Here is a 57,671-nt window from a genome sequence, read left to right on the forward strand (position 1 = left end):
TCGCTTTGGATTGCAGAGAAATGTACGAATACATCGTCGCCGCCTTCGCGTTCGATGAAGCCGAATCCTTTTTCTGAGTTAAACCATTTCACTTTACCTTGTTCCATGTGTGTTTCCTCCTCGTATGCGTAAGCATACATTGTATTACTATCCTTGCTCAAATCTTGCAGATGGACATCTGACACTTTGTAAAAAGTTATCCGAACAAAAATAATTCTTCCTTAGAATAACATGGGTATACAGATATTGCAAGTGATTAACGAATATTCTTTTTGATACGGATAAATTCCATGTTGGATTATAATGAAAAAACCAAAAGAAACAGAAGCAGGAGGGGACGGTTTTGGAGAAAATTATGGTGCTTGGGGTATCGGCGGGTGTTGGCAAATCAAGCTTTGCGAGGAAGTTATCGGAAAAAAAGAACATTCCGGTCCATCATTTGGATTCTTACTTTTGGAAGGCGGGATGGATTGAAAGCAGTGAAAAAGAATTTAGTGAAAAACAGCAGCAGTTGGTGAAAGAGGACCGTTGGATCATCGAAGGGAACTACACCGGCACTTATGAAATACGAAGTAAAAAGGCGGACACCCTCATCTATTTAGAATTGCCTTTAGCCGTTTGCCTGTATCGGGTGGTCAAACGCCGAATTGCCAATCAAGGGAAAACGCGCCCTGATATGGCGCTTGGCTGTCCGGAAAAACTGGATAAAGAGTTTTTGACGTTCATCATTTCTACGTACAGTGCCCGCAAAGTCAAAATGAGAAAACGGATGGTGCAATTTATAGAAGAAAGTCCTCATCATAAAGTTGTTTTTCTCCGGAATCAGAAACAAATCAATGGCTATCTGGAAAAAATGGCGGAGATGCCTGCCTCTCTTTATAAGGACAATGGTTTCAATTAATAAGGTAATTGAAAAAACTTAAAGACGTTCATAGTGGGAAGTGGTATTCTGAAGTTACATAACGATACGGAGGAGAATGGCTGATGAAGTTGCTGCATGAAGGCACAATTACGAACCAAGTGCTTCATAAAAAACTTCCTTTTTCTATGAAGCGGCTGTATTTGGAAGATTTGCCTGTAATAGAACAAGTTCAACAAAAAGTGATTGAATCGCTTCCTGAAAAAGCTACACTTCAAGCTTTAAGTACTGAAGAATTCCTGTTTATCCTAAATGAACGGGGACTGTTGATAGGAGCTTTCGTCGAAGAAGAGCTGATCGGCTTTAGGGCTTTGCTGATTCCTGAAATCGATGAAGAACATCTGGGCTGGGATATCGGCCTCCCCCCGGAAGAATTGCACAAAGTGATTTATCAGGAAATATCAGTGGTTCTGCCGGAGTATCGAGGAAATCGCCTCCAGCAGAAATTAGCGGAAGTGATAATGAAGGAACTGCCGAACCTTGAAGAAGAATTCCGTTATGTATGCTGTACGGTGGCACCAATGAATATCCCAAGCCTGAAAGATAAGTTTACGCAAGCTATGCACATTGCTGCCTTGAAAGAGAAGTATGCCGGATTAAAACGCTACATTCTGGTCAAGGACCTCAAGGTGCCGGACGTCCATTACACTGACCATATGACAGTGAAAATGGATCATCTGGAAAAACAGCAGGAATTGCTTAATGAAGGCTACGTAGGCATCGGTTTTCAGCTTGTACATGGTTTTCATGAACTTCAATTCGCTAAACCCGTTCTGTAAAAGAACGGGTTTTTTATATTTCAGACCAAATTCAAAAGAATTCTGAAACTTCTTCCTATTATATTCGTATTAATAAGTAAGATGGTAATACGTTTACTGGAATGGGAGGTTTTGGAATGTTGATTTTTGGCTTGTCCATGGAGCAGCTGTATATGTATATCCTGTTGGGAGCCGGCGCATTGACTGTATTGTATGTCTTTTTCGGAGACGTTGCAGACTTGGGAGACGCCCTGCCGGTGTTCAACCCGACAGTGATTCTGGCTTTTATCACATTTACTGCTGCGATTGGTTTTTTACTGGAGACGGCTACAACGTTTAATGAATGGGCAGTGTTGGGAATGGCGGCTATGGCTGCAATAGTGTTGGACTTATTGCTTTATCTATTTATTTTATTGCCCTTGTCTTCTGCTGAATCTTCAATTGCCTATTCAGATGAGTCGCTTCTTGGACAAGTGGCCAATGTCATCATCCCTATCCCTGTCGATGGCTATGGAGAAGTGGTTTTGGAGACGTATGCAGGAATGATTTCAAAGCGTGCGGCGGGCTATGACAATGAAGCCATTGGCCAAGACCAAAAGGTGTTGATCATCGAAGTGAATGAAGGCACGTTGTATGTCCAGGCTTATGAGCCGTTGGACTTTACGAAAGAAATGAAAATGACAAGGGGGACTTAGGATGGAAATGGGCTGGATCGCATTAGGAATTGCTGCATTTATTATATTGGCGATTGTCGGAGTTTATATCACCAAATACAAGACGGTTGGACCGGATGAGGCATTGATCGTAACCGGAAGTTATTTGGGATCGAAGAATGTTCATACAGATGATTCAGGAAACCGCATTAAAATTATACGAGGCGGAGGGACCTTCTTGCTTCCGGTGTTCCAGCAGGCGGCTCCTTTGAGCTTATTGTCGAGCAAACTGGAAGTGACGACACCCGAAGTGTATACCGAGCAAGGTGTACCGGTTATGGCAGATGGAACAGCAATCATCAAAATCGGCGGATCCATATCAGAAATTGCCACGGCTGCCGAGCAATTTTTAGGGAAATCAAAGGAAGACCGGGAAAACGAAGCGAAAGAAGTACTTGAAGGCCATCTTCGTTCGATACTGGGTTCCATGACAGTTGAAGAGATTTACAAGAACCGCGATAAGTTTTCACAAGAAGTGCAGCGTGTCGCTTCACACGATTTGGCGAAAATGGGATTGATCATCGTTTCGTTCACCATCAAAGATGTTCGTGATAAAAACGGGTATTTGGATTCGTTGGGTAAAGCACGAATCGCTCAAGTGAAAAGAGATGCCGATATTTCAACCGCGGAATCCGAAATGCAGACACGCATCAAGCGGGCTGAAGCCGGAAAAGATGCGCAACGTGCTGAAATTGAACGCGCGACGGAAATTGCTGAAGCGGAAAAAGAGAACTTGTTGAAGGTTGCTGAATACCGACGCGAGCAGGATAGTGCGAAAGCCCGTGCCGATCAGGCTTATGAACTTGAAACTGCAAAAGCTAAGCAGGAAGTCATTGAGCAGGAGATGCAAATTCAAATCATTGAGCGCCAGAAGCAAATCGAATTGGAAGAAAAAGAAATTCAGCGCCGAGAACGCCAATACGATTCTGAAGTGAAGAAAAAAGCGGATGCGGACCGTTATTCGGTTGAACAGGCAGCTGAAGCAGAGAAATCGAAACAGTTGGCGGATGCGGACGCGCAGAAATACCGTGTAGAAGCAATGGCGAAAGCCGATGCAGAAAAAATTCGTTTGGACGGTCAGGCGCGTGCGGACTCACAGCGTGCACAAGGGGAGTCCGAAGCGGACATTATCCGGCTGCGTGGTTTGGCAGAAGCGGAAGCGAAACGGAAAATTGCTGAAGCATTTGAAATGTATGGCCAGGCAGCCACACTTGATATGATCGTCAAAATGCTGCCGGAATATGCAAGAGAAATCGCCAGTCCGCTTGCCAACATCGACAAGATCACCGTTGTGGATACAGGAAGTGGCGAAGGCGGAGGCGCCAATAAAGTCACTTCATATGCAACCAATCTGATGTCGACTTTGCAAGAGACGTTGAAAGAATCATCAGGTATCGACGTGCGGGAAATGCTGGAGAACTTAACTGGGAAGAAGGATTATGCACAGACTATTGAGCAATTGCGGTATGAGTTGGCTGAAAAGGATCAACCGACAAAAGAACTTGAAGTAAAGTAAAGAAAAAGAAGCTTCCATTCAGAGAACATTTGAATGGAAGTTTCTTTTCATATTGCTGAAAAAATGGAAAATAACTTATTTTCAGAAAAAAACAGCTTAAATATTTGCTGTGTCTTATGTAAATGATAGAATAATGATACATATTCCTGTGAAACTATAGGTATTTGACATATTTTACGTAAGGAGCTTTTTTATGGAGATACCATTTGCCAGCATCCCATCTTTTCATATAATTGCGCAGTACGGTCCTGACAAGCCGGAAATCAGTTCCATTGCCTATAATTCAAGGCAAGTAGTCAAAGGCTGTGCTTTCTTTTGTGTGCCCGGGGAAAACACTGATGGGCATTTGTATATCGATGAAGCCATTTTAAATGGAGCTTCAATGATTATTGGCTCCAATCCTGTACTGCTTGCTGATTATGCTGAAAAGCATCCTGATCTTTCTTTTGCGGTAGTTGAAAATGTCCGTTTAGCACTCGCTTGTCTAGCCGATTTCTTTTATCAGTCCCCTCAAACAAATTTGCTGAAGATAGGCGTCACAGGAACGAACGGAAAAACAACGACAGCCACGTATGTCTATAATCTGTTCAATCTTCTTGGGGTCTCTTGTGGATTTATTGGAACAACCGGAATTTTAGGGGCAGCAGGAAAGATGCCGTTCCAGAAGAGTACACCTACCACCCCGATATCATCCGACATCCATCAGATTTTCAGAAAGTTCGTAACCGACGGCATTCAAGCTGTTGCTATGGAAGTCTCTTCTATTGCACTGGATCAAAAACGGGTGGAAGGCATCCGTTTTGATGTGGCCATCCATACCAATATTTCGGAAGAGCATCTGGAATACCACAAAACCTTTGAGCATTATCTTCAATCGAAACTTTTATTATTTAAGCAGTCCAATGCCGCTGTGGTTAATATTGACGATGAAGGAATGTCTAAAGAAATTTTGGAAACCATCGATTATCCGCATTTAACTTACAGCAGCCAGCTGGATTCTGGTGCTGATTTGATTTGGACAGCATGCGAATCATCTGATTCCGGACTGGATTTTGAACTTCGCTACCAGGGCCAGGGATGGCCGGTCCATGTTCCGCTTTATGGTGAATACAATGCGGCCAATTTGACAGCCGCTGTTGGAACGGCTCTTTTATCGGGAATTGAGCTTGTGGATATTCTGGCAGTCCTGCCGAAAATGTCTCAAGTCGAAGGCCGTTTCCAAATGATCCATGGCCCCGGCAATCGGAAGATCGTCTTGGATTATGCCCATACGCCGGTTGCGTTGGCCGCTGTTCTTCAAGAAGTGAAAAAACTATCGCATAACCGGCTGATTGCGTTGATCGCAGGCATCGGCATACGGGATTTTTCAAAAATGCCGAAGATGGCGAAAGCTGCTGAAGGAAAAGCCGACATCCTTGTGGTGACAGTCGACCATCCTGGGCATAATGAACCCGCACTTGTAATTGATGCAGTACTTGAAGGATTGACGATTCCATATAAGCAACAAGTGCTGACAGCCAATTCGCGGCGGGAAGCGGTTCTGGCAGCTTTAAAGGAAAGTGGACCAGGTGATCTTATTTTGCTGTCGAGCGGCTCGATCAACGGCGCGCAGATTGTCAGAGGAGAATACATTCCGCATTCGGATGAAGCGATTATCGAAGAATTTTTCAGTAGCAAAAACAGTGAATTTTAACTGCAAAGGTCGCTTTTTGGCGGCTGAATGTGGTTATATAGAAGAGAAGGATACATAGATATCAGAATTGGAGTGAATGGAATGCAGTATCGTACAGAAAAAGATACCATCGGTGAAATTCAAGTTGAAGCGGACAAAATGTGGGGCGCTCAAACACAGCGCAGCGTACAGAACTTTGAAATCGGTACGGAACGCATGCCGCATGAAGTCGTTATGGCTTTTGCTCAATTGAAAAAAGCGACAGCTAAAGCAAACCATAAACTTGGAAAATTATCAGAAGCAAAAATGAAAGCGATTGAACTTGCAGCGAATGAAGTGATCGAAGGCAAATGGAATGATCATTTCCCATTGGTCGTTTGGCAAACAGGAAGCGGCACACAATCCAATATGAACATGAACGAAGTTCTGGCACGCCGAGGAAATGAAATTTTGGCAGAACAAAATTCTGAAGAAAAACTTCATCCAAACGACGACGTGAACATGTCCCAAAGTTCAAACGATACGTATCCGACTGCAATGCACGTTGCAGGCGTTTTGGCAGTGACTGAAAACCTTGTGCCGGCTGTTCAAAAGCTGAAAGCAACATTGGATGAAAAAGCACAACAATTCAATGACGTCATCAAAATCGGACGCACGCATTTACAAGATGCGACACCTCTAACATTAGGCCAGGAAATCAGTGGCTGGAGACACATGCTTGAAAAGAGTGAACGCATGATTCGCGAAAGCGTTGAACACATGCGTGAATTGGCAATCGGCGGTACAGCAGTTGGAACAGGCATCAATGCGGATCCAACGTTCGGCCCATCAGTTGCTGAGTTCATCAGTGAAGCTGTTGGAACTACTTTCACTTCAGCAGAAAACAAATTCCATGCACTGACAAGTCACGACGAAATGGTTTACACGCACGGAGCCATTAAAGCATTGGCAGCGGATGCAATGAAAATTGCCAACGATGTACGCTGGTTGGCAAGCGGTCCCCGCAGCGGAATCGGTGAAATCACCATTCCTGCGAATGAGCCAGGAAGTTCCATCATGCCAGGGAAAGTCAATCCGACACAAAGTGAAGCATTGACGATGGTAGCAGCTCAAGTAATGGGCAACGATGCAACAATCGGTTTTTCCGCAAGCCAAGGAAACTTCGAATTGAATGTCTTTAAACCAGTCATTGCTTACAACTTCCTGCAATCTGTCCGTTTGTTGACAGACAGCTTGATCAGTTTCAACGATCATTGTGCAGTGGGCATTGAAGCTAATCTGGACGTTATTCAAAATCACGTGAGCAATTCATTGATGCTGGTAACGGCGTTGAATCCGCATATTGGATACGAAAAAGCTGCGGCGATTGCTAAACAAGCCCATAAAGATGGCACAACATTAAAAGAATCTGCTGTGAACAGCGGCCATTTGACTGCGGATCAGTTTGACGAATGGGTAAAACCGGAGAACATGGTAGGAAAATGAAAAAACACAAAGCGGCTGGAATTTCTCCAGCCGCTTTTTAATCCGCTCTTTTAAACGCCATAAAACACTCTTCTGAAACAAAAGAAGAGTGTTTTTACGTGTATTCACTGTCCGTTCTTATATTGCATGTAGACCACTTGCGTGACCAGGAAATCCTCCATGCCGTGTTTGCCATCGGCGCCGCCAAGTCCAGATTTGCGCATGCCGGCGTGATAGCCTTGAATTGCTTCAAAGTTTTCGCGATTTACGTAGGTTTCGCCGAACTTCATTTCATTGACGACTTTCATGGCTTCGTTCAGGTCGTTTGTGTAGACTGCTGAAGATAAGCCGAATTCTGTATCATTGGCTTTTTCGATGGCTTCCTCCAATGTGCTGTAAGTGGTGACAGGCAATACAGGACCGAAAATTTCATCGCGGATAATCGCCGAATCGTGCTCCACATTTGTCAAAACTGTCGGTTTATAGAAAAAGCCGGGTTGGCTATCGTCGCGTTCACCGCCGGTAGCGACCGTTGCGCCTTCACTCACTGCCTGTTTGACCATATCATGCACGGTATCAAGCCGATCCTGGCTGACAAGCGGTCCCATGTCCGCTTCTTTGTTCTTCCGCGGGTCTGCCAAAGTCTTAGATTCGAAAGCGGCCGTTAGTTTTTTCGTGAATTCTTCCGCAATGCTTTCATGGACATAGACCCGTTCGGCGTTTGTGCAGGCTTGCCCATTATTCGCCAGTCGGGAGGTTGTGATAGCTTCAACTGCAAGATCGAGATCTGCATTTTGGGTAACGATAGCAGGAGCCTTGCCACCCAATTCCAAATTGACTTTGGTGATGTTCTTTGCGGCGGCCTCCATTACTTTGGTTCCTGCTGGGACGCTGCCGGTCATGGTGACGAGCTGTACTTTTTCATGTGAAGCCAGTGCATTGCCGATTTCAGATCCTGTTCCAGTCACGACATTGTAGACACCTGCCGGAATTTCATCCATTTCATGAATGATTTTTGTGAATTCCATGGCGGTGTTTGGCGTTTGCTGGCTTGGTTTTAAGACGATTGTACAACCGGTAACAAAAGCTGTTGCTACTTTTCTGGCCAATATGAAAACCGGGAAATTCCAAGGAACAATTCCTGCTACGACGCCGATGGGCTTTTTGTAGATGAAGATGTTTTCATTCGGCCGGTCGCTTGGCACGATTTCGCCTTCGATCCGTCGTGCCCATTCGGACATGTAATGGAAATAGTCAATGGCAAGATCGATTTCGCCGCTCGCCAATTCATAGCTTTTTCCTTGTTCTTCCTGCAGCAAATCAATGAATATATCGCGTTTTTCTGCGATTTTATCTCCCAATGCACGGACAATTTTACCGCGTTCGATATTGGGTAGGAGCTCCCAAGATTTTTGTGCCTCGAACGCGGCATTTACAGCGCGGTCGACATCCTCTTTTGTTCCATTAGGAATCTGCGAAATGGTTTCTTCTGTCGAAGGGTTGATGATGTCGATCCATTCTGTTCCGGTGGAGTCTGTATACGTTCCATTTATATATAATTGATGTTGTTGCATGAGTCTGCCTCCTTTGTGTTTAATAAGCTTTTCCCTGTGCTTTACTGTGTTAAACAGACAAGGTCTCAATAGAAGGGAAACCAGAATGCTAAAAAGAGTCAGCGGATGGAGACAAAAGGATTTCCTTCGTATGGGCAGATTAAAAAAGGGCTGTTTAAAAGGGTTTCAATCAAGCTGTGACGAATTAGTTACAGTAACAGCGAATCAGAAAAAAGAGGTGCATTATGCAAAAATCATTTGTTATGTCTTGGAGCGGCGGGAAAGATTCAGCGCTTGCCTATTACCGCGCCGTGTTGGAAGGGCATGTGCCGCTTGCCTTGTTTACCATGTTCGAAGAAGATGGCTCCAAATCACGGTCACATGGTTTGCCGATTGAAGTCATGGAGGCACAGGCAGAGCGGATGGGTTTGCCTTTAGTCATCGGAAAAGCCAGCTGGTCTGGTTATGAAAAGGAATTTATTAAGCAACTGAAGAAATTTAAAGCCCAAGGAATTGATATGGGAGTTTACGGCGATATCGATTTGGAAGACCATTTGAAGTGGGTGGAAAAAGTCAGTGCAGAAGCAGACATGAGTGTCGGACACCCTCTATGGCAAGAACCGCGAAGAAAGATTGTAAAGGAATTGGTGGACGAAGGTTTTCGGGCAGTCATTACAGTAGTCGATACAAAGCGCTTGGATGAGCGTTTTTTGGGACGTGAATTCACTGATGAATTGATAGATGAATTGGAAGCGGAAGGTGTGGATGTCTGCGGTGAAGAAGGGGAGTTCCATACGATGATTGTAGATGGCCCAATTTTCGTTGAACCGGTGCCAGTCATATTCGGTGAAAAAATCAAGGCAGGGAACTACGGGATATTGGAAGTGAAACTTCATTCAGAGGAGTGATCACGATTGATTCAAATCATGGGGATGGAAGAAAAACATATTCGGCAAATGGCGGTACTGCTGGCAAAGCGCCATGAAAGGGAACGTAAGATCTTCAGCTTTCTGCCGACAACGTTCGAAGAAATCGATGATACCGAAGAGGTTCTGCGACATATGCTCGAACGTCCATTCATCAATGGCATAGTGGCAGTCAGAGGGATTGATGTAATCGGTTATATGCTTTATGAGTTTAAAGAAGATGCTAAACACGGGCGCTATGTATGGATGGACTATGAATCCATCGCTATCAGCGAACATGAAAATCCGCGTTTGTTGAGGTTGTTATATGCAGATGCTGGAGCTGAGTGGATCAAACATGGCTATTTTCATCATAGATTAATGGCGCCGCTGGGCAATGAAGCAGTTATTGACCAATGGCTGGACCAGTCTTTCAGTTTTGAACAGAAATATGGAATTTTGTCGCTTGATGATTTTGAACCGGAAAACGGCACACTTCCGAAGCTCGAGTTTCGAAAAGGAAAAAGGGAAGACGCATCATTACTGAAAAAAATGGGAATGTGGAATAGCATTCATCAGGCAGCCGCTCCTTCTTGGCAACCTATTACACGTGAAACTTTAGAGGATGTAAAGGAAAGCTACGAAGCTTTGAGTGAAGACCAGGATGCATATTTATGGATGGCTGAGCAGGGGGACCAGATTGCCGGATTCCATGTCTATTTCCGCAAGGAAGACCCGCTGAGTCTGGTGACTCCCGAAAATTGTGCCGTGCTTCCTGCAGCATCGACTAATCCGGACCTCCGAGGAACAGGAGTAGGGCGGGCGTTAGCCAATTACTGTTTCGATGAGATGAAGAAACAGGGCTATGAGTATATTTTCGCAGATTGGCATACGCCCAATCAACTAGCTTCCTATTTTTGGCCGAGAATGGGATTTCAGCCCATCATGGTCCGTATGGTAAGGAAAGTGGATCCGCGAATTTCGTGGGCACATGGCGAATAGTTGGAAGCCGGCAACAGATGACTCTAGACGAATCGACATAATAAAATCCTCTTATTGATTCATCAAGCCACTTTACTAATTTTAAAAATTCGAATAAGCTAGAAGCATCAGGAAAACGATAGCGTTTCCACCTAAAATATTCGCTGTAACTACTTGGTTCGTAAAACGCAATTAAATAATTTGGTCAAGTGCTGTAGAGATTAGTGCTATCAGCAAAGCCGAAAAGTAACTTTCCATAAACATGGGAAGACTTTTCGGCTTTTTCTTTGGTCAAAAAAGAAGGGGAGAAACGTGTTGAAAGATCCAACAGATTTTCAAGAAGAAATAAGCTTTTATTTTTCAAGATCCAAAGGCACACACGAAGAAGCGGGAGAACAGTTCATCACCTTGTTTGCACGTTTAAGTGTCATCATCCCTTCACATGAGAAAGAAGCGGAAACCAGTGGACATCAAACCTTATGGGTTGATATAGACCAAGTGAAAGAACAGCAGGCTACGCTTAAAACGAGAAAAATGCCAGATTTTATACAGCAATATGAAGTGCCGGAAGCGTTGTTTTGGGAACTATACAAAATTTCTCAGCGTTGTCCTGATGAGCTGTATTATCTGACGCCATTGTCGCATCTGCACGATTACAGCAACCGCAGTTAATTGACTCCATTCCTAAGAATTAAAACAGCGCGGTCCAATAGGACACGTGCTGTTTTAATTTTCTGGAACGACTTTAAAGTCGATTTGTGCATGGATTTCATAAGGAGTGGCGGAACCAGCAGAGCTTGTGGCAGTGAAGTTCGCAAAACCATTGATTTTATAATAACCGGGCGGAAACTCTTTTTCCATAATACGCTGAACAAATTCAATATAAACTTCATCTTCTTCGGCACTATAGCCGCCGCTGCCAGTATAGTCTTCATGCAAGGGCTCCCCTTTGGTTAATCGGGTAGTCAACAATGGTTCGTTCATGGCATATTCAACGACATATTTCCTTGTCTCTTCGGAAAGGGGGAAATGGAAAGGGGAAGCGGCATGGGAAATTTCAATGTTCTCCTGTGCACCGTTATATTCCAGTTCCGCATAAACTTTTATTTCTTCGCCTTCGGTGTATTGTTCTTTTTCGCTTATCAAGCGATAAATGAAGTCACCTTGGACAGCGTCGGATTGAGCAGAATTCACAGTGAAATCACTTATATCATCTGCCGGTTGTTTTAGTGGTTCATCAACCCCGCAGGCTATCAGCACCAAAGCAGGAATAAGAATACGGATGGCCCTGAACGTTTTCATCACTCGTATGCCTCCTTTGTCTATAAGACGAAGAAGCAGGAGCATCTGTTACAAACAATAGAAAAAACAGCGGTGTTTATTCCATTTTATCTTCTGGGCGCCATCCTTGTTGCAGTTCGCGGATCGACAAGCCGAAAGTCATTTCGAGATGTGGGTAATCCTTGAAACGCTGCCAGTCACCACCCCAGTCAAATCCAAGTTTCTTGCCGATAGCCGCAACTTCGAACCAATCACTTTCTCCGTTGCCGTTGCCGTCTCTTGTAATGTCCCAAACAACCGATCCGTCATCAAAGCGCAGAGCGTAATCGATGGCCAACCCATAATTATGATAGGACTCCCCAGCTTCTGCATGCGTCACAATAGAGCCAGGCGTACTTCGCCCTTGACTATGGAGATCTGCCTGTTCTTCAGGGGAGCGGTAACCATCGGTAATAATAATATCGATTCCAATTTCAGCAGCTTGAGCGACCAGCTGATCGCGTTTTTCTTCTACGATGGGGTGCAATCCGGAAGGCAATGGGCGCTTCTCCAATTCTTCCCGAAACGCCATTTCCTTCTCCAGCCATATAAATAAAAAACCGCCGAGAATCACTAAGAAAAAGATCGTAAAAGCGGTCTTTGCGTGTTTCAATTTCATTCACCTCTGTAGGTTCTATTGTAGCAAAAATCATGAAAAGAGTATCGCAGCAAAGAATTTGGTACGATAGAAGAAATGAAGAGAGAGGGGATACAATCAATGGTTATCGAATTGATGAAAGCGCACGCTTCTGTACGGGACTATAAAGAAAAGCAATTGTCACGGGAGGAAGTCAGCGAACTGGTTGCAGCGGCGCAACATGCAGCCACATCCCACTTTGTCCAAGCTTATTCAATCGTTTGGGTAACAGATCCTGAAAAACGCAAAAAACTGGGCGAACTGTCCCAAAATGCTAAACAAATGGAAGGCGCGGGAGCAGTCTTTCTGATGTGTGCCGATTACAACCGGCTGCAGCATGCAGGCAAGATGCAGGGACAGGAAATTGTCTTCGATTACGCGGAAAATTTGATTGTGGCTGTAACCGATGTTGGTTTGCTGGCGCAGAATCTTGCTCTTGCAGCTGAATCGAAAGGCTATGGCATCTGCTATATCGGCGGCGTCCGCAATAATATGGAAGCTATCAGCGAACTGGTCGGATTGCCTGAAGGTGTCTTCCCGGTTTACGGCTTGACCGTCGGTGTTCCGAACGAAGCGAATGGCGTCAAGCCACGTTTGCCGGTCGAAGCGATTTTGCATGAAAATGAGTACGATGAGGCGAAGTATGAAACCATCTTGCCGGAATACGACAATACGATCCAAGCCTATTATGCAAGCCGCGGATCGAATCAGAAAACCGCTACTTGGACGCAACAAATGGCAAATTTCCTAAGAAAGCCACGCCGTGAAGACATTAAAGAAGTATTGGCGAAAAAAGGCTACCATTTCAAGTAAGGCAGACAAAGTTTTTTGATAGAGAAAACCTAAGGAGGAAAAGCAATGAAGCTGGCACTATTCGGAGCTACAGGACGTGTGGGCAGCGAAATTCTTAAACGGGCTTTAGCAGACGGCCATCACGTAAAAGCTTTGGTCCGGTCTGAAAAATTAGAGGCGCACCCGAATCTGGAAATGATTATTGGGGACGTACGAAATGCAGAAGACGTTGAAAAAACGATTATTGGGACCTCAGCGATTTTCAGCGCTATTGGGACAGACCGAACAACGACCTTATCTGAAGCGGCGCCGCTGATTGTAAACGCGATGGAAAAAAACGGCATCGAACGAGTGATAACCATTGGGACGGCGGGAATTTTGGATAGTCGGTTGAGCCCAGGCCTGCTCCGTTACGAAGGTGGAGATTCCAAGCGCAAGCTGACGTTTGCTGCAGAAGAACATGAATCGGTTTATCGGTTGTTTGAAAAAACCTCTCTTCAATGGACCATTGTTTGCCCCACATACTTGCCGGATGGCGAAGCCCGCGGCAATTATCGTGCAGAAAAAGATCTGTTGCCTGAAGAAGGAAAAGAAATAACGGTTGGGGACACGGCGGAGTTTGCGTATCGCCAGCTGGAATCACTGGAATTCATTCAGAGCCGTGCAGGCTTGGCTTACTAGAAAGTTTAGACAGAAGGTGCCCCATGAAAAAATGGTTAGTGCGTATAGGATTGGGCGTTTTTGCTTTATTGGCAATTGCAATCATCAGCTTTGTTATTTATGCTCAGTTTGATAATGGACCAAGTGCTGTCTTGACTGAGAATGTAGATCTATCTGCAATTGATCGGGATGAAGAGGGCTTGATTTTTCAGCCGGAATCACCTAACGGCAAAGGAATTATCTTGTATCAGGGAGCAAAAGTGAAAAAAGAAGCTTACGCATACCTCGGACAATCCCTAAGCGAGGAAGGCTTTGTGGTTTCGATCCCCCAATTGCCATTGAACTTTGGGATTCTGGGTTCAAGAAAAGCCGATGCTGTGATTGAAGAACATCCTGAAGTGGAGGAGTGGTTTCTTGGCGGCCATTCTTTGGGCGGTGTAGCCGCTTCGTTTTATGCGGAAGATCCTTCGCCGAAGCTGGCAGGGCTTTATTTCCTTGGCGCATATCCAGCTGGCGACTTTTCGGCCAGCGACTTGCCGATGCTGTCGATTTATGGAGAGTTGGACGGCTTGTCTACAGTGGAAGACATTGAAGAGAGTCGGAAATTATTCCCGGATGACAGTGTCCTCGTTGAAATTGAAGGCGGCAACCATGCGCAATTCGGTTTATATGGTGAACAAAAAGGTGACAACACAGCTGAAATAACGCCGCTCGAGCAGCAAGACCAGGTAGTAGAGATATTAACCCAATGGATAAAAGAAAACTGACCCGAAGATTTCGGGCCAGTTTTCTTTTTTTATGGAGTTAGGATGTATGATGTTAATTTTCGGCTGCTTCTGTTCCTGTAGTCGGGCGCTTCCGCTTTTCTTTGTCCAGCTTCAGCGCCCAGATTCTAGGGTCATAAGCCACTCTGACTGTGCGGCTGGAAACACGCCGCTTCGTCAGCGCGTCTTATGCCCGTCGAATCTACATGGGCGCTTCCGCTTTTCTTTTACGCAGTGATGTCTCTTCTGCCGAATGTCCAGTAGCTGATGGCCATGAATACCAAAAAGTAAACGGCCAATACGACGATGGACATCTGGATAGTGATATCAGAAATCATGAAATTACCGGTGGAAAATTGTGTCAGGTCGGTATGGGTAAACAAATAATATTTAACGATTTCATAGTTCTGTAATAGGAAGACAGCTTGGATGCCTGTAAACATCAGGAAGATCGATAAGCCGATTGCTAAGGAACTAGAGCGGAAAACGGTGCTCAGCATGAATGCGAACGTGCTGATCATCCAGACACTTGAAAATTTAAGTGCTGCGAGTTTGAGGGCTTCCAGCCAGAACGAAGTTTCTGCCACTTCCGACCCGTTCCACACGAGGAGGGTTCCGTCGCTAATTCCGAAAAAGAGCAATCCTGCGAGTGCTGTGGAAATCAATAAAATCACGGTTAATACAACGGCGAACAGCAGAACGGTTATGTATTTGGAAGTGAGGATTTTCCAACGTTTCACCGGCCGTGTCAACAACATTTTAATGGTTCCTTGTGAAAATTCAGAAGCTACAATGCCGCCGGCCGTAATGACTGCCAACAGCGTAACGAGTGACATCATCATATGGGTATCGATCACTTGTTGTTGCATACTGGCGTATTCAAATGAAGGAATGTCATTTTCCAGCCGGTGCTCAGCGATGGCAATCCGCCCTTCATAATAATCCGCCTGTGGTTCGCTAAGATCGGGTTCTTCCAGCATGACCATACTGTTGGCGATTTCTGCTTGAGCAATGTCCCGCCAGTTCTCGTTGGCGTTTTCAGTGGCTGTCGAATTCATCCATTTGGTGATGCCGATACCCGCAAATACGACCACGACCAGCAATGCAGCCATAATCCAAGTCATTTTTCGGCTCCATAGTTTCATCCATTCATTTTGTATGAGTTTGAGCAATTTCGCCGCCTCCTGTCATTTCAAGGAATTGGGATTCTAAGGTTTCACGATATGGCTGGACGGCAAAAATTCGTACGCCGGCTCCGACCAATAAGTTGATGGCTCCCGGAATATGTTCGGCGCCAGAATCGATCAGATAGCCTTTATCATGCAATACGGTGGGGAAACCAATGCCTGTCAGCACTTCACCGGCCAACTCCAGAGGTTCTGCTTGAATGTAATAGCGGGATCTCTGGAGATCATTGACGTTTTTGATATCGATTAATTCGCCGTTTTGAATAATAGCAATCCGGTCGCATAACAATTCAATTTCAGACAAAAGGTGGCTGGAAACAAAAATAGCCACTCCGTTTTCCTTGGCTATTTTCTGCAGGTAAATCCGGAATTCACGAATGCCGGCCGGATCTAGGCCGTTTGTGGGTTCATCGAGAATAAGGAATTTCGGATCATGCAGAAGGGCTTGTGCCAGACCAAGGCGCTGCCGCATGCCGAGTGAATAGGAAGCTACTTTTTCATTGATGCGATTTTGCATGCCGACCTGTTTGACGACTTCATCAATCCGTTCTTTGGATATTCCTTTGTGCATCCGTGAAAAATGAAGCAAGTTCTTGTAACCGGACATGTATTTGTACATTTCAGGATTTTCCACGATGACCCCGACTTTTTGGATGCTGCCTTCGAAGTCTGCCTGCACGGATTGGCCGTCGATCCATACGTCGCCTTCGGTCGGTCGCATCAAACCGACCATCATCCGGATAGTCGTGGTTTTTCCGGCTCCATTGGGGCCGAGAAATCCAGTGATTTCGCCTTTGTGCAGGTCGAGGCTTAAATTTTTGATGATTTTTTTCTTGCCGATTGTTTTCGATAGATTCTTGATTTGGACAATCGCTTGTTCAGCCATACTCTGCCACCTACTCTCTTATATGTCATTAGTAGTAACGAACCAAGTAGGCTAAAGTTTCATTTTTTTAAAGTGAACTTCGGCAACAATGCTTATTGGACTCGAAAAAAGGGAATAACAGAATCAACAGCAAAATGATGGAGGGATTGGCGATGAAAGAGTTGGAGGACAAGGAACAGATTCTGATAGCTTATTACACGCAATACTATATGGGCGGAGGCTATGATGACCTCAAACGATTAGATCAGCATCTGGCGCAGCAAATTGGTGAAGACCGATATGCAGCCGTGATGAAAGAACTGGAAAGTGAAGGGCTGATTTTTGGCATGGAGCAAGTGGAAGCCCGTGAAAAAGCTGGAGAAGATAGCCCGATGGCAACAAATGAAGGAATGCTTGCCGTCCACTCTATATTGAATCTGCAATCAGAATCAATAGAGAACCATCAACTTGATTATCTAAAGAATCACCTAAAAACCAGCAACCTGAAATTCACCCTAGAACCGGTGGAAACTTATATCTATAAAACAATCGAGGAAAAGGCGCAACAAAAGCCCAATGAAAACTCCCCTTGAATGGACAAAAAAGCGATGGCCGGAATTCCGGCCATCGCTTTTTTGATAGACTTAGAGTTTGAATATAAAAAACACCAGAAAAATAAAAAGGATCACAAGCGTGTTGACAGTGAACGAAGTCTGCTTACTGACAGGTTCCTCAAGAGACGGAAAGCGTTCAACGATGCGCATCGCTCCATAAATCAGGGCACCCAATATCAGCAAGGTCACTACCAGGTTCATATCATAAATACGAACGTCGATAAAACGGATCAGCACGACAGAAAGAGCTAGAATCATGCCGTTCACTAAATTTTTGCGTTTCATAGATACTCCTTTAATTCGTTTTCGAGAAATGGGTCGGCTGATAGCAATGAAGTAAATTGTTTGTACTTCTTAAATTGTCCAGCCCCCGGTTTTCGGCCGGTTTTATAAGCGCGGATTAAAATGTTTTTAGGCGTATGCTCCATATCAATAAATTCCATCAATTGCGTTTCGTAGCCAACGAGAGACAGCAGTTCTGCCCGGATCGAGTCCGTAGCTAAAGCGCTGAAACGCTCTTTGATCAAGCCGTGCTGCAGCATGATGCCAAGTTCCGGTGCAGCGATTTGGCTGTTCAATTCGTGCTGGCAGCAAGGGACGCTCAAAATCACTTTTGCATCCCATTTGACGGCGCGCGATAAAGCCATATCGGTTGCTACGTCGCAGGCATGCAACGTGACAACCATATCGACAGCGGATTCTTCATTGTAGTCATTGATGTCTCCGACCAGGAACTCAAGCTGTTCATAGCGTAGATCTTCCGCAATCTGCTGGCATTCCTCAATCACTTCTTTTTTCAGATCAAGGCCGGTAACCCGCAGGTCCAAGCCTTTTTCAATGCGCAAGTAATGATACAGCGCAAAGGTCAAATACGATTTTCCTGAACCAAAATCAAGGATCCGGACGGTGCGGTCCTGCGGCAAATAGGCAAGTGCATCATCAATAAATTCAATGAAACGATTGATTTGGCGGAATTTATCGTACTTCTGCTTTTTGACTTTTCCATCCGAGCTTTGAACGCCGAGGCGAACCAGGAATGGATAGGGGATGCCGTCTTCCAGTAAGTATTGCTTTTTGCGGTTATGAGAGAGCTCAGCTTTTTTCTCGCCGGTCTGTTCGGCTTTCCAGCTGACTTTGAATTTTTTGGAAAGCTGGATCTGTACTTTTTCATCCGTGAATTGAAACAGGGCTTGGCGAAAGTCATTGAAAAGAGATTCCAATTTACGGCATGCTTCTTCAAGGGGCAAGTTTTCGTGTTTCAGCACATGTTCATGCTGATATTCAAATTGGATTAAGTATTCGTTTTTAATTTCAACCGGCTTCAGTTTGATCCGCTTGATGTCATTAGATTTCAGTCGCGGCTGGCTGACGGTTGCTGACACCAATTGCTGCTGCAAAAGGCGTTCTGTCAATTGATCCTGCATTGTTTGTAATTCCATGGTCGATCCTTTCCGTTGCATGTAATAGTTTTAGTTTATCATGCGGTGCATAAAAAGAGCGAGCTGTCCGGTTCGTTCCGATAAAAGCACGTCCCATTAATTTGGAATTTTGTGATAATATAGATGGGTGAAAACGTTTTCAAATAGGGGGATGGAAAATGGTGACTTTGCAGAAAACAGTCGGGCAAGTCGTGAAAGAACAGGCTGCGCTGAATCCGAAGACAGAAGCTTACGTCTATCCGGAACATGGGATTCGAAAAACCTACAAGGAATTTGATGAAGAAACAGATCGCCTGGCAAAGGCATTTATTGGAATTGGGATTGAAAAAGGGGAACATGTGGCCATTTGGTCAGACAACAAGCGTGAATGGCTGCTGAGCCAATTCGCCACCGGGAAAATGGGTGGTATATTAGTGACGGTCAATACGAGCTACCAATCGAGCGAACTTGAATATTTATTGGAGCAGTCGGACGCGACAACTTTGATATTAGGGGAAGAGTTTAAAGGTACGAGTTATATAGAAATCGTCAACACGGTTTGCCCGGAGTTGGCAACGGCTGAGAAAGGCAAAATCGTCAGCAAGAAACTGCCGCATTTCAAACGGGTGATTGTCATGAGCAACTCGAGTTACCCAGGAATCTACACATGGAATGAATTCGAGGCTTTTGCTGAAAAGGTCAGCGACGCTGATTACCAGGAACGTTTTCATTCGATGGATCCCGACGACGTCATCAACATTCAGTATACATCCGGCACAACCGGATTTCCGAAAGGCGTCATGCTGACGCACCTGAACGTTGTCAATAACGGCAAACTGATCGGTGATACGATGAACCTGACAGAAACCGACCGCTTGTGTATTCCTGTCCCGTTTTTCCATTGTTTTGGCTGCGTGCTTGGAACAATGGCTGCAGTGACGCATTCGACGACGATGGTCATTGCAGAACAGTTTGAACCGAAACGTGTACTGCAAATGGTGCAGGATGAAAAGTGCACAGGACTTCATGGAGTGCCGACGATGTTCATCGCCGAGTTGAACCATCCGGATTTTGCGTCTTTCGATACGTCGACGCTGCGTACAGGCATCATGGCGGGCTCTCCTTGTCCGATCGAAGTGATGAAGAAAGTCATCCATGATATGGGGGCTTCGGAAATTACTATCGCTTATGGCCAGACAGAATCATCACCGGTCATCACACAGACGCGGGCTGATGATGACATCGAAAAACGGGTGTCGACAGTCGGCAAACCGCATACGGGAGTGGAAGTGAAAATCATCGATCCGTTGACAGGGGAACAGGTAGCGACCGGAGTGCCTGGAGAACTTTGTACAAGGGGCTACCATGTTATGAAAGGCTACTATAAAAATGTAGAAGCCACAAAAGCTGCGATCGATCCGGAAGGTTGGCTTCATACGGGCGACATCGCTGTTGAAGACGAAGATGGCTATATTGCCATCACCGGACGCATCAAAGATATGGTAATCCGTGGAGGCGAGAACATTTATCCGCGTGAAATCGAAGAATTTCTTTATCAGCATCCTTCTGTACAGGATGTTCAAGTAGTGGGTGTGCCTGATCCGAAATATGGGGAAGAGCTGATGGCATGGGTGATCTTGAAAGAAGGAGAAAAGCTCGATGCAGAAGAGCTGAAAGCTTATTGCACAGGAAAAATATCCCGGCACAAAATTCCGCGCTATATTGAGTTCACCAAGGAATATCCGATGACGGCTTCAGGGAAAATACAAAAGTTCAAGTTGCGCGAGCTATCAGTCGAACAAAGCCGAAAAGCTGAAGTGTGAGAAAAGAAATAACAGAAGTTGTAAGGCATCCTTTTGGGTGCCTTTTCTATTTTGCTTATAGATCAATCCTTGTCCTAGTTTACAATTCTTCATAAAGGGGAGATAAGTAAAAAGAAGTTTGTCTCGAATATAGGGTATTTGGTGTTTCGCAGAAATAGCCGCACCCTTCTTATCTGGCCATCTATCTGTCTAAAAGGAGGAGCTTGCGGATGATTTGGCTGAGCTTCATTTTTGCCGTTGGGTTTGTTTTGATCCATCTGTTTTCAAAACGTTTAAAACTGTTGAAAGTGTTGCCGCGAAGCCGGTTCCTTTCCATCGCGGGTGGGATATCGGTCGCTTATGTCTTTTTGCACTTGTTGCCGGAACTCGGAGTTTTCCAAGATGAATTGCAGGGTGAACTGGAGAATGGCAGTCTGAGATTTTTGGAAAATCATATATATTTGCTTGCGATGACCGGATTGGTCATCTTTTATGCACTGGAGCATTGGGTGAAGACCTCTAAAAAGAAAAATAGACATCTTGCAGAGCCTAAAGCAGCGACCGGAGTTTTTTGGGTTCACATTATCACTTTTGCTTTGTATAATGGCGTCATTGGCTATTTGCTCGTTAGGGAAGATTATCAGGATATGGGGAGTATGGTTTTGTTTTTTTCCGCGATGGCTGTTCATTTCATGGCCAACGATAAAGGGTTGCGCGCTACCCACCCAGAGGATTACGAGCGGTACGGAAGATGGTTGTTGGCTGCGGCGATTCTGATCGGCTGGGGAATTGGTGCCGTTACGGAAGTGCATGATTGGATTATGTCAGTACTGACTGCGTTATTGGCAGGCGGCATTATTTTAAATGTTTTAAAGGAAGAATTGCCGGAAGAGCGGGAGAGCAGTTTATTGGCCTTTTGTACTGGGCTGATTTCTTATTCCGTCCTATTGTTACTTTTGTAAAATAAAAATTTATTTTTATAGCAAAAAAAGAAAGATAATGGTATAATAGTCGTACTAAGATAGGTAATAAAGCATGGTATAAAAACGGCTTACCTAAGAGGGTGTTTACAGTGCTTACAGAAGAAGAATTGGCCATTTTCGAATATGAACTGATTAAGTTAATGGATGAATATCGAAAATGTGTTGATCAATCCTTAAAACTGAAAATACAGGAAGACATGACTTGGCTGAAAACCGCTATTTTTTCAACGGGCATGCATGGACAAACAATTGAAAATTAATCATTCGCACCCTGCTTGGCTGACCGCCAGCAGGTTTTTTTGTTTACATGCCAAGAGTGGAATTGTGAACAGGACTGTAACAAAAATCGCTATAAACGCAGCAGCTATGGGCGCCTGATGAGGGTTTCAACATTGGATGCCTTATAATAGAAGGAGGTAAAGTGAAGGAGAGAATGGCATGAACGATTTAAAGCAACTGGCATTTCAGCGGAAGAACAAGATGGCTTTCCTGGCAGTGGCGTCGGTTTTAAAAGGGGTTGCTACCATTGGGCAAGCCTTGTTTTTCGTGGCTATTGCAGATCGGGTCTTTCTTCAAAATGCTGCATTCGAAAGTTTGCTGCCGTTGTTTGTCGGCTTGTTGTCGGCGATCCTGCTGCGTGCAGGTACCGGGTATGCAATTGGCCGGGCAGGCGTGAACTTGGCTGCTGATGTAAAAAGTGAATTTCGAAATACTTTAATAAAATCGTTTGCTTCAAATCCGCTGCAATCAGCAGCTCAAGGCCAGTCCGGCCAGAAAGTCAGCTTGTTGATGGATGCGGTAGACGAAGTAGATGGGTTCTTCAGCAAATACATTCCACAAATGATTCAAACTTATATTATTCCACTGTTATTATTGGTGGTTATTTTTACTCAAAACTGGACAACCGGAGTTATTATCCTGATTACGGCCCCATTTATTCCGGTTTTTATGGCTATGGTCGGAAAAGGGACGAAAAAAAAAGCGGACGAAAAAATGGAGCAACTCAGCCAGTTTTCGGGTACGTTTCTTGATGTGTTGCAAGGTTTAACGACACTCAAGTTACTCGGACAGGCTGAAAAACAACGGAATACCATCCGCAAGAGCAGTTTAAGTTTCCGAGACTCCACAATGGACGTATTGAAATCAGCGTTTCTTTCTTCTTTGATGCTGGAGTATATCTCAATGCTGAGCATCGGAATCATTGCACTTGAAATCGGTCTGCGCCTTGTCGTCTTCGACAGCATCAGTTTTTTCACGGCATTTTTCATTTTGATTTTAGTGCCGGATTTCTTTAATCTGCTGAAAGATTTCGGCAGCGCCTTTCATACAGCAAGAGGAAGCGTGTCGGCAGCAAATCAATTGTCAGCTGAACTAGAAAAAACTCATCCAAGTCTGGTTTGGGGCAGTGAGAAATTGGCGCCTGAACCACCGCATCTTTCGCTTGAGGGCTTGTCTTTTCAATATGGCGATGATGGTTTTACTTTAGCGCCAATGGATGGTGAGATTCCTCCTTATAGCCAAGTGGCGATCATCGGCAAAAGCGGATCAGGAAAAACGACGCTCATGCAGTTGTTGGCTGGGCTTTTGCCGCAAAGTGAAGGGCGTCTGATGATCAATGGAGTCCAACGGGAGAAAATGAGTGAACAATCCTGGTTTGACCAATTAAGTTATATTTCTCAAAACCCTTACCTTTTTGCAGGCACGATTCGGGAGAACATGGAGATCGGTGCCAATCGGCAAGTCAGTGATGCTGAAATTTTGGATGCAGCTGAAAAGGCAGGGATTGCTGAAATGGTCTTGGCACTTGAGCAGGGATTTGAAACGCCTATTGGTGAAGCAGGTCGTGGATTATCGGGTGGAGAAAAGCAACGGATTGCATTGGCGCGGGCTTTTCTGAAGAAGCCTTCTTTGATTTTATTCGATGAGCCAACAACCGGCCTGGATTTGCGGACCGAACAAATTCTGCAGGATTCACTAAGTGAACTGCAGAAAACATCGACGGTTATCACGGTGGCACACCGTTTGCATACCATCAGGAAAGCGGATCTGATTTTCTTCCTTGACGGCGGCAAGCTTGAAGCTGTTGGAAGCCATGATGAATTGCTGCAAACATATAGTCTATATAAAGAAATGCTATCGGCACAGCAAGGAGGCAGTGTGCGATGAATGAATTAAAGCATGTATTAAAATTGACGCTCATTGAAAAAAAGGATGTCTCGATTGCCATCTTCTTCGGGTTTTTAGCGGGGATCGCCAGTGTGGCATTGATGGGGTCGAGTGGTTATTTAATTTCGAAAGCTGCGTTAACTTCTCAAATGACGACATTGGTTGTGATGGCGGCTTGTTTGAAGTTATTCGGTTTTGCTTCGGCATTGAGCCGGTACGGTGAGCGTTTGTATTCACACCGCGCCACATTTACCATGCTCAGCCATTTAAGGGTCTCATTTTTTGAACGGCTCACGCCGCTTGCACCTGGGATTTTCGGCAAATATCGGAGCGGTGACTTGTTGTCTCGCATTGTAGGAGACGTCGAAAGCCTGCAGAATTTTCTATTGCGTGTTTTTTATCCGCCAGTTGTATTAAGTATCGTTTTTTTAAGCACCATTTTTTTCAGCTCGTTCTTTTCCATAGGCATTGCTTTGGTTATGCTGATCGGCATGCTGTTGACTGTAGTAATCGTGCCTGCTTTGTTCTCTATCCGAAAACGCAAAACAGTTGGGCAGGTCAGAGCGATGCGTGGAAGCCTGGCTGTAGAAGCCACCGAATTTCTGTACGGTTTCCGTGATTTGAAAATCCACCAGCAGTTAGGCAAAAAAGAACAGCTGCTGAAAAAAGAGGCTGACCAGTATAATGAAGGGCAGCGAAAAGAGGGCTTGGAAGAAAATTTGGCACAGTCAATCAATTCATTGGTCGCGTTGCTGGTTTCATTCTTTGTTCTGGGTGTCGGCGCATATTTTGTTGCCGCTGGTGAACTGGAAGGCTTATATTTGGCGATGCTCGTCATGATTTCCATTGCCGCTTTTGAAAACGTGGCACCTATGGCGGCATTTCCAGCTTACTTTGAAGAAAGCAGAAAAGCAGCTGTGCGATTGGAGGAAATTGTCGCAGTTCCTGGGGCCGCACAAGGAATAGAAAAACTTCCGGATAGACCGCTTGAAATCAACTTGAAAGAAGCGTCCTTCAGTTATCCAGGAGAAACAGCGCTTGCGGTTGATGGGGTATCGCTCCAGTTGAAGCCAGGAACAAAGACTGCGGTTGTCGGGCCCAGCGGTTCAGGCAAGTCGACTTTGATGCAATTATTGCTGAATGTTTTTCCTGTCGATCAAGGCCAATTGTCCATTGGTGGAAAGCCGGTGGAAACACTCGATCAAGAAGCCATTTGGCAGGAAATGAATATCGTCCTCCAGGAAAACCATTTCTTTTTTGGCACAATCCGCAGCAATTTATCAATCGCTAATCCAGCGGCAAGCGATGAGGAGATGGAACGGACATTGGCCCAAGTCCAGTTGGAGTTGTTTCCGCTTGAGATGAAGGTCGAAGAAAAAGGACAGAATTTGTCCGGAGGCCAAAAACAGCGTTTGGCGATTGCGCGTGCTCTTCTAAAAGGGAAGTCGCTCTGGTTTCTGGACGAGCCGGTTTCTTCCGTCGACAGTGTAACAGGAAGAGCCATTTACGAAGAATTGTTCCGACAAGGCCATAATGATACCTTTGTTGTTATCAGTCATGACTTGGTGGGTCTGGAGAAGATGGATCAAATTGCCGTCATGGAAAATGGCCGGATCGTAGAAATAGGTTCTTACAACGAATTAATGAAGAAGCACTCTTATTTCTACCAGTTGAAGCAAATCGAGAATAGTGTTTTTGCATAGAAAAGCGGAAGCGATCGTCTAAGGAAGGTAACCTAAGTACGCGACTTTCTGTCGCAACGGTTACCTGATCCACATCCTGTGGACCTCCGACAGGCATAAGGCACTTTGGCTGTACGGTATTTCTTCAGCCGTATGGCCAGAGGGACTTATGACCCCGAGGGGCTGATCGCTGGAGCTGGACATAGAAAAGCGGAAGCGATCAGCAGCTCTTCCGCACATTAGAGCAAGCAAGGAAAGCCCCTTCATGCGAATATGCATAAAGGGGCTTTTAGGTTCTTGGAGACTTTTTATTTCAACATCAAATAATCGTCTTTTTTGGCATCTTCCAGCTTCATTTGTTCCAGTTCAAGGCGCATCTTCTGTGTTTCGATGACATAGTTATCGTGCTTCAGTTTTTCAAGCTCCAGCTCAGTTTGGAGCATCTTGTGCTTCAGTTTTGTTTGGGCTTGAAAATGTGAAGTGATAATGCCTGCTAATGGAATTGAAAAGACCATGATGACGGCGACGAGACCGGTCATAAGCTCCACTCCGTTCTGATTTTTCTGATTATTTACAGTATACACATATTGCTTGTAATTTTAAAGAGCTTGATTTTCTGAAATACATGACAACTGTCATATAGAAATATAGACGTTTGTGTCTTATTGTCATGTTGCTTTCACTTTATGATTAGGTTAATAAGTTATTCGGATTGAAAAAGTCCGCATAAGGAGGAAGCCGAAAACATGAGCAGAGAAAAAACAGCACAATTACGCAAGTTTGTCGCACCTTTCGAAAAGGCTGACGTCAAAGCAAGTGTAAGACAATTAGCAAATACAATTCCACCTTTCATTTTGGCATGGTTCTTAGCCTATCAGGCGCTTGATGTCTCTATCTGGTTAACAATTGCATTATCAGCAGTGGCTGCGGCATTCGTCATCCGCACATTCATCATCTTCCATGACTGCACACACGGATCATTTTTCAAAAACAAAAAAGCTAACGCAGTTGTCGGGACGATTACTGGCATCATGACACTTTTCGCATATGAAAAGTGGAAACGTGAGCACTCGATTCACCATGCTTCAAGTGGTAATCTTGATAAGCGCGGAGTCGGCGATATCTGGGTTATGACAATTGAAGAATATGTGGAAGCATCGAAATGGGAACGTTTCAAATACCGCATGTACCGCAATCCACTGGTCATGTTTGGATTCGGACCGTTATTCCTGGTCTTGATCTCAAGCCGTTTCAACCGTAAAGATGCACGTAAAAAAGAACGCAATAACACGTACTTGATCAATATCTCGCTTGTTGTCATCTATTCGCTTTTAATCTGGGCAATTGGCTGGCAGGCATTCCTGATCGTTCAAGGTACAACCATGTTTATAGCTGGAGCGTTCGGCATTTGGTTGTTCTATGTTCAACACACATTCGAAGATTCGTATTTTGAAGACGAAAACGAATGGGATTATGTAAAAGCGGCTGTAGAAGGAAGCTCTTATTACCAGCTTCCGAAAGTATTGCAATGGGTAACGGGCAACATCGGTTTCCACCATGTGCATCACTTGAGCCCGCGTGTTCCAAACTACAACTTGGAAAAAGCGCACGAATCCACTCCGCCGCTTCAACAGGCAACAACAATAAACATTAAATCCAGCTTGAAATCATTGCGCTATAAATTGTATGATGCACCAAATAAAACATTCGTTACATTTGGCGACATCAAACACTTATTAGGCCATTCGAAAACTGTTCAACAGTAATAGTTGGCAGAAAAAACCATTCTTAGCAGAATGGTTTTTTCTTTTGCTTATTTTTTGCTATGATTGACTCATATAGAAACGAACAGGAGGCTCTTATGCAAAGCTGGTATCAAATATTTCCTAAAAATCCATGGTTGAGTCTTTACGCCTGGGTCATCTTTTGTATTTTGCCTTTTTTCTTTATTTTTCGTTCTTCCTCATTGCCTGAGATCGTCATCGGCATTTTGCTGCTGCTGCTGTTCTTTATTGCGTACCGTCTTTCATTCAATTCGAAAACCGGCTTTGTCTATGTCTGGGTAAGTATAGAAATGGCTATCAATATCGCGATGATTCTGTTGTTCGGTTATGTTTATCTCGCTATTTTTGTGGCGTTTTTCATCGGCAATCTGCGTAATAAAGTCGGCTTTTTCATCATCTATGGCCTCCATATTGGCACGACGATTGCTGCTGTGGTATTCGGCTTTTTTGAACACAGTGAATTGTATGTTTCGCAGTTGCCGTTTATCGTGCTCAGCATATTGGGAGTTATTCTGCTGCCTTTCAATACCTACAACCGCAACAAACGAGAGAAGTTGGAAGGCCAACTTGAAGATGCTAATAAGCGGATCTCCCAATTGGTTATTATTGAAGAACGCGAGCGGATTGCACGTGACCTGCATGACACTTTAGGACAGAAGTTGTCACTGATCGGTTTAAAAAGTGACTTGGCAGGCAAGTTGATCTACCGGAATCCGGAGTCGGCCTTGAATGAAATCAATGACGTGCGGCAGACAGCCCGTACAGCTCTAAAGGAAGTGCGGGAGCTGGTATCCAATATGCGGGGCACGAAACTGGACGAGGAACTTCTGCGGATTCAGCAAATTTTAAAAGCGGCTGAAATCGATTTTGTGTTTTATGGTTCGCCGCAATTGACCAATACACCGCTGCTTGTTGAAAACGTTTTGAGCATGTGTTTGAAAGAAGCTGTGACAAACGTCGTGAAACACAGTAATGCTACACGGTGCAGTGTCCTGATCAAACAAAATCCTGAAGAAATTCTTGTTCAAGTACAGGATGATGGAAAAGGATTTCCGGAAGGAAACACATCTTTGCAAGGAAATGGATTGGCAGGGATGCGCGAACGTCTGGAATTTGTCAACGGATCAGTGGATATCAAAGTCATGGAAGGCACTACATTGAATATTCGGGTGCCGAACGTGATTCTTTATAGTTCAAAGGAGGCGATTAAATGATCCGAATCGTATTGGCTGAAGATCAGCGGATGATGTTGGGGGCTTTAGGTTCCTTATTGGATTTGGAAGAAGATATGGAAGTAGTGGGCAAAGCATCGAATGGAGAAGAGGCCATTGAACTTGTCGAAAAGCTGCAGCCTGATATTTGTATCATGGACATCGAGATGCCGTTGAAAAGCGGGTTGGACGCAGCAGAAATCTTGAAAGAAAAGCCGTGTAAAATCATTATTTTAACGACCTTTGCGCGCTCAGGTTATTTTGAACGTGCTCGAAAGGCAGGAGTCAGCGGCTATTTGCTGAAAGACAGCCCGAGCGAAGACCTTGCAACATCCATTCGGACAATTATGGATGGACGCCGTATTTATGCACCGGAATTGGTGGATTTGGCATACGGCGACGAAAATCCGTTAACCGAACGTGAGAGCCAGGTAATGGAGTTGATTGCCGAGGGGCGGAGTACGAAAGAAATTGCCAAAGAGTTGTTCATAACGACTGGAACAGTACGCAATTACATCTCGACGATTTTGGATAAGCTGGAAGTGGGGAACCGGATTGAAGCCATTTCCCGTTTTAAAGAAAAAGGATGGTTTAAATAAAATGCCGCTGTCAGCCGACAGCGGCATTTACTTTTCAATCATTCATAAAGTGTATCTGACAAGGAGCCGTCTTCCGTGTAGATATGGAGTTCTCCGTGATTTTTATTGACATAACGCTTGGCTTCTCCCATCAGGCTTTCTTTGGTTTCTTCAATCAAGATGGCTTTTTTGCTGTCTTTTTTCTTTAATTGCCAACCTTCGTCGTGCTTTCTGATTTCATAAATCGGCCGTTCTTCGTCGCCCTCTACGCTTTTTTTTGCCTGATCCAAAGCAATTGGAATGGCACGGCCTTCTTCGTAGCCATCACGAAGCAATGCGTTGGCAATTTCAATGGCTTTATTGCGGACGGCACTGTCTAGATTTTTGAACGAATCCGGATAATCATTTTTGCTCCACGGCATAATAATCTCCTCCTTGAGATTCTTTTCCCCACTTGGATTGGCTATAAAACCGAAAAAGGGACTTTTAATAAAAGTTAAGGATGTTACACTGTAAAACAAGGAGGGGATAGAATGACAGATACTACTTATCAAATCATTGCACTATCTATTTATCTTGCAGCCATGTTGTTTATTGGTTGGTACGCTTATCGGAAAACAGCAGATTTATCCGACTACATGCTTGGTGGAAGGGGTCTTGGACCAGCAGTTGCTGCACTTAGTGCCGGTGCCTCGGATATGTCCGGTTGGCTCTTGCTTGGCTTGCCGGGGGCGATTTACCTTAATGGACTAGTTGAAGTGTGGATTGCGATCGGATTAACCGTCGGTGCCTTTTTAAACTGGTTCTTCGTTGCACCGAGATTGCGGATTTATTCGTTCGTAACCAGTGACTCGATCACGATTCCAAGTTTTCTGGAGAACCGCCTGAAAGACAAATCAAGGTTATTAAGAATTGTTTCAGGTATTATCATTTTAATCTTTTTTACATTCTACGTTTCATCCGGAATGGTCGCTTCTGGTTTGTTCTTCCAGAGTTCATTCGGTATGGACTATCATTTAGGGTTAGTCTTGGGCTCGATTGTTGTTGTAGCCTACACTTTATTCGGCGGATTCCTGGCCGTCAGCTATACGGATTTTGTTCAGGGCATCATGATGGTGCTGGCTTTGATCGCAGTACCGGCAGTAGGCATTTTTGCCACAGGCGGATTTGGCGAAACAGCTGCCAGCATCCGTGAAGTGGATCCGAACATGTTGAGCCTGATTTCAGGTGCCTCCACCATCGGTGTCATTTCAGCAGTAGCCTGGGGACTTGGTTATTTTGGCCAGCCGCATATCATCGTCCGTTTTATGGCGATTAAAACCTTGAAGGAAGTCCGTGTGGCCCGCCGTATTGGCATGGGCTGGATGATTTTCAGTCTCCTTGGAGCGGCAGCCACAGCACTTGTTGGGATTGCTTACTTCCAGCAGAACCCTTCAGCGACTTTAGTGGATCCTGAATCGGTCTTTCTGGACTTGAGCCAGATTCTGTTCCATCCACTGGTTGCTGGATTTGTACTGGCAGCTGTTTTGGCAGCTATTATGAGTACCATTTCTTCCCAGCTTTTGGTAAGTTCATCAGCGTTGATTGAAGATCTGTATAAGATTGCCTTCAAGAAAGAATCATCGCCAAAAGGATATGTGAACTTAGGGCGTATCGCTGTGGCGTTGATTGCTGTTATTGCCGCCTACCTGGCATGGGAACAGAACAATACGATTCTTGGCTTGGTTGCGTATGCGTGGGCCGGATTCGGTGCCGCTTTCGGACCGATTATCCTGTTGTCTTTATTCTGGCGTAAGCTAACATCAATGGGTGCTTTAGCCGGAATGATCGTCGGTGCTGTAACGGTCATCGTATGGGATTTGATCGGTACAATTCCCGAGGATCCTGGAGCTACTGAAACAACGAATTTCATCGGCAATGTCTATGAAATCATTCCTGGATTCTTCCTGTGTTTGCTTGTTACATGGCTTGTCAGCCTGGTCACATACAAACCAGATGCACAAATTGAGAAAGAATTCGATGAAACAGTTCGATTGATCAACGAAGACAAATAAGTTTACCAACAAAAAGGCGTACAGCTCCTTCCAAATGGAAGGGCTGTACGCCTTTTGCATGCTGAGTTATTAACTATTACGGTTGCGTTGTTTGCGGGATTCCTGTTCCATCCGCTTAAAGCGCTGCAATTCCGATTCCTTAATAGGTGGTGATTCTCTGCGGATGATTTTTGTGAAAGACCAAAGCATCAGTACCAGCAGCACCGTGAACGGCAGAGCTGAAATCAAAGATGCGGTTTGAAGAGCTTCCAATCCGCCCGCATACAGCAGGACTGCTGCAATTGCAGCCATCAGCACACCCCAGACAATCTTGAAGGCTGTTGGTGGATTCAGGCTTCCGTAACTGGTCATAGAAGCCAGAATATAGGTAGCAGAGTCAGCCGAAGTCACAAGGAAAGTGAAAATCAGCAGGATTGCGAGAATGGACATGATGGTTGTCAGCGGCAGAACGTCAAATGTCTGGAACAATGCCGAGGTCAGGTCATTATCGACCGCTTCTGCGATTCCTGTGCCCTGATTCAAGTCATACCAAAGGGCAGTGCCGCCAAAGACGGCAATCCACAGACAGGCGATGGCAGGCGGGATGACAAGCACACCCATAACGAATTCACGTATTGTGCGCCCTCTGGAGACGCGTGCAACAAAGGCACCGACGAATGGAGACCAGGCAATGGCCCAGGCCCAATAGAATATCGTCCAGCCTTCTACCCAGTCGCCGTTTGCATATGGCTGAAGGCGAAGACTGTAAGAAACGAAGTTGGTGATGTAATCGCCCAATGCCAAAGTGAAAGTTTCCATGATGAAAACGGTAGGGCCTGCAATAAAAACAAAGACCATCAGAACCAATGCCAATCCAAGGTTCAGGTTGCTTAAGTACGCAATCCCTTTTTTCAGGCCGGTAGAAGAAGACAGAGTGTAAGCGGCGAACATGACGACGATGATCCCTAGCTGAATTGGAAAGGCGTTGTCGATTCCAAATACCGCATTCAGCCCGCCATTCATTTGGAGCACGCCAAGCCCAAGAGATGTAGCGATTCCCATCACGGTAGCGATGACTGCCAGCGAATCGATGGAATGCTTGACTAAAGGTTTACCGCCGAGCACCGGCTCAAGTGCCGTGGAAACCAATCCGGGTTTCTTTTTGCGGAATTGCAGAAATCCGATGACAAGACCAACGAGTGCGAATACCGACCACTGGCTGACTCCCCAATGAAAGAATGAATAGCCCATGGCAATTCGAGCCGATTCCGGTGTCTGTGCTTCGTCGCCGAAAGGTGTGGTGAAAAAATGGCTCATTGGTTCGGCTACTCCCCAGAAAACAAGGCCTGCTCCAAACCCTGCAGAAAACAACATGCCAATCCAGGTGAAGAATGGGAACTCGGGACGATCACTGTCAGCGCCAAGGCGGATGCCGCCGTATTTGGATAAAGCGATGATGATGAGGAAGAGGGTGATGATAAAGACGGCAAGGAGATAAAACCAGCCGAAATTCAAGGTCGTAAAGTTAAATAAAGTTCCTGCTACATCTCCAAAACGGACCGGCATAACCGCGCCTAAGATGACGAGGATAAGTATGACGGTAGCGGATACTAAAAATACGGGATTTCCAAGCGATTTTTTATTCATTGGTACCTCCTAAAAGTTTTTCTATAATTTAGACTACCGAACATAGGGAGTGAAAACCACCCATTCTGGCAAAAAAATCTAAATTGCCATTAAGTTATTGTATGTTTCTTTGGCATATTACTGTTCGCCATTTAAAGGAAACTTGAAGGAAATGGCGAACGGTATAGCGTGGATAAAAATAGATAAGTGAGGTGCTTTATGAAACTGGATCACATTGTTCATTTTATTCAACAAAATCCTAAAGAAGTTGTGGAACAGTGGCGACAAAAAAACTTCCATGCTGCTGTTGGGGGGCAACACGTAAGCTGGGGGACGCATAACGCGTTGCTGTACCTGAAGGATTGCTATATTGAATGGCTGGCAGTAGAGAAAGAGGAAATTGCTTCCCGTGCAGATCACCCTCTGACAAGGCTGTTGTTGCACGACCAAGTAGGTTTTGGAACCATATGCCTTCGGACCAGCGAGATTCAGGCAGTTCACGAAGACTTAGAAGGCCGAGGGATTAAAACTTCCGGCATTTTGGATGCCGAGCGGCGGACTGAAGCGGGACAAGTGATCAAATGGAAGATGTTATTTATCGAAGAGCCCGTATCGACGAGCTTGCCTTCCCCATTTTTCATTGAATGGCAGGAATCGGACGAGCAACGCTACAGGAAGTTACGGGATAATGGAGCCGTGCAGGATATGAACGAGAAGCTTGCGATCGACCGCTGCGTGTTTGGGGTGTGGAATCCCGAGGAAACGGCAGATGCATGGCGGAAGATTCTCGGCGGCAGCCTGGAATTGCCGAACTGCCGAATTGAATTCAGAAAAACCGATCAGCCAAAGGAACGTCTGGAAGAAGTGCATTTTGTAGATGGTGAAAATAAGGTTGAATATGCACATGGCCGGTACTGGCTACCGCGTCTATAGTTTAGCTGCAGCTAATCTGTGGTAAAATGGATAGATTGAATAGGAAATTGCCTTTCCTGCAAAAGGAGGACATGATTAATGGATGAACTACAAGAAAGAGCGGTCATCGTCGGTGTCCAGCTTCAAAAGGATCTTCATTTCGCATATGGAATGGAAGAACTGCATAATTTAGCAGAAGCTTGTAATGTCGAAGTGGTCGGGGAAGTTACACAAAACCTGGATCGCATCAATCCTTCGCATTACGTCGGAAGCGGTAAAGTGGAAGAAATTAAAGCCTTCTATGAAGAAGCCGATGCTAATCTCGTGATTTTCAACGATGAGTTGTCGCCATCGCAGATTCGGAATTTAGAAGAAGACTTGGAATGCAAAGTCATTGACCGGACAATGCTGATATTAGATATTTTCTCACGGCGTGCAAAAACACGTGAAGCGCAAGTGCAGGTGGAACTGGCGCAGCTTCAATACATGCTGCCGCGTTTGGTCGGCCTGCGTGCATCACTTGGCCGCCAAGGCGGGAGCAGCAGCGGTGGCGTAGCCAACCGTGGAGCTGGTGAAACAAAACTGGAACTGGATCGCCGGAAAATCGAAGACCAAATCTCGAAGCTGCACAAAGAGCTCGAGCATATTAAAGACCAGCGCGTCACGCAGCGCAAACAGCGCACCAAAAAAGGCATGCCCGTCGTGTCGTTGGTCGGTTATACGAATGCCGGAAAATCAACGGTGATGAATGGATTATTGACGAAAACAGGACAAAATGAGGAAAAGCAGGTATTTGAAAAAGACATGTTGTTTGCTACATTGGAAACGTCTGTCCGTCAGATTCGCCTGGAAGACAATAAAAGCTTCTTGCTTACAGACACAGTCGGTTTCGTCAGCAAACTTCCGCATCATTTGGTGAAAGCGTTCCGCTCGACATTGGAAGAAGCCCGCAATGCAGACCTTTTGCTGCATGTTGTCGACGTGTCTAATGAAGAGCACCGTTATATGATGGAAGTCACGAACCTAACCTTGCAGGCCGTTGGAGTTGAAAATGTGCCAACGCTGTATGTCTACAATAAATCCGATTTGGCGGGAATCCGGTACCCGGCCGTAAATGGCGACGGCTTGTGGATTGCTGCAAAAGAAGGAAAAGGTCTGGATGAATTGCTGGAAGTCATCAAAAAAAGGATTTTCGCCGATTATGTCACGTGCCGTATGGTCATTCCGTTCGATCGCGGCGACATTGTCGCTTACCTGAACGAACACGCCAGCATCTTGGAAACCGAATACGAAGAAGAAGGCACCTTGCTGAAAGTGGAACTAAGCCATGCGGATTACGACCGCTACCAGCAATTTGTCATCGGGAAATAGAACGTCAAAAAAGGGACTGTCCCATAAGTCCCTAAAATAAAACCGCTGGAGAAAAATCATTGATTTTTCTCCAGCGGTTTTTGCATTGTATGCGGTTTTTTTTTGGATTTATTTTGAAAAGAAGATTAGTTTTATTCCATTAAAAGAGCTTACTATCCAAGTTGAGTGAAATACTTTCTGTTTGGATGTAAATACTTTCCGTAAACAGCTGAATACTTTCTAATAAGCTCTAAATACTTTCCATGCCTTCAAAAAGCTCAGGAATAGGATATATTCGATCTTTATAACTCCTGACGAATGGCATATTTGCCGATTTCAACATCTCGAAGGCGGTAGTAGTGGAATGAATCCCAGTGAATATCCCGCTTGCTGATCGTCATTTTGACCAATGCCTGGTATTGCAGCAATGCATCGAGATAAGCGACCGGATCACAATGGCCACAAATTCCGATGCGCCACATTTCCCGGCGGTAATTCCAGTCATTCAGGACACAATACACCTCTCAAAAATGAATCGCACAGCTTCTTTTTTGACTTGTCGTGCGATTTTTTCAGAACTTATTGTTGGAACTGGAGGCGGTGAAGATTGGCGAAAATGCCGTCTGTTTCCAGCAACTCAGTGTATCCGCCTTGTTCGGCAATGCCATCTTCCGTCACCACGATCACGCGGTCAGCATCGCGGATGGTCGCGAGGCGGTGCGCAATAATCAACGTCGTCCGGTTTTCTGCAAGTTCAGCCAATGCATCTTGGATAACCCGTTCTGTTTGGGTATCGAGTGCCGAAGTGGCTTCATCCAAAATCAAGATCGGTGGGTTTTTCAGGAACATACGGGCGATTGCCAGACGTTGCTTTTGTCCGCCAGACAACTTCAATCCACGTTCCCCGATTTGTGTATCATAACCTTGCGGCAGCTTTTGGACAAAATCTTCCAAATGCGCTTTTTTAGCAGCCGCTAAAATTTCTTCTTCGCTGGCATGGCGTTTGCCATAGGCGATGTTTTCGCGGATGGTGCCGGTAAACAGAAAAACGTCCTGTTGAACAATGCCAATTTGTGAACGCAAGGAATGCTTGGTCATGTCCCGAATATCCATGCCGTCAATGGTAATGCTTCCTTGTTGAATGTCGTAGAAGCGTGGTATCAAGGAACAGATGGTCGTTTTCCCAGCACCTGAAGGACCAACGAACGCAACGGTTTCACCGGCACGCAAATTCAAATCGATTCCCGATAAAACGGGTTTGTTGTTGTCGTAGCCAAAATGGACGTTGTTGAATGAAATATCTCCATTCAGTTTCTCAACAGCTACAGCGTCTTTTCGGTCGTTGATGTCAGGTGCCTGATCAATCAAATCACGGAATCGGCTGAAACCAGCCATTCCTTTCGGATATAGCTCAAGCAATGCGCTGATCTTATCGATCGGCTTAATCAAGACATTCAGGAACAATACGAAACTGACAAGTTCCCCGTAAGACAATTCCCCTTGGAAATTGAGCCATGCTCCATAGACCAGCACGACTAAGGTCAAGAGACGCGTCATCATATAGATGCTCGAATGTGTAGCTGCCATGACTTTGTAAGCAATCAGCTTGGCAAGGCGGAAACGGTCGTTATCGGTTTTGAAGCGTTCGATTTCAAATTCTTCATTCGTAAATGACTGGACGACACGCGCTCCTGAAACGCTGTCTTCGACTCGGCCGTTGACGTCGGCGATTTTGCTGTACATATTGCCCCAGGTCTGATTCATCTTGATGTTGCAATACGTGATAAGCCAGATGAGGAACGGAATGACAATCAGAGTAACGAGCGCCAATTTCGGGTTGATCCAGAACATGATGCCGAATGCGCCGAAAAAGGTCATGATGGCGATGAAGAAATCTTCCGGCCCGTGATGGGCGAGTTCGCCGATATCGAATAGATCGTTGGTGACACGGCTCATGATGTGTCCGGTTTTGGTATTGTCGAAGAAACGGAAGGACTGCCGCTGAACATGGGTGAACAGCTCTTCGCGCATATCGGTTTCAATGTTGATGCCCAGTTTATGCCCCAGGTAACTGACGATATACTGTAGGAATGTACTCAATAGGAAGACAATCAACAACAGGAAGCTGACGGTAGTGATCGTTCCCCAATTGCCGCTTGGCAACAGGTCGTCGATAAACCACTGGACGGCGACCGGAAAGGCAAGTTCCAGGATAGCGACAAAGACCGCGCTGGAAAAATCAATGACAAAAAGCCGTTTGTGCGGCTTATAATACTGGAAAAATTGTTTTAATCTCAATAAAATCCACCTCGTTTTTTTCTCACAATGAAAAGTATAATCGATGTAGGCGAAATAAACGAATGGAATTTGGGTAAATAAAGAATATGAAACTTTTTCCAAGATTTTTCGTAGAATAGCTAAGTCTAGTCAAAGAAGATTTTTTCTCCATTGTTTGGCGAAGTGGTACGGCATTAAAAAACTTATAGGAGAGTGATTGTTTTGAAGAAATGGATCATGTTTATGAGTACAGCTACATTAGCGATAGGGCTTGCTGCTTGCGGAGAGACAGCAGAACCGGTATCTGGCGATGAGGCGGCGAAAGGCGAAAACAGCGAGTTGACGGCAGAAGAGGTATATACGAAATCAATGGAGGCATCTGAAGAAATTACGAGCCTTCATGCCGATATTGTAACTGACCAAGTGATGGCTATGCAGCCGGATGGCATGGTGATCAACATGAAAATGGATTCTGCAATGGACATGACTACTGAACCGTTGGCATTCCATCAAACGGCAGAAACATCCATGGTGTCAGAAGATATCGAGAATACCAATCCGATGAGCATGGAAATGTATTTTACAGACCAAGGTTTATATATGTACGAAGAAACAATGGCGACTTGGCTGAAGATGCCGGATGACAGCATCGAGGACTTGAAGGGGCTTGCTGATCAGCAGACCGCTGACCCTTCTCAGCAACTTGAAGAACTGGCCGATTTCCAGGATGATTTTACTTTTGAACAGACAGCGGATGAATACATTTTGACGCTTGATGCCTCGGGTGAGAAATTCCAGGAATTGATGGCTCAGCAGCTTGAGAAAACATTGGGTCAAATGGAACTTGAAGCCCAGACAGCACTTGAAGATATGACCATTCATTCAGTGAATTATGTGATCAATGTCGATAAAGAAACCTTCTTGACGAACAGCTTGGATGTGAAGATGGACATGGATATGAATATTGAAGGAGAATCGATGAACATCAAATCGGATATACAAGCCGATTACAGTAAATACAATGAAATCGAAGCGATTACCATCCCGGCCGAAGTGCTCGAGCAAGCGCAGGAAATTGCAGGTTGACCGACAAGCCCCGATAGGGATTAATGGCGGGCTTTATCTATATGGAAGAAAAGTCCGGCTATGCGCCGAGAATCGTCCTTTTTAAATGGTGGTGCCGTTGCACATCATTAAGAAAGGGCGATTTTTACATGTTAGCTAGTTGGCTTAGCTGTTTAGGAGGAGTTTGCATACATAAACCTTAGTCATGTTCTGAATGTTTGACGAACTTTTGACAAATTAGAATCATTCTCATCTAAATGAAAATAATTCTCAATTAATCATTGACTCTAATTCTCAACATGCTATACTGAAATCTGTACGGCAGTGATAATGATTATCACTATCGAATAATCAATAATGTTTTATTGAGGACAGATGAGGGACAGTAATGAAGAAACGTTATTTAATACCAACATTGATCATACTGTCGATTGTTTCCTTGTTTGTCGGAGTAAGCAGTATCAGTGTTAGTGATTTGCTTGACTTCCAATCGGAAGAGACAGAAATATTCTTGATTAGCCGTCTGCCAAGGCTAGTTGCGATTTTGCTGGCAGGTGCAGGAATGAGTATGGCAGGACTCATCATGCAGCAGTTAAGCCGCAATAAATTTGTGTCTCCGACGACGGCAGGTACATTGGATGCCACTCGGCTTGGGATTCTGGTTTCGATGCTCTTGTTCGCAAACGCATCGATGCTCGAAAAAATGACAGTGGCTTTCGCTTTTGCGCTTGCCGGTACATTCCTTTTCATGCAAATTCTAAACCGCATCAAGTTTAAAGATGCTATATTCATTCCGCTTGTCGGTTTGATGTTCGGGAACATCCTGTCTTCCATCACAACGTTTTTCGCTTATCGCGCGGACGTTATCCAAAACATGTCCGCTTGGCTGCAAGGTGATTTTTCGATGATTATGAAAGGGAGTTATGAACTTCTCTACATCAGTGTTCCGGTATTTATCATCGCCTATCTGTACGCAAACCGTTTTACGGTTGCTGGCATGGGTGAAGACTTCTCCAAAAACTTGGGGATGAAATACCGGAGCGTTGTCAACATCGGATTGGTGCTCGTGGCTTTGATTACAGCGACAGTTGTGTTGACGGTGGGAATTATCCCGTTCCTAGGGTTGATTATTCCGAACATCGTTTCGATCTTCAAAGGAGATCATCTACAAAAAACATTGCCGCATACTGCGATGCTTGGAGCTATTTTCTTGCTGGTGTGCGATATCTTGGGAAGAGTGCTGATTTACCCGTATGAGATTTCCATCAGCCTGATGGTCGGCGTTATCGGAAGCTTTATTTTCCTCTTCTTGTTGTTTAGGAGGAAAGCGTATGCGTGACCTACATAAGATGCTTATACTCGTCGGCTTGGCTTTAGCGGCTTGTGGAGTTTATCTGTTTCAGGATTTGAACGGAAGTTTCGATTATGCATTGCCGAGACGCGGTGTAAAAGTATTCGCTATGGTGTTGACGGGAGTTGCCATTGCCTATGCAACGGTGGTTTTCCAAACCATCACCCATAACCGGATACTGACGCCAAGTATTATGGGCTTGGATTCACTTTATATGCTGCTTCAGACTTTGCTGATCTTTTTCCTCGGTTCAGATCATATTACAATCGTCAACAAGCAAGTGAACTTCTTGCTGTCGATTGCCGTAATGGTAATCTTCGCCTTGTTGTTCTACCGCTTGCTCTTTAAAAAGAATGATCGACCGGTTTACTTTCTCTTGTTGGTCGGTATAATCTGCGGAACGTTTTTCGGCAGTATTACGACCTTCCTGCAGGTGCTGATCGATCCCAACGAATTCTCGATCATTCAGGACCGGATGTTTGCCAGCTTCAATAATGTCAATTCGGATTTGGTGTGGACCTCACTGGTCATCATCACTTTGCTCGTTGCCTTCGCTTGGAAACAAAATTCCTCTTTGGATGTTCTGACATTGGGACGCGATACAGCAATCAATCTCGGTGTAAATTACGACGCGCTGGTAAAACAAATGCTGGTGCTGTCGGCTGTCTTAATCGCAATTGCCACGGCGCTTGTCGGACCGATTACATTTTTCGGTTTGATTGTTGCAAACCTTTCCTACCAATTCTTTACTTCGTATAAGCATTCGGTTTTATTGACAGGGTCTATTGTCATCAGTGTAGTAGCCTTGGTCGGTGGCCAGTGGGTAGTGGAGCGGATCTTCACTTTCAATACGACATTGAGCGTCATCATCAATTTCATCGGTGGAATTTACTTCATCTACCTACTATTAAAGGAGAGTCGATCTAAATGATCCAAGTTCGTGAATTGACAAAGCTATACGGAAAAAAACAAGTTGTGGAAAATGTCTCTGTTGATATCCAGCGCGGTCAGATTACGTCCTTTATCGGACCCAATGGTGCTGGAAAATCCACGCTGCTTTCCATGGTCAGCCGTCTTTTGGATGCGGATACCGGGGAAGTACTCATTGATTCAACCAATACAAAAAAGTTGAAATCCAATGAGTTCTCCAAACGTGTATCGATCTTAAAGCAGTCTAACTACATGAATGTCCGTTTGACGATTCGCGAGCTTGTTTCTTTTGGGCGCTTTCCTTATTCAAAAGGCCGTCTGAATGATGAAGATGAAAAAATGGTGGACCAGTCAATCGACTATATGGATTTGAAGGAAATGGAGAATTCATACCTGGATGAACTTTCAGGCGGGCAACGCCAGCGTGCGTTTATCGCGATGGTCATTGCACAGGATACCGATTACATTCTATTGGATGAACCTTTGAATAATTTGGATATGAAACACTCTGTCCAAATCATGAAAATTTTGCGCCGTTTGGTTGATGAGCTCGGCAAAACTGTGGTCATCGTCCTTCACGACATCAACTTCGCTTCTGTCTATTCCGACCGCATCGTGGCATTGAAAAATGGTCGAGTGGTGAAAGATGGGACAACAGAAGAAATTATTCAAAGTGCGGCATTAAAAGAAATCTATGACATGGATATTCCGATTCAGCAGATGAACAATTGCCGGATTTGCGTATACTTCAATTCTTAAAAAAGAGGAGCTCGAAAAGATATGAAAAAATGGTTATTGGTCGCATTCACCCTTATGATGGTGGCTTTCCTTGCAGCTTGTGGATCCACTGAAGAATCGACAGAATCTGATACAGCAACTGCTAAGGCAGAAGAAACAGAAGAGATGACAGTTAAGCATGAACTTGGGGAAACAACTTTTGACAAGAACCCAGAAAAAGTTGTCGTATTTGATTACGGTGTCCTTGATTCAATGGACAAATTAGGCATTGAAGCTGTTGCAGGAGTTCCTCAGGAATCTTTGCCGGCATACCTTGAAAAATTTGAAGACGTTGAGAAATATGAAAACGTCGGTACGTTAAAAGAGGCGGATTTTGAAGCGATTAATGCAATGGAACCGGACTTGATCATCATCTCTGGACGTCAGGCTGATATGTACAATGAGTTCGCTGACATTGCACCGACAATCCACATGGCTGTAGATACTACTAAATACATGGAGTCATTCAAATCAAACATGAACACACTTGGCGAAATCTTCGGTAAAGAAGATCAAGTAACAGAAGAGTTAGCAGCAATTGATGCACAGATCGAAGAAGTAAAAGCGACGGTAAGTGAGTCTGATGAAAAAGCGTTAATTACTCTTGCAAACGAAGGCAAAGTAAGTGCTTACGGCGCAGCTTCACGTTTCGGTATCATCCATGATGTATTCGGCGTAAAACAAGCGGATGAAGGCATCGAAGCTTCAACTCACGGCCAAAGTATTTCATTCGAATACATTCTGGAAACAAACCCAGACATGATGTTCGTAGTTGACCGCAACGCTGCTGTCGGAAACGAAGCAAGTGCTGCTGATTCTCTTGAAAATGAATTGGTACAAAAAACAAATGCTTACAAAAACGATAAAATCATCTACTTGGATCCGGATTTCTGGTACCTGTCAGGTGGCGGACTGCAATCTGTTTCTCAGATGGTAAAAGATATTGAATCTGCATTTGAATAAAGAGTGACTTTAGTCAGCGAGGGCGTTGTGCCCTCGCTGATTTTTTTATTTTATAAGCTTAATCGATTGAAAAAAATGAAATTGGGTATATAATATTTGTATAGGTTTTATATAAGTAATATAGTAATATAGACTGGTATTAAGGGTAAGATACATTATAGAGATGGAAGTGACGAAATGTTTTTAGCGTGGAACGAAATTATAAAGAATAAACTGCGGTTTACATTGATTATTGGCGTATTGATGCTCGTTGCCTATCTGGTATTCTTTTTATCCGGATTGGCAAGTGGGCTGGCTAGCTTGAATAGGGAGGCCGTGGATAAATGGGATGCTGATGCCATCGTCTTGACTGAAGAATCGGATCAGAGTCTGACTCAATCTTCTTTTGGCAGCGATGCAGTCGATACTATTGATGCAGATGAAACAGCAGTTCTTGGGCAATTGAATGCCATCGCGCAGACTGGCGACGAAAAAGCCAATGTCTCTATTTTTGGCATCAACAGTGATGAATTCATTATGCCTGAAATAACTGAAGGGAAGGAATTCACCGGTGCCAATCAGGTGGTAGCCGGTGATGCACTGAAAGATGACGGCTTTAAACTGGGAGATACCATCAGCTTGTCTTCAACTGAGGAAAAGTTGGAAATTGTCGGATTCACAGACGAAGCACGTTTCAATGCGGCTCCTGTTCTTTATACGGACTTGGATACGTTCGAACAAGTAAAGTTTGGTGAAGCGGCGGGAAGTGAAAGTCAAATCAGCGGAGTTGCTGTACGGACTGATGATATTTCAGGGGTTACAAATGAAGAGGACCTCGCGGTGATTGAGACAGAGACATTCATTGAAAGTCTCCCTGGATATACAGCGCAAAGCCTTACGCTGAACTTTATGATCTACTTCCTGTTTGCTATCTCCTCAGTAATTGTGGCGATTTTCCTTTACGTGTTGACGGTGCAAAAAATCAGTATGTTTGGGGTCATGAAAGCACAGGGAATTCCAAGCGGTTACTTGGCTCGTTCGGTTATTGCGCAGACAGCTATCCTCGCAGCGGTCGGTGTAGTGGTTGGCCTTGGATTGACGCTTTTGACAGGCGCCTTTCTTCCGAGTGCAGTTCCTGTAGCGTTTGATATTCCAACAATGCTGATATACGGATTGGTACTGATTGTGGTAGCCATTCTAGGTGCAGTGTTCTCGGTGTTAACCATTGTGAAAATTGATCCATTAAAAGCGATTGGAGGTTAAATCATGGCAGTATTAGAATTGAATCGAGTAAAAAAGTCATTTGGAACAGGGCATAAAAAAGTAGATGCATTAAAAGAAACGAACTTTCATGCAGAGCGGGGAGAATTGATTGCCGTTATTGGGCCTTCAGGTTCCGGAAAAAGTACATTTTTGACGATTGCAGGAGGGCTCTTATCTCCGACGGATGGGGATATACTGATCAACGATACAAACATCGCGACATTAAATGAAAAACAATTGTCGAAAATCCGGTTAAAGGAAATCGGCTTTATCCTTCAAGCCTCCAATTTGGTGCCTTTTCTGACAGTGGAAAAGCAATTGAAGCTTTTGGATAAAGTCAAAAAGGACAATCTGAACAAAGAACAGTTGGAACAGCTATACAAAGATCTGGGTATTGGGGACCTCCGTGCCAAATATCCATCAGACCTTTCCGGGGGAGAGCGCCAACGGGTGGCAATCGCCAAAGCGCTATATAGCAATCCCTCCATCATATTGGCGGATGAGCCGACAGCCTCTCTTGACTCTGACCGTGCTTATGAAGTAATGGAATTATTGAAAGAAGAAACGAAAAATAAAAAGACCACGACGATTGTAGTGACGCATGATATCCGTCTGATCGAGTATTGCGACAAGGTCTATAAAATGGTCGATGGCGTGCTGGAACTGCAGCAGCCGTGACAGTCGAGTTCGTTTGCCGATATGGCAGACGGGCTTTTCTTATGGCTTATGGTAAACTATGGGTAATGATGAAAGAGGTGAATGCGATGAAGCGTCTATTTTATCCGCTGGCAGTAACCGCCTTACTCGGTTTTTTTGCTATTCTTGTAAATTACTCGAATGAATCCGTAATTCGAATCGATCAATCAGCGGCGGAGCTGCTGGGCGGCAGAGTGTTGCTCGATGGCATGTCCTTTATCGGTGACCCATGGATGATCATTACTGTCAGCCTGTTGCTGCTTGTCTATCTTTGGGTATTCCGGAAAAATTACAGGGGAATGTTGTTTGTCTTTTTTTCTGTAGGTCTCGGAAACGTCTTGAATCAATTGATGAAAGAATGGTTTGAACGCCCGCGCCCGGAGTCGCCGCATGATCTGGAGTCTTTTAGTTTTCCATCTAATCATGCGATGGTTGGGCTGCTCTATCTTTTTACAGTAGCGTACTTTCTCTCGGAGGCAAGTGCTTCCAGAAAATCGAAGGTGATTATCTGGGCAGTGGCTGTTGCATTGGCTGTAACTGTTGCGTTGTCGCGTGTGGCGGGGGGAGAACATTATTTCTCTGATGTAGCTGCAGGTTCACTACTAGGTTACGCGTGGTTTGTTGGAGTTGCGGTCTGGTATGAAATACGAGAACGACAGTTTCGCAACAAGGCAAAGACGCAAAAAGAAGAGGAATTCCTGGATTGAGCAGGAATTCCTCTTCTTTTGTTTGGATCAAGAAATTGATTTGCGTGGAACCGGTGCATCTCCGAGTTGATTCAGACGATGAGCGAATGAATCATTGCTTGCTGTCGGTGAACCTTGCAGCACGTCCTGCATCGAATAAGCTTGTGAGCCGTGCTCTGAAAAATCGAGTCCAACTTCTTCTTCTTCGGCAGTGACTCTGAGCGGCACAATGGTGCCGATTGCAAACAGTACAAGAGTGGTTGAAATTGAAGCCCATACAATTACAGCAAGCACGCCGACTGCCTGGATGCCGAGAATTTCAGCTCCGCCTCCGTAAAGCAGACCGCCGGTAGTATCAAATAAGCCGATTGCAAGCGTCCCCCAGATACCTGCAATACCGTGAACGGAAATAGCTCCGACCGGATCATCGACACGAATTTTGGAATCAAGCAAGCGAATCGCTTCGGTCATGACGACCCCGGCTATCAACCCGATAGCAAGAGCGCCGACGAGAGAAACGTTTGCTGCGCCTGCGGTGATGCCGACAAGGCCGGCAAGTGCGCCGTTCATTGTCAAGGAAGCATCGATACGGCCATAACGCAATCGTGTATATCCAGCTGTAGCGATAACTCCGGCAGAAGCTGCCAATAAGGTATTGGCAATTACTGGAGGTACTAGAGCGGGGTCGGCTGCCAAGGTGCTGCCTCCGTTAAATCCGAACCAGCCAAGCCAAAGGATGAAAACTCCCAATGCGCCGAGCGGCAAACTGTGGCCAGGAATCGTATTGATAGCCTTGCCGCTGTATTTGCCGATGCGTGGACCGATTTTCCAGGCGGCGATAAATGCGGCTACGGCTCCTGTCAGGTGGACTACTGTGGATCCGGCGAAATCGATAAAGCCGATCTGTGACAGCCAGCCGCCTCCCCACACCCAATGGCCGACAATCGGGTAAATGACAGCGGTCATGGCGATGGTCAACAAGATGTATGCAGATAAATTCATTCGTTCTGCTACAGCTCCGGAAATGATTGTTGCACAAGTGGCGGCGAAAACAGCTTGGAAGACAAAGAATCCGATATCTTCGACGCCTGATAAGGCGAATCCTTGTGTGCCGATTAATCCTAAAGACGAGGGACCGAACATAAGAGCATATCCGACGATAAAATAAAGAATGGACCCAAGTGAGACAGTAATCATATTTTTCATAAGAATGTTCAATGTGTTTTTAGATCGTGTAAACCCTGATTCCACCATGGCAAATCCTGCATGCATGAAAAATACCAACATAGCCCCGAGCATCACCCATAACATATCTACTGAACTTTGAACTGCTTCCATCCAATCTCCTCCTTATCCAATTGCGACTATGCCGCGTTCTTTTGTTCTGATGCGTATAGCTTCTTCGACTGGGAGTATGAAAATCTTGCCATCCCCGACTTGTCCGGTTGAAGCATATTCCAACAGCGCCTGAATAATATCCTCGACTTTGTCATCGTCCACTACCATTTCCAATTTCAATTTTGGGGAAAATTCCATGGTGTAGGCGTTGCCTCGGAATAACCCGACACGGCCTTCTTGCTTTCCGATTCCGGCGATTTCCGTTACACTCAAACCGTCTATTCCTTCAAGTGCCAAAGCCTGGCGAACGTCTGCAAAAACAGATGGCCGAATGATTGTCTCGATCTTTTTCATGTCTTCTCCTCCTTGATGTTAGGTTTGTTAACATCATAATTTATATTTTCTGAAAACGCAAGAGTTTTTTTATTTAAATGTTAGATAACCTTACATTAAAAACAGAGGTGAAAAGGAATGTATAGAATATCTGAAGAAATAGCTGCTTTGGGAAAACGAAGAATTGAAGGATACCCGGTAGAAGGCTTCGTTTGGGGAAGCGGACCTACAAATCCTGCTCTTATGCTTGTAGGCGAGGCGCCAGGAGAAAATGAATTGGAAACAGGCATCCCGTTTACCGGCAGAGCGGGAAAAGAGTTGATGGCTTCACTGCAAAGTGTTGGCTTGTCGAGGGAAGACGTCTACATAACAAGCGCGGTCCGCAGCCGGCCATATAAATGGGGGACAAAAAAGAAGCGCAATGGAGAAATAATCGAAAGAAAATACAACCGTGCTCCGACGAAAAAGGAAATTATCGCGCATGCGCCCATATTAGATGCGGAAATTCGGGATGTCCGCCCACCGCTGATTGTGACCCTGGGAAATATTGGGCTGCAGCGCCTGATCGGACCGCAAGCGAAAGTAACGGAACTGCACGGCGTCCTCATGGAGACGCCAGTTTTACGGTGGAATGAGGAAGAAGGCTGCTTTAAAGAAACTGCTGAAGTTTATCATATTTTCCCCACATTCCATCCTGCCAGTGTCTTTTATAATCCGTCTGTCAGAGCACTTAAAGATGATGATTGGCGGAGATTAAAGGATCTTCTTGGAGATATAAGATAAATGAATAATGGGAAATCTTTCTTAGTTAAAAAATGTTGCACAAAGGAAACTTTTGCCGTACAATAACGTTATTCACTTGAATTGGAAAGAAGGCATGTCTATGGATAGTGCAGTCTTATTTGCATTAGGATTGACTCTTTTTGCTGGACTCGCCACAGGGATTGGCAGTTTAATCGCATTTTTTGCATCCCGTACAAATACGAAGTTTTTATCAATTTCTCTTGGTTTTTCAGCCGGAGTCATGATTTACGTTTCTATGATTGAAATTTTCTTCAAAGCAAAAGATTCTTTGACGGGTGCCCACGGTGAGACGATGGGTTATTGGTTGACGCTTGCAGGGTTTTTTGGCGGAATGATCTTTATGGCAGGGCTGGATCGCATCCTTCCTCAATTGGGGAATCCGCATGAAGTTAAAACCGTGGAGGATATGGATGACGGGCCGACCAATGACGAATACGCCAGATTGCGTAAAATGGGTATTTTTACAGCGTTGGCTATCGGAATCCACAACTTCCCTGAAGGAATCGCCACATTTATGTCAGCTATACAAGATCCGGCTCTTGGGGTGGCAATTGCCATTGCGGTAGCTATCCACAACATTCCAGAAGGAATTGCAGTTTCGGTGCCGATTTATTATGCGACTGGAAGCCGGAAAAAAGCATTTCAGTACAGTTTTCTTTCAGGTATTTCAGAGCCGGTAGGAGCGATTGCGGCCTGGTTGTTCTTGATGCCGTTTCTTAGTGACACGTTATTCGGGATAATATTTGCCGGTGTGGCGGGCATCATGGTCTTTATTTCGCTGGATGAATTATTGCCAGCCGCTAAACGATACGACGAAGCACATCTGTCCATTTATGGATTGGTAGCGGGAATGGCAGTTATGGCTGTCAGCCTGGTACTCATCGTTTAAAGGAAACTTTTTGCCTCCTGTTCTCGTAGTAAAGAGAAAAGGAGGCTTTTTCTATGGATATCAAACATATTGAAGAAACTTTTTCAGAGGTGTCGAAAACACTGGGATGGGCAGTGGATAAACGGATTGCCTTAGCCGTAACGAATATATACTTATCACGTGGCAAGGCCTTCGATGCCGAAGTTCATGAAGCTGTTGTTGGAGTGATCAAAAAGAATGAAGGGTGGACGTCGCCGTTGCGCTCTCATCTGCTACATGTAGCCGCAGCTTTCATGGCGGCGAAAGAAGAAGACGTGGAAAGTTCGCTGAAGTTGATCAACCGAAATCAGCAAGAGTTGAATAACGCGGGTTTCTGGAAAACATCCTATACGTATTTGGCGGCCTTGCTGATGAAGAAACCGGAAGAAGCGGACCGGGCAAGAAAATTATACGGAGAGATGAAAAAACATCATAAATTCCTGACCTCCAATGAAGATATTCCTTATGCCGTTTTATTGGGGAGCAGGGAAGGGTCGCTTGAAGAGAGAGCTGAAACGATGAATGTATACTACCGTGATTTGCGTGAGCAGGGCTTCAGTATGGGGAATGACCTTCAGTGGCTATCCCAGATCATGACGTTCGATTCGCCCGTTTATGATCCGGAAATGGTCGGCAGGGTTTTGGCGATCCACCAATTTTTTAAAGAAGAGAAAATCAAAATTCGTGCGGCGCAGTATCCCGTTCTCGGTTTTTTGGCGGTCATGCGAGCAGATGGGGAAACGCTCCGGGGGATTGTAGAAAATACTCGTGAATTAGAGGGAAATAAAATTTTCCGCTGGTATAAAGATGTGGCGTTTTCAACTGCTGTGCAGCAGGCGCTGAATGATACAATTGACGCACAGGAAATTTCGGCAATGACCTTCTCTACGTCACTGGAAACCTTGATGCAGGCCCAACAGGCTGCCATGATGGTCAGCATTAATGCGGCAGTCATCTCTTCGACCAATAGTTCCTCGGGTTCGTGATCATAGGGAAATGTTCGAACCGTAGTGGCTTTGTGCAAAGGGCAGCTGACAGAGGTGGTTCGGCAAGAAGCGCTTGGAAGAATATTATTTTGCTTAAATGAACTTACATTGAATTAATTGAAAAAACAGACTTTTAGATAGAGGGTTGTCACTGATTCTCCTACGGCGTATAGTGGTGTAAAGACAGTAGTTTACACGTGTCATGACAAGGAGAATGAAGATGTCAGTTTTAGTTGGGCAAAAACCAAGTACAATTTCAAGAAACAAATTATTGTGGGTCGCAGGACTGGGTTGGCTTTTTGATGCTATGGATGTTGGAATCCTTTCCTTTGTTATTGCGGCGTTGCATGAAGACTGGGGTTTGACTTCGAGTCAGATGGGCTGGATCGGCAGCGTCAACTCCATCGGGATGGCAGTAGGTGCTTTTGTTTTCGGGATTTACGCAGACCGGGTGGGCAGGAAGAAGATATTCATTATCACCTTGCTGTTGTTTTCTATAGCTAGCGGACTTTCTGCCTTTACGACCACATTAGCGGCGTTTATGATTTTGCGGTTTTTTGTCGGGATGGGGTTGGGCGGAGAATTGCCGGTGGCATCCACTCTGGTTTCCGAAAGTGTACCAGCGAGAGAGCGCGGACGCGTAGTGGTCTTGCTCGAGAGTTTTTGGGCAGCAGGCTGGCTGGTTGCAGCAATTATTTCGTACTTCATCATTCCGTCGTTCGGCTGGCGGATTGCGCTGTTGCTGACGGCATTGCCGGCGCTCTATGCGCTTTATTTGCGTATCAACTTGCCGGATTCACCGCAGTTTTCTGCTAAAAAGAACGTTTTGCGATCCGTTTCTACTAATATCAAAGATGTCTGGTCCAAAAAATACAGACGGCCTACTTTGATGTTGTGGATTGTCTGGTTCACAGTCGTCTTTTCGTATTATGGAATGTTCCTATGGCTTCCGAGCGTGATGGTACTCAAAGGATTTACGCTGATCCAAAGCTTTCAGTATGTATTGATCATGACACTGGCGCAGTTGCCTGGCTATTTCTCAGCGGCCTGGCTGATCGAACGCATGGGCCGGAAGTTTGTGCTGGTCAGTTACCTGATCGGAACAGCTGCAAGCGCTCTGGCGTTCGGCAATGCGGATACAATTGCTTTACTGATTGTGGCTGGAGCATTTTTGTCTTTCTTCAACCTGGGTGCCTGGGGCGCGCTGTATGCCTATTCGCCGGAGCAATACCCAACGATTATCCGCGGGACCGGAACGGGGATGGCTGCATCTTTCGGGCGTATAGGAGGTGTTCTTGGACCACTTCTAGTAGGCTCGATGCTGACAGCCGGTATTGGCGTGAATGTGATTTTTGCGATTTTCTGTGTGTCTATTTTGATTGGAGCACTGGCGGTTGCGTTTCTTGGAACCGAAACAAAGCAATTGGAATTGGAATAAAAAAGTGATAGGCGGCGCTCTCGATTTAGTTTCGGGAGCACTGCTTTTTTTTTCGGCCAAAGGAACTACTGCCTTAAGGAAAATGAAGACTTCTTTGGCAAAGAAAAAATGGATGTCAGCAGGAATTTACCAGAATATAGCTAATACCATTAAGAAGAGGAATTACGACAGAATGGACGTGGGAAAATGGAATTGATTATCTATTCGGATTCAGCTGCTTTTTCAGAAAGGGTTGCTCCCTTGTTATATCGGGACGAAGACATCCATAGTTTGTTTTTAGGGATACTCGGGCAAATCGAAGCCGAGCGGTATGAAGATTATTTTTTAGCCATTGGAGAAGAGCAGGGAGAGATTGTGGCAGCCTGCTTGATGACTCCCCCGCATGCTTTGCAGTTGGTGATCTTTCAGCCGCTGCCTGACATTGAACGAGAAGTTGCCGATCACCTGCAGAATCTGGGCGTGGAAGTCAGCGGGATTGTAGGTGAACAGGAAACGAGCCGTCTTTTTGCTGAAGCCTGGACCTCTAAAAATGATGAGCAAATAAAGGTGCTGATGAACCAGGGGTTGTATCGCATCGACGCGGTCAATAAAGGGTTGCGGAAAAGTGAAGGAACATGGAGGATAGCGAGTAAAGAGTATGCGGAACTCCTGGAGGGATGGTACCGCTTATTTGAAGAGGAAACGGGGATCGGCATTTCCACTCAAGCTGAAGCTGCACATAAGATTGATGACTTTCTGGAAAGAAAGGAAGTTTATATATGGGAAGTGGATGGGGTGCCTGTTTCCTGTATGAAGAAATCGCGGCCTTCCAAAAATGGCATCACTGTCTCTTTTGTATTTACCCCAATGCAATATCGGGGCAAGGGCTATGCCCGGACGCTGGTAGCCGAAGTCACCGATGAATTGCTGATGGAATATGATTTTGTAATTCTGTACACCGACCTCACCAATACAACAGCCAATAAAATCTATAGGGAAATCGGCTACGAACAAATCGCCAATCCGGTCCATCTTGTTTTTGAAGAGCAATAAATTTATGCCGACCGCTAAAGGAATAAAATAAAGGTGAAGAGGGTATAAAAAACCTAGGCTGAAAGAAACAGAAGGGAGCGGAGGCTATGATACGATTTGAAAACGTCACTAAGCGTTTTCCGGATGGAACGGAAGCCTTGAAAGACATTTCACTCGTTCTTCCCACTCATGAGTTGACTGCCATCATCGGTCCCAGTGGATGCGGCAAAACTACGCTGATGAAAATGATCAATAAGCTGGAAAAACCGACTGGCGGCACTATTTATATTGATGAAAATCCAATTAACGGAATGGATGAAGTTCAGCTGCGGCGATCGATCGGTTATGTTATTCAACGAATCGGCTTGTTTCCCCATATGACGATTTCTGATAACGTATCTCTTGTGCCGAAATTGCTGGAATGGCCTAAAGGCAAAAAAGAAGCGCGGGTTCGGGAATTGCTGCAATTAGTCGGTCTTGATCCGGAAACTTACATGGACCGCTTTCCGCTCGAATTGAGCGGTGGGCAGCAACAGCGTGTAGGTGTAATCCGTGCACTTGCGGGAGACCCCAATATTGTCCTGATGGATGAACCGTTTTCAGCGCTTGATCCCATCAGCCGGGAACAATTGCAGGACGAACTCAGAAATCTTCAACAGACCATCAATAAGACCATTGTGTTTGTTACCCATGACATGGACGAAGCGTTGAAAATTGCCGATTCCATCATCGTTATGCGTGATGGCCAAGTGGAACAGATAGGGACGCCTCAGCAATTGGTGGACGATCCGGCCAACGAATTTGTCCGTAACTTTATTGGTGTAGAACGTATCAATCAAAAGCGGGCATTCGGTGAAAAACGACTTTTTGAGTTTTTGGACTTATTTACTGCAGAATGGAGTGGCGGTGCCGAGAAGATTTCTGCGGATGCCACCATTGAAAAAGCATTTCTTCAATTGGACGACAGCCGCCATAATTACCTGGCGATTGTTGAAGGCGAGCAAATTATTGCGTATGCCACCGATCGTGATCTGTTGAAAGCGGCTTTGTTTAAAGAACAGGGGGTATCGGTATGAAGAGTTTTTTGGATACTCTCGTCAGCCGCCAAGATATGATCATCAGCGCTTTTCTGGAACATATCTATCTTTCGTTTGTAGCGGTGGCAATCGGTATCGCAATTGCCTTGCCGCTGGGAATCATTATTACGCGCTACCGCCGCTATGCTGAACCGATCATTGGGGTAACTGCCGTTTTCCAGACTATTCCAAGCCTTGCTTTGTTCGGTTTTTTAGTGCCAATTTTAGGGATCGGCTCACCTACCGCTTTAATTGCGCTGATCATCTACGCTTTGCTGCCGATTCTGCGCAATACGTATGCGGGAATTGTGGGAGTGGACGGCTCTACTATTGAAGCGGGGCGGGGAATGGGTATGACGCGGACACAGATCTTGCGGCAGATTGAATTGCCTCTTGCTTTGCCGTTCATCATGGCTGGAATCCGGACTGCGACTGTACTCACTGTCGGAATAGCGACACTTGCTACTTTCGTTGGAGCGGGAGGTCTGGGAGATATCATCTACCGCGGCCTGCAATCGTATAATAATTCCCTGGTCTTGGCGGGTGCCCTGCCGGTTGCGTTGCTGGCCATTGGATTTGATCAGATTTTGAAATGGATTGAAAAAAGAGCAACACCAAAAGGCTTAAAGACATAGGAGGAAATTGAGGATGAAAAAAGCGGCATTAGGTATTTTATTGGCTGGAACAACTGTCATCATTGCGGGTTGCGGTCCGGGTGGAGGGACATCGGATCCTCTAGTGATCGGCGGAAAGCCGTGGACAGAGCAATACATTTTGCCTCATATCCTTGGGCAGTACATTGAAGCGAATTCCGAGTACACAGTGGAATATGAAGACGGGCTTGGTGAAGTGGCGATTTTAACGCCTGCATTGGAGCAGGGAGACATCGACATGTACGTAGAGTATACAGGCACCGGCATGAAGGACGTCCTGAAGGAAGAATCGGTGCCTGGACAATCTTCGGAAGAAGTGTTGGAAATCGTCAGAAAAGGATATGAAGAAACGCTGGACGCGACTTGGCTGGAGCCACTTGGATTTGAAAATGGTTATACATTAGCATTCTCAAAAGACAAAGGCTACGATGCTGAAACTTACTCGGATCTGGCTGAGATTTCGAAATCGGAAAATATGCGTTTCGGAGCACCGCATCCTTTCTACGAACGCCAGGGAGACGGCTTTGATGACTTAGTGGCAACTTATCCTTTCGAATTTTCAGCAACGGAAAGCTTTGATCCCGCGATTATGTACGAGGCCGTCAATAGTGGGGAAGTAGATGTCATTCCTGCCTTTACGACAGATAGCCGCATCGGACTCTTCGATCTCGAAACGACCGAAGACGATCAGTCGTTTTTCCCGAAATACGATGCAGTTCCTGTTGTGAGAATGGAGACGCTTGAGGAATATCCTGAACTTGAAGAGGTCCTAAGCGGACTGGCTGGACAAATCAGTGAAGAAGAAATGCTGGCTATGAACGCGCGTGTGGATGTGGATCAAGACCAAGCCAGTGATGTAGCGCGTGAGTTTCTGATTGAAAAAGGATTAATAGAAGAATAAGAACCAACAGGCGCGTGTGAAAAGCGGAATCATTAGCTTATCACCTTCGCCTTTTTCTATTTTATGGGAGCAGGAGTCAGGATTTTATAGTATTTAATTCCGTTTTCTTGTACAATTATTTTAACTTAAAATAGAGTGTAAATTCTGAAAACTAAGGAGGGGGAAAATGAGAAGTGGTCTGATCATTTGTATAACAGCGATAAGTGCAGCTCTTCTTACAGCGTGTGGAGGGCAGGCGGAAAATTCGGATCCCATCGTCATTGGAGGCAAACCGTGGACTGAACAGTATATTCTGCCGCAGATTTTGGGCCAATACATTGAAGCCAACTCGGAGTATTCGGTAAGTTACGAAGAAGGGTTGGGGGAAGTGTCGATTTTGACGCCGGCGATTGAAGACGGAGATATTGACATGTACGTTGAGTATACGGGGACTGGACTAAAAGATGTTTTAAAAGAAGAGTCCGTGATTGGGGAATCTTCAGAAGAAGTGCTGGCGCGTGTGCGGTCTGGCTACGAGGAAACTTTAGGGGTGACTTGGCTGGAACCGTTGGGCTTTGAAAACAGTTATACAGTGGCTTTTTCTAAAGACAGCGGCTTTGCGGCACAGACACTTTCGGAACTGGCGGAAATAACCCGATTGCAACCTGTAAGCTTTGGTGGGCCCCATTCCTTTTATGAGCGTGAAGGAGATGGCTATGAAGATTTAGTATCCACATACAAAATGGAGTTTTCTGGAACTGAAAGTTTTGATCCTTCTATTATGTACGAAGCGGTTGCCGAAGGGAGTGTGGACGTCATCCCTGCCTTCACGACAGACAGCCGAATCGAATTATTCGATTTGCAGACCACCGAAGATGATTTAGGATTTTTTCCAAAATACGATGCTGTACCGATTGTCCGGCAAGAAACCTTAGAAGAGTATCCTGAGCTTGAAGATTTGGTGAATGAACTTGCCGGTCAAATCAGTGAAGAAGATATGCTGCTCATGAATGCAAAGGTTGACCAAGACCAGGCGATCGCAAGCGATGTAGCGCGTGAATTTCTGATTGAAAAAGGATTGATAGACGAATGAGGGAGATTCTGCAGCTTCGGCTGCAGAATCTTTTTATTTGAAATACGCATCTTTTTGTTTTAGTTCAGCCTCTGCCTGATAGTGACAGTCACGGGGATTACTTCTTTATTTCTTCTAGCATTTGGGAATAGGTTCTTGTACAATGAATTTAATGAGTGAATAGTCATTCAATTCAGCTAAATGAAAGCGATTCCAATAAAATGGTGGGGTGAGACATGTGAGAGAAGTTGTGATTATAGAAGGGGTACGTTCTCCGGTGGGAAGAAGAAAAGGTGGATTTGCCAATACACGTCCGGATGAACTGGCAGCAATTGTGCTGGATGAACTGGTGACGCGTGCAGGAGTAGATAAAAAAGACATAGAAGATATTATTTTAGGGTGTGTATCGCAGGCTGGTGAACAGGGAGGGAACATCGCCCGTACGGCAGCGTTGATCGCTGGGTTTCCGGATTACGTGCCAGGCGTCACCATTGACCGCCAATGCGGATCGAGCCAGCAGGCTGTCCATTTCGGGGCACAGGCGATTTTAGCAGGAGACATGGACATTGTCATCGCAGGCGGTGTAGAAAGCATGACGCGCGTTCCGATGTTCTCCAATATGCAAGGCGCCAAGCTGAGTGAAAAACTGACCGATCAATACGAAATCATTAATCAAGGTTTGTCGGCGGAACGGATTGCTGAAAAATGGGGATTTACACGCGAACAGCTGGATGACTTTGCAGTGCAGAGCCATGAAAGGGCACAGCAAGCCATTCAGGCGGGACATTTCGAACGTGAAATTGTGTCGATTGAGACGCAAGGGCGAGAAGGTGAAACGCAAACAGTGGCGGTGGATGAAGGGCCGCGTCCAGGCACAACGCAGGAAGTATTGGCCGGATTAAAAACGGCCTTTGATGAAAATGGAGTAATTACAGCAGGCAATGCCAGCCAAATGAGTGACGGCGCTTCAGCCGTTTTATTGATGTCAGCTGAGAAAGCAAAAGAATTGGGCTTGAAGCCGAAAGCGCGGATTCTCGCGCGTGTAGTGGTGGGTTCTGACCCGACATTAATGCTGACAGGGCCGATAGCTGCGACAAAGAAAGTCCTTGAAAAAGCAGGGTTGGAAATCGGCGATATGGACCGCTATGAAGTCAATGAAGCATTTGCGCCGGTGCCGCTTGCTTGGCTGCACGATATCGGAGGAGATCCTGAAAAGTTGAATGTCAACGGCGGAGCAATTGCGCTTGGCCATCCACTAGGCGCGACAGGCACCAAACTATTGGTATCGCTGCTGCATGAGTTGGAACGGGCAGAAGGGCGCTACGGCTTGCTGGCTATTTGTGAAGGAATGGGCATGGCCAATGCGACGATTATTGAAAAACTATAAATCAATTGAATGTTGAGGGGGAAGACAATGGAATTTTCACAGGTGAAGGCAGTGGTGACAGGCGGAGCTTCCGGGCTTGGAGAAGCGACGGTGCGCCGCATTGCAGAAAGTGGCGGCAAAGCAGCTATATTTGATTTGAACGCAGAACGTGCACATAAGTTGATTGAAGAATTGGGCGAAGAATCGGTTGTTTACATGGAGACGGATGTGACAGATGGCGGACAGGTTGAAAGCAACATCAATGCAGCGGTTGAGCAATTCGGGGCGATCAATTTGATTGTCAACTGTGCAGGGATAGGAACTCCTGGAAAAGTGTTATCCAAAGGAACGCCGATCGCGCTGGATCAATTTGAAAAAGTCATCAAAGTGAATTTGATCGGCAGTTTTAATGTAATCCGAGTGGCTGCGGCAGCCATGCAGAAGAACGAACCGAACGAGGAAGGCGAGCGCGGAGTCATCATTTCAACCGCCTCCGTTGCAGCCTATGAAGGGCAGATTGGCCAAGCGGCCTATAGCGCTTCAAAGGGTGGGGTCGTATCGATGACGTTGCCGATAGCGAGAGAACTGGCGAGAGACGGCATCCGTGTCATGGCGATTGCGCCTGGGCTGATGGAGACGCCGATGGTGGAAGGGCTGCCGGATGCAGCCATTGCTTCCTTGTCTGGAGCAGTGCCATTTCCGGCACGCCTCGGAAAACCTGCTGAATATGCACAATTGGTCGAAAGCATTACAGAAAATCCGATGCTGAATGGCGAAACGATCCGGCTTGACGGAGCAATCCGCATGCAACCGAAATAAGGGGGACGAAAAAATGGGGAAATACCGTTTTGAAGAAGAAGAGCACGTCATGTTCCGCAAGTCGTTGCGGAAGTTTTTGGAGAAAGAAGCAATCCCAAAGTATGAACAGTGGGAAAAAGATCGCCTCATTCCAAAG

The 57,671-nt window shown here is 45.3% G+C and carries 59 protein-coding genes (2 of these 59 cut by a window edge); 44 read left to right on the forward strand and 15 right to left on the reverse strand.

Annotated elements, in window-relative coordinates; translation table 11 throughout:
- Positions 1–107: the 5' portion of a cold-shock protein gene (locus QMA01_RS12690; protein WP_006830093.1), read on the reverse strand. The gene continues 94 nt to the left of window position 1, outside the view; the window shows 107 of its 201 coding nt (coding positions 1–107); it begins with the start codon at positions 105–107; the stop codon falls past the left edge of the window.
- Positions 108–343: 236 nt separating this feature from the next.
- Between QMA01_RS12690 and QMA01_RS12695 the strand changes: the two genes are divergently transcribed.
- The 6 genes from QMA01_RS12695 (at position 344) to fumC (ending at position 7,063) form a co-directional block, all read left to right on the forward strand.
- On the forward strand, positions 344–901 hold the full coding sequence (locus tag QMA01_RS12695) for a P-loop NTPase family protein (RefSeq protein WP_290215138.1): 558 nt from the start codon (positions 344–346) through the stop codon (positions 899–901).
- An 83-nt stretch (positions 902–984) separates the two neighbouring features.
- Entirely contained in the window at positions 985–1,698 is a 714-nt protein-coding gene (locus QMA01_RS12700; RefSeq protein ID WP_290215139.1) for a hypothetical protein, read from the forward strand.
- Positions 1,699–1,814: 116 nt separating this feature from the next.
- Entirely contained in the window at positions 1,815–2,372 is a 558-nt protein-coding gene (locus QMA01_RS12705) for an NfeD family membrane protein (protein ID WP_203340502.1), read from the forward strand.
- A gap of 1 nt (position 2,373) precedes the next feature.
- Complete coding sequence (locus QMA01_RS12710; RefSeq protein ID WP_290215140.1) at positions 2,374–3,906, forward strand: flotillin family protein; 1,533 nt, start codon at positions 2,374–2,376, stop codon at positions 3,904–3,906.
- A gap of 193 nt (positions 3,907–4,099) precedes the next feature.
- The gene (locus QMA01_RS12715; protein ID WP_290215141.1) at positions 4,100–5,599 is read left to right on the forward strand and encodes a UDP-N-acetylmuramoyl-L-alanyl-D-glutamate--2,6-diaminopimelate ligase; all 1,500 of its coding nucleotides are present in this window, start codon (positions 4,100–4,102) and stop codon (positions 5,597–5,599) included.
- Between the two features lie 81 nt (positions 5,600–5,680).
- Positions 5,681–7,063, forward strand: coding sequence for a class II fumarate hydratase (fumC, locus tag QMA01_RS12720; RefSeq protein WP_191715458.1), 1,383 nt, complete (start codon positions 5,681–5,683; stop codon positions 7,061–7,063).
- 104 nt (positions 7,064–7,167) lie between these two features.
- Here fumC and aldA read toward each other — a convergent pair whose 3' ends face one another.
- Positions 7,168–8,616, reverse strand: a complete 1,449-nt coding sequence (gene aldA, locus QMA01_RS12725) for an aldehyde dehydrogenase (protein ID WP_290186877.1) — start codon at positions 8,614–8,616, stop codon at positions 7,168–7,170.
- Positions 8,617–8,840: 224 nt separating this feature from the next.
- Here aldA and QMA01_RS12730 point away from each other — a divergent pair, with 224 nt between their 5' ends.
- The 3 genes from QMA01_RS12730 (at position 8,841) to QMA01_RS12740 (ending at position 11,153) form a co-directional block, all read left to right on the forward strand.
- On the forward strand, positions 8,841–9,503 hold the full coding sequence (locus QMA01_RS12730) for a Dph6-related ATP pyrophosphatase (RefSeq protein ID WP_290215142.1): 663 nt from the start codon (positions 8,841–8,843) through the stop codon (positions 9,501–9,503).
- Positions 9,504–9,509: 6 nt separating this feature from the next.
- Positions 9,510–10,502 carry a GNAT family N-acetyltransferase gene (locus QMA01_RS12735; RefSeq protein ID WP_290215143.1) on the forward strand — a complete coding sequence of 331 codons (993 nt, stop codon included), beginning with the start codon at positions 9,510–9,512 and terminating at the stop codon, positions 10,500–10,502.
- 294 nt (positions 10,503–10,796) lie between these two features.
- Entirely contained in the window at positions 10,797–11,153 is a 357-nt protein-coding gene (locus QMA01_RS12740) for a hypothetical protein (RefSeq protein ID WP_191715462.1), read from the forward strand.
- 54 nt (positions 11,154–11,207) lie between these two features.
- Here QMA01_RS12740 and QMA01_RS12745 read toward each other — a convergent pair whose 3' ends face one another.
- Positions 11,208–11,783 carry a hypothetical protein gene (locus QMA01_RS12745; RefSeq protein WP_290215144.1) on the reverse strand — a complete coding sequence of 192 codons (576 nt, stop codon included), beginning with the start codon at positions 11,781–11,783 and terminating at the stop codon, positions 11,208–11,210.
- 76 nt (positions 11,784–11,859) lie between these two features.
- Positions 11,860–12,414 (reverse strand): M15 family metallopeptidase, encoded by a 555-nt coding sequence (locus tag QMA01_RS12750; RefSeq protein ID WP_301610489.1) that lies wholly within the window; start codon positions 12,412–12,414, stop codon positions 11,860–11,862.
- A gap of 105 nt (positions 12,415–12,519) precedes the next feature.
- Here QMA01_RS12750 and QMA01_RS12755 point away from each other — a divergent pair, with 105 nt between their 5' ends.
- The 3 genes from QMA01_RS12755 to QMA01_RS12765 are packed head-to-tail and all read left to right on the forward strand — an operon-like array spanning position 12,520 to position 14,657.
- Entirely contained in the window at positions 12,520–13,251 is a 732-nt protein-coding gene (locus QMA01_RS12755) for an NADPH-dependent oxidoreductase (RefSeq protein ID WP_191715464.1), read from the forward strand.
- A 45-nt stretch (positions 13,252–13,296) separates the two neighbouring features.
- Positions 13,297–13,911: an NAD(P)-dependent oxidoreductase gene (locus QMA01_RS12760; protein ID WP_191715465.1), complete on the forward strand. Its 615-nt coding sequence runs from the start codon at positions 13,297–13,299 to the stop codon at positions 13,909–13,911.
- 23 nt (positions 13,912–13,934) lie between these two features.
- On the forward strand, positions 13,935–14,657 hold the full coding sequence (locus QMA01_RS12765) for an alpha/beta hydrolase (RefSeq protein WP_290215145.1): 723 nt from the start codon (positions 13,935–13,937) through the stop codon (positions 14,655–14,657).
- 224 nt (positions 14,658–14,881) lie between these two features.
- On the opposite strand, the gene QMA01_RS12770 is transcribed toward QMA01_RS12765, so the two are convergent.
- Positions 14,882–15,826, reverse strand: a complete 945-nt coding sequence (locus tag QMA01_RS12770; protein WP_290215146.1) for an ABC transporter permease subunit — start codon at positions 15,824–15,826, stop codon at positions 14,882–14,884.
- Entirely contained in the window at positions 15,804–16,727 is a 924-nt protein-coding gene (locus QMA01_RS12775; protein ID WP_290215147.1) for an ABC transporter ATP-binding protein, read from the reverse strand. The genes QMA01_RS12770 and QMA01_RS12775 overlap by 23 nt, the downstream gene beginning before the upstream one ends.
- Positions 16,728–16,879: 152 nt before the next feature.
- On the opposite strand from QMA01_RS12775, the gene QMA01_RS12780 reads away from it, so the two are divergent.
- The gene (locus QMA01_RS12780) at positions 16,880–17,299 is read left to right on the forward strand and encodes a hypothetical protein (RefSeq protein ID WP_203340491.1); all 420 of its coding nucleotides are present in this window, start codon (positions 16,880–16,882) and stop codon (positions 17,297–17,299) included.
- A gap of 51 nt (positions 17,300–17,350) precedes the next feature.
- On the opposite strand, the gene QMA01_RS12785 is transcribed toward QMA01_RS12780, so the two are convergent.
- Entirely contained in the window at positions 17,351–17,605 is a 255-nt protein-coding gene (locus QMA01_RS12785) for a hypothetical protein (RefSeq protein ID WP_203340490.1), read from the reverse strand.
- Complete coding sequence (locus QMA01_RS12790; RefSeq protein ID WP_203340489.1) at positions 17,602–18,759, reverse strand: class I SAM-dependent methyltransferase; 1,158 nt, start codon at positions 18,757–18,759, stop codon at positions 17,602–17,604. Before QMA01_RS12790 ends, QMA01_RS12785 begins: the two co-directional genes overlap by 4 nt.
- A gap of 158 nt (positions 18,760–18,917) precedes the next feature.
- Between QMA01_RS12790 and QMA01_RS12795 the strand changes: the two genes are divergently transcribed.
- The 5 genes from QMA01_RS12795 to cydC all read left to right on the forward strand — a co-directional run bounded on the left by QMA01_RS12795 (position 18,918) and on the right by cydC (position 25,392).
- Complete coding sequence (locus tag QMA01_RS12795; RefSeq protein WP_191715472.1) at positions 18,918–20,561, forward strand: AMP-binding protein; 1,644 nt, start codon at positions 18,918–18,920, stop codon at positions 20,559–20,561.
- Between the two features lie 209 nt (positions 20,562–20,770).
- Positions 20,771–21,502: a hypothetical protein gene (locus tag QMA01_RS12800; RefSeq protein WP_290215148.1), complete on the forward strand. Its 732-nt coding sequence runs from the start codon at positions 20,771–20,773 to the stop codon at positions 21,500–21,502.
- Between the two features lie 110 nt (positions 21,503–21,612).
- On the forward strand, positions 21,613–21,783 hold the full coding sequence (locus tag QMA01_RS12805) for a hypothetical protein (protein WP_191715474.1): 171 nt from the start codon (positions 21,613–21,615) through the stop codon (positions 21,781–21,783).
- A gap of 178 nt (positions 21,784–21,961) precedes the next feature.
- Positions 21,962–23,689 carry a thiol reductant ABC exporter subunit CydD gene (gene cydD / locus QMA01_RS12810; protein WP_290215149.1) on the forward strand — a complete coding sequence of 576 codons (1,728 nt, stop codon included), beginning with the start codon at positions 21,962–21,964 and terminating at the stop codon, positions 23,687–23,689.
- Positions 23,686–25,392 (forward strand): thiol reductant ABC exporter subunit CydC, encoded by a 1,707-nt coding sequence (gene cydC, locus QMA01_RS12815; RefSeq protein ID WP_290215150.1) that lies wholly within the window; start codon positions 23,686–23,688, stop codon positions 25,390–25,392. The genes cydD and cydC overlap by 4 nt, the downstream gene beginning before the upstream one ends.
- A gap of 287 nt (positions 25,393–25,679) precedes the next feature.
- Here the strand turns inward: cydC and QMA01_RS12820 are convergent, their stop codons facing one another.
- Positions 25,680–25,910 (reverse strand): hypothetical protein, encoded by a 231-nt coding sequence (locus tag QMA01_RS12820; protein WP_191715477.1) that lies wholly within the window; start codon positions 25,908–25,910, stop codon positions 25,680–25,682.
- A 207-nt stretch (positions 25,911–26,117) separates the two neighbouring features.
- On the opposite strand from QMA01_RS12820, the gene desA reads away from it, so the two are divergent.
- The 3 genes from desA to QMA01_RS12835 all read left to right on the forward strand — a co-directional run bounded on the left by desA (position 26,118) and on the right by QMA01_RS12835 (position 28,965).
- Positions 26,118–27,137: a Delta(5) desaturase DesA gene (desA, locus tag QMA01_RS12825; protein WP_191715478.1), complete on the forward strand. Its 1,020-nt coding sequence runs from the start codon at positions 26,118–26,120 to the stop codon at positions 27,135–27,137.
- A 95-nt stretch (positions 27,138–27,232) separates the two neighbouring features.
- Entirely contained in the window at positions 27,233–28,369 is a 1,137-nt protein-coding gene (locus QMA01_RS12830; RefSeq protein WP_191715479.1) for a sensor histidine kinase, read from the forward strand.
- Entirely contained in the window at positions 28,366–28,965 is a 600-nt protein-coding gene (locus QMA01_RS12835) for a response regulator transcription factor (RefSeq protein ID WP_191715480.1), read from the forward strand. The genes QMA01_RS12830 and QMA01_RS12835 overlap by 4 nt, the downstream gene beginning before the upstream one ends.
- 38 nt (positions 28,966–29,003) lie before the next feature.
- Here the strand turns inward: QMA01_RS12835 and QMA01_RS12840 are convergent, their stop codons facing one another.
- Positions 29,004–29,366 (reverse strand): DUF2188 domain-containing protein, encoded by a 363-nt coding sequence (locus QMA01_RS12840; protein WP_191715481.1) that lies wholly within the window; start codon positions 29,364–29,366, stop codon positions 29,004–29,006.
- A 111-nt stretch (positions 29,367–29,477) separates the two neighbouring features.
- On the opposite strand from QMA01_RS12840, the gene putP reads away from it, so the two are divergent.
- Positions 29,478–30,998 carry a sodium/proline symporter PutP gene (gene putP / locus QMA01_RS12845; protein WP_290186842.1) on the forward strand — a complete coding sequence of 507 codons (1,521 nt, stop codon included), beginning with the start codon at positions 29,478–29,480 and terminating at the stop codon, positions 30,996–30,998.
- A 69-nt stretch (positions 30,999–31,067) separates the two neighbouring features.
- Here the strand turns inward: putP and QMA01_RS12850 are convergent, their stop codons facing one another.
- A complete protein-coding gene (locus QMA01_RS12850) occupies positions 31,068–32,624 on the reverse strand; it encodes a BCCT family transporter (RefSeq protein ID WP_290186840.1) in 1,557 nt (518 codons plus the stop codon).
- A 198-nt stretch (positions 32,625–32,822) separates the two neighbouring features.
- On the opposite strand from QMA01_RS12850, the gene QMA01_RS12855 reads away from it, so the two are divergent.
- The gene (locus QMA01_RS12855; protein ID WP_290215151.1) at positions 32,823–33,536 is read left to right on the forward strand and encodes a VOC family protein; all 714 of its coding nucleotides are present in this window, start codon (positions 32,823–32,825) and stop codon (positions 33,534–33,536) included.
- A gap of 78 nt (positions 33,537–33,614) precedes the next feature.
- A complete protein-coding gene (gene hflX / locus QMA01_RS12860; RefSeq protein WP_191715485.1) occupies positions 33,615–34,886 on the forward strand; it encodes a GTPase HflX in 1,272 nt (423 codons plus the stop codon).
- Positions 34,887–35,167: 281 nt separating this feature from the next.
- Here hflX and QMA01_RS12865 read toward each other — a convergent pair whose 3' ends face one another.
- Positions 35,168–35,347 (reverse strand): hypothetical protein, encoded by a 180-nt coding sequence (locus tag QMA01_RS12865; protein WP_191715486.1) that lies wholly within the window; start codon positions 35,345–35,347, stop codon positions 35,168–35,170.
- A gap of 97 nt (positions 35,348–35,444) precedes the next feature.
- Positions 35,445–37,163 carry an ABC transporter ATP-binding protein gene (locus tag QMA01_RS12870; protein WP_290215152.1) on the reverse strand — a complete coding sequence of 573 codons (1,719 nt, stop codon included), beginning with the start codon at positions 37,161–37,163 and terminating at the stop codon, positions 35,445–35,447.
- Positions 37,164–37,355: 192 nt separating this feature from the next.
- On the opposite strand from QMA01_RS12870, the gene QMA01_RS12875 reads away from it, so the two are divergent.
- The 8 genes from QMA01_RS12875 to QMA01_RS12910 all read left to right on the forward strand — a co-directional run bounded on the left by QMA01_RS12875 (position 37,356) and on the right by QMA01_RS12910 (position 44,873).
- Complete coding sequence (locus tag QMA01_RS12875) at positions 37,356–38,228, forward strand: DUF6612 family protein (RefSeq protein WP_290215153.1); 873 nt, start codon at positions 37,356–37,358, stop codon at positions 38,226–38,228.
- 367 nt (positions 38,229–38,595) lie between these two features.
- The gene (locus QMA01_RS12880; RefSeq protein ID WP_191715489.1) at positions 38,596–39,546 is read left to right on the forward strand and encodes an ABC transporter permease; all 951 of its coding nucleotides are present in this window, start codon (positions 38,596–38,598) and stop codon (positions 39,544–39,546) included.
- Positions 39,539–40,489, forward strand: a complete 951-nt coding sequence (locus QMA01_RS12885) for an iron chelate uptake ABC transporter family permease subunit (RefSeq protein WP_290186829.1) — start codon at positions 39,539–39,541, stop codon at positions 40,487–40,489. Before QMA01_RS12880 ends, QMA01_RS12885 begins: the two co-directional genes overlap by 8 nt.
- Complete coding sequence (locus tag QMA01_RS12890; protein ID WP_191715491.1) at positions 40,486–41,247, forward strand: iron ABC transporter ATP-binding protein; 762 nt, start codon at positions 40,486–40,488, stop codon at positions 41,245–41,247. The genes QMA01_RS12885 and QMA01_RS12890 overlap by 4 nt, the downstream gene beginning before the upstream one ends.
- A 21-nt stretch (positions 41,248–41,268) precedes the next feature.
- Positions 41,269–42,228 (forward strand): siderophore ABC transporter substrate-binding protein, encoded by a 960-nt coding sequence (locus QMA01_RS12895; protein WP_191715492.1) that lies wholly within the window; start codon positions 41,269–41,271, stop codon positions 42,226–42,228.
- 177 nt (positions 42,229–42,405) lie between these two features.
- The gene (locus QMA01_RS12900; protein WP_203340475.1) at positions 42,406–43,470 is read left to right on the forward strand and encodes an ABC transporter permease; all 1,065 of its coding nucleotides are present in this window, start codon (positions 42,406–42,408) and stop codon (positions 43,468–43,470) included.
- Positions 43,471–43,473: 3 nt separating this feature from the next.
- Positions 43,474–44,148, forward strand: coding sequence for an ABC transporter ATP-binding protein (locus QMA01_RS12905; protein WP_290186822.1), 675 nt, complete (start codon positions 43,474–43,476; stop codon positions 44,146–44,148).
- A gap of 86 nt (positions 44,149–44,234) precedes the next feature.
- Positions 44,235–44,873 carry a phosphatase PAP2 family protein gene (locus tag QMA01_RS12910; RefSeq protein WP_290186820.1) on the forward strand — a complete coding sequence of 213 codons (639 nt, stop codon included), beginning with the start codon at positions 44,235–44,237 and terminating at the stop codon, positions 44,871–44,873.
- Between the two features lie 27 nt (positions 44,874–44,900).
- Here QMA01_RS12910 and QMA01_RS12915 read toward each other — a convergent pair whose 3' ends face one another.
- Both QMA01_RS12915 and QMA01_RS12920 read right to left on the reverse strand, forming a co-directional pair.
- Complete coding sequence (locus tag QMA01_RS12915) at positions 44,901–46,190, reverse strand: ammonium transporter (protein WP_191715496.1); 1,290 nt, start codon at positions 46,188–46,190, stop codon at positions 44,901–44,903.
- A gap of 12 nt (positions 46,191–46,202) precedes the next feature.
- Positions 46,203–46,544 carry a P-II family nitrogen regulator gene (locus QMA01_RS12920; RefSeq protein WP_142827327.1) on the reverse strand — a complete coding sequence of 114 codons (342 nt, stop codon included), beginning with the start codon at positions 46,542–46,544 and terminating at the stop codon, positions 46,203–46,205.
- Positions 46,545–46,661: 117 nt separating this feature from the next.
- On the opposite strand from QMA01_RS12920, the gene QMA01_RS12925 reads away from it, so the two are divergent.
- From QMA01_RS12925 to QMA01_RS12980, 12 genes are all read left to right on the forward strand, one after another.
- Positions 46,662–47,306, forward strand: a complete 645-nt coding sequence (locus QMA01_RS12925; protein WP_290215154.1) for a uracil-DNA glycosylase — start codon at positions 46,662–46,664, stop codon at positions 47,304–47,306.
- Between the two features lie 100 nt (positions 47,307–47,406).
- Positions 47,407–48,216, forward strand: coding sequence for a zinc transporter ZupT (gene zupT, locus QMA01_RS12930; RefSeq protein WP_191715498.1), 810 nt, complete (start codon positions 47,407–47,409; stop codon positions 48,214–48,216).
- 53 nt (positions 48,217–48,269) lie between these two features.
- Positions 48,270–49,220 carry a DUF4003 family protein gene (locus QMA01_RS12935; protein ID WP_290215155.1) on the forward strand — a complete coding sequence of 317 codons (951 nt, stop codon included), beginning with the start codon at positions 48,270–48,272 and terminating at the stop codon, positions 49,218–49,220.
- Between the two features lie 220 nt (positions 49,221–49,440).
- A complete protein-coding gene (locus QMA01_RS12940) occupies positions 49,441–50,658 on the forward strand; it encodes an MFS transporter (protein ID WP_290215156.1) in 1,218 nt (405 codons plus the stop codon).
- Between the two features lie 186 nt (positions 50,659–50,844).
- Positions 50,845–51,690 carry a GNAT family N-acetyltransferase gene (locus QMA01_RS12945; RefSeq protein WP_290215157.1) on the forward strand — a complete coding sequence of 282 codons (846 nt, stop codon included), beginning with the start codon at positions 50,845–50,847 and terminating at the stop codon, positions 51,688–51,690.
- 86 nt (positions 51,691–51,776) lie between these two features.
- The gene (locus QMA01_RS12950) at positions 51,777–52,745 is read left to right on the forward strand and encodes an ABC transporter ATP-binding protein (protein ID WP_290215158.1); all 969 of its coding nucleotides are present in this window, start codon (positions 51,777–51,779) and stop codon (positions 52,743–52,745) included.
- Entirely contained in the window at positions 52,742–53,380 is a 639-nt protein-coding gene (locus QMA01_RS12955; RefSeq protein ID WP_191715503.1) for an ABC transporter permease, read from the forward strand. Before QMA01_RS12950 ends, QMA01_RS12955 begins: the two co-directional genes overlap by 4 nt.
- 13 nt (positions 53,381–53,393) lie before the next feature.
- A complete protein-coding gene (locus QMA01_RS12960; RefSeq protein WP_203340467.1) occupies positions 53,394–54,299 on the forward strand; it encodes a glycine betaine ABC transporter substrate-binding protein in 906 nt (301 codons plus the stop codon).
- 166 nt (positions 54,300–54,465) lie between these two features.
- A complete protein-coding gene (locus QMA01_RS12965) occupies positions 54,466–55,371 on the forward strand; it encodes an ABC transporter substrate-binding protein (protein ID WP_191715505.1) in 906 nt (301 codons plus the stop codon).
- A 217-nt stretch (positions 55,372–55,588) separates the two neighbouring features.
- On the forward strand, positions 55,589–56,737 hold the full coding sequence (locus QMA01_RS12970; protein ID WP_290215159.1) for a thiolase family protein: 1,149 nt from the start codon (positions 55,589–55,591) through the stop codon (positions 56,735–56,737).
- A 27-nt stretch (positions 56,738–56,764) separates the two neighbouring features.
- Complete coding sequence (locus QMA01_RS12975) at positions 56,765–57,535, forward strand: 3-hydroxyacyl-CoA dehydrogenase (RefSeq protein WP_290215160.1); 771 nt, start codon at positions 56,765–56,767, stop codon at positions 57,533–57,535.
- A gap of 13 nt (positions 57,536–57,548) precedes the next feature.
- Positions 57,549–57,671: the beginning of an acyl-CoA dehydrogenase family protein gene (locus QMA01_RS12980; RefSeq protein ID WP_290186801.1), read on the forward strand. 1,026 nt of this gene lie beyond the right edge of the window; only the first 123 of its 1,149 coding nucleotides appear in the window; its start codon is at positions 57,549–57,551; the stop codon falls past the right edge of the window.

Origin of the sequence: Planococcus notacanthi, from assembly GCF_030407825.1 — a bacterium.
Lineage (GTDB): Bacteria > Bacillota > Bacilli > Bacillales_A > Planococcaceae > Planococcus > Planococcus notacanthi.

Excerpts from the sequence above, each read along its gene's own strand:
- QMA01_RS12700 (WP_290215139.1), top strand. The coding sequence starts at position 985 with ATGAAGTTGCTGCATGAAGGCACAATTACGAACCAAGTGCTTCATAAA.
- QMA01_RS12705 (WP_203340502.1), top strand. The coding sequence starts at position 1,815 with ATGTTGATTTTTGGCTTGTCCATGGAGCAGCTGTATATGTATATCCTG.
- QMA01_RS12710 (WP_290215140.1), top strand. The coding sequence starts at position 2,374 with ATGGAAATGGGCTGGATCGCATTAGGAATTGCTGCATTTATTATATTG.
- QMA01_RS12715 (WP_290215141.1), top strand. The coding sequence starts at position 4,100 with ATGGAGATACCATTTGCCAGCATCCCATCTTTTCATATAATTGCGCAG.
- fumC (WP_191715458.1), top strand. The coding sequence starts at position 5,681 with ATGCAGTATCGTACAGAAAAAGATACCATCGGTGAAATTCAAGTTGAA.
- aldA (WP_290186877.1), bottom strand. The coding sequence starts at position 8,616 with ATGCAACAACATCAATTATATATAAATGGAACGTATACAGACTCCACC.
- QMA01_RS12730 (WP_290215142.1), top strand. The coding sequence starts at position 8,841 with ATGCAAAAATCATTTGTTATGTCTTGGAGCGGCGGGAAAGATTCAGCG.
- QMA01_RS12745 (WP_290215144.1), bottom strand. The coding sequence starts at position 11,783 with ATGAAAACGTTCAGGGCCATCCGTATTCTTATTCCTGCTTTGGTGCTG.
- QMA01_RS12755 (WP_191715464.1), top strand. The coding sequence starts at position 12,520 with ATGGTTATCGAATTGATGAAAGCGCACGCTTCTGTACGGGACTATAAA.
- QMA01_RS12760 (WP_191715465.1), top strand. The coding sequence starts at position 13,297 with ATGAAGCTGGCACTATTCGGAGCTACAGGACGTGTGGGCAGCGAAATT.
- QMA01_RS12765 (WP_290215145.1), top strand. The coding sequence starts at position 13,935 with ATGAAAAAATGGTTAGTGCGTATAGGATTGGGCGTTTTTGCTTTATTG.
- QMA01_RS12775 (WP_290215147.1), bottom strand. The coding sequence starts at position 16,727 with ATGGCTGAACAAGCGATTGTCCAAATCAAGAATCTATCGAAAACAATC.
- QMA01_RS12780 (WP_203340491.1), top strand. The coding sequence starts at position 16,880 with ATGAAAGAGTTGGAGGACAAGGAACAGATTCTGATAGCTTATTACACG.
- QMA01_RS12785 (WP_203340490.1), bottom strand. The coding sequence starts at position 17,605 with ATGAAACGCAAAAATTTAGTGAACGGCATGATTCTAGCTCTTTCTGTC.
- QMA01_RS12790 (WP_203340489.1), bottom strand. The coding sequence starts at position 18,759 with ATGGAATTACAAACAATGCAGGATCAATTGACAGAACGCCTTTTGCAG.
- QMA01_RS12795 (WP_191715472.1), top strand. The coding sequence starts at position 18,918 with ATGGTGACTTTGCAGAAAACAGTCGGGCAAGTCGTGAAAGAACAGGCT.
- QMA01_RS12800 (WP_290215148.1), top strand. The coding sequence starts at position 20,771 with ATGATTTGGCTGAGCTTCATTTTTGCCGTTGGGTTTGTTTTGATCCAT.
- cydD (WP_290215149.1), top strand. The coding sequence starts at position 21,962 with ATGAACGATTTAAAGCAACTGGCATTTCAGCGGAAGAACAAGATGGCT.
- cydC (WP_290215150.1), top strand. The coding sequence starts at position 23,686 with ATGAATGAATTAAAGCATGTATTAAAATTGACGCTCATTGAAAAAAAG.
- QMA01_RS12820 (WP_191715477.1), bottom strand. The coding sequence starts at position 25,910 with ATGACCGGTCTCGTCGCCGTCATCATGGTCTTTTCAATTCCATTAGCA.
- desA (WP_191715478.1), top strand. The coding sequence starts at position 26,118 with ATGAGCAGAGAAAAAACAGCACAATTACGCAAGTTTGTCGCACCTTTC.
- QMA01_RS12830 (WP_191715479.1), top strand. The coding sequence starts at position 27,233 with ATGCAAAGCTGGTATCAAATATTTCCTAAAAATCCATGGTTGAGTCTT.
- QMA01_RS12835 (WP_191715480.1), top strand. The coding sequence starts at position 28,366 with ATGATCCGAATCGTATTGGCTGAAGATCAGCGGATGATGTTGGGGGCT.
- QMA01_RS12840 (WP_191715481.1), bottom strand. The coding sequence starts at position 29,366 with ATGCCGTGGAGCAAAAATGATTATCCGGATTCGTTCAAAAATCTAGAC.
- putP (WP_290186842.1), top strand. The coding sequence starts at position 29,478 with ATGACAGATACTACTTATCAAATCATTGCACTATCTATTTATCTTGCA.
- QMA01_RS12850 (WP_290186840.1), bottom strand. The coding sequence starts at position 32,624 with ATGAATAAAAAATCGCTTGGAAATCCCGTATTTTTAGTATCCGCTACC.
- QMA01_RS12855 (WP_290215151.1), top strand. The coding sequence starts at position 32,823 with ATGAAACTGGATCACATTGTTCATTTTATTCAACAAAATCCTAAAGAA.
- hflX (WP_191715485.1), top strand. The coding sequence starts at position 33,615 with ATGGATGAACTACAAGAAAGAGCGGTCATCGTCGGTGTCCAGCTTCAA.
- QMA01_RS12865 (WP_191715486.1), bottom strand. The coding sequence starts at position 35,347 with ATGTGGCGCATCGGAATTTGTGGCCATTGTGATCCGGTCGCTTATCTC.
- QMA01_RS12880 (WP_191715489.1), top strand. The coding sequence starts at position 38,596 with ATGAAGAAACGTTATTTAATACCAACATTGATCATACTGTCGATTGTT.
- QMA01_RS12885 (WP_290186829.1), top strand. The coding sequence starts at position 39,539 with ATGCGTGACCTACATAAGATGCTTATACTCGTCGGCTTGGCTTTAGCG.
- QMA01_RS12890 (WP_191715491.1), top strand. The coding sequence starts at position 40,486 with ATGATCCAAGTTCGTGAATTGACAAAGCTATACGGAAAAAAACAAGTT.
- QMA01_RS12895 (WP_191715492.1), top strand. The coding sequence starts at position 41,269 with ATGAAAAAATGGTTATTGGTCGCATTCACCCTTATGATGGTGGCTTTC.
- QMA01_RS12900 (WP_203340475.1), top strand. The coding sequence starts at position 42,406 with ATGTTTTTAGCGTGGAACGAAATTATAAAGAATAAACTGCGGTTTACA.
- QMA01_RS12905 (WP_290186822.1), top strand. The coding sequence starts at position 43,474 with ATGGCAGTATTAGAATTGAATCGAGTAAAAAAGTCATTTGGAACAGGG.
- QMA01_RS12910 (WP_290186820.1), top strand. The coding sequence starts at position 44,235 with ATGAAGCGTCTATTTTATCCGCTGGCAGTAACCGCCTTACTCGGTTTT.
- QMA01_RS12915 (WP_191715496.1), bottom strand. The coding sequence starts at position 46,190 with ATGGAAGCAGTTCAAAGTTCAGTAGATATGTTATGGGTGATGCTCGGG.
- QMA01_RS12920 (WP_142827327.1), bottom strand. The coding sequence starts at position 46,544 with ATGAAAAAGATCGAGACAATCATTCGGCCATCTGTTTTTGCAGACGTT.
- QMA01_RS12925 (WP_290215154.1), top strand. The coding sequence starts at position 46,662 with ATGTATAGAATATCTGAAGAAATAGCTGCTTTGGGAAAACGAAGAATT.
- zupT (WP_191715498.1), top strand. The coding sequence starts at position 47,407 with ATGGATAGTGCAGTCTTATTTGCATTAGGATTGACTCTTTTTGCTGGA.
- QMA01_RS12935 (WP_290215155.1), top strand. The coding sequence starts at position 48,270 with ATGGATATCAAACATATTGAAGAAACTTTTTCAGAGGTGTCGAAAACA.
- QMA01_RS12940 (WP_290215156.1), top strand. The coding sequence starts at position 49,441 with ATGTCAGTTTTAGTTGGGCAAAAACCAAGTACAATTTCAAGAAACAAA.
- QMA01_RS12945 (WP_290215157.1), top strand. The coding sequence starts at position 50,845 with ATGGAATTGATTATCTATTCGGATTCAGCTGCTTTTTCAGAAAGGGTT.
- QMA01_RS12950 (WP_290215158.1), top strand. The coding sequence starts at position 51,777 with ATGATACGATTTGAAAACGTCACTAAGCGTTTTCCGGATGGAACGGAA.
- QMA01_RS12955 (WP_191715503.1), top strand. The coding sequence starts at position 52,742 with ATGAAGAGTTTTTTGGATACTCTCGTCAGCCGCCAAGATATGATCATC.
- QMA01_RS12960 (WP_203340467.1), top strand. The coding sequence starts at position 53,394 with ATGAAAAAAGCGGCATTAGGTATTTTATTGGCTGGAACAACTGTCATC.
- QMA01_RS12965 (WP_191715505.1), top strand. The coding sequence starts at position 54,466 with ATGAGAAGTGGTCTGATCATTTGTATAACAGCGATAAGTGCAGCTCTT.
- QMA01_RS12975 (WP_290215160.1), top strand. The coding sequence starts at position 56,765 with ATGGAATTTTCACAGGTGAAGGCAGTGGTGACAGGCGGAGCTTCCGGG.